55 protein-coding genes are annotated in these 55,642 nt (G+C 73.0%); 30 read left to right on the top strand and 25 right to left on the bottom strand.

Annotation, left to right across the window (positions count from 1 at the left end):
• Positions 1–51 precede the first annotated feature (51 nt).
• Positions 52–939 (bottom strand): acyl-CoA thioesterase, encoded by an 888-nt coding sequence (locus ACH34S_RS19140; RefSeq protein ID WP_395954035.1) that lies wholly within the window; start codon positions 937–939, stop codon positions 52–54.
• Positions 940–1,102: 163 nt separating this feature from the next.
• Between ACH34S_RS19140 and ACH34S_RS19135 the strand changes: the two genes are divergently transcribed.
• Together ACH34S_RS19135 and ACH34S_RS19130 are read left to right on the top strand one after the other, a co-directional pair.
• Positions 1,103–2,323, top strand: coding sequence for an amidohydrolase family protein (locus ACH34S_RS19135; protein ID WP_395954034.1), 1,221 nt, complete (start codon positions 1,103–1,105; stop codon positions 2,321–2,323).
• A 93-nt stretch (positions 2,324–2,416) separates the two neighbouring features.
• Positions 2,417–2,953: a DoxX family protein gene (locus tag ACH34S_RS19130; protein WP_395954033.1), complete on the top strand. Its 537-nt coding sequence runs from the start codon at positions 2,417–2,419 to the stop codon at positions 2,951–2,953.
• A gap of 29 nt (positions 2,954–2,982) precedes the next feature.
• Here the strand turns inward: ACH34S_RS19130 and ACH34S_RS19125 are convergent, their stop codons facing one another.
• Genes ACH34S_RS19125 through ACH34S_RS19115 form a run of 3 tightly spaced genes read right to left on the bottom strand, consistent with a single transcriptional unit; the run spans position 2,983 to position 5,959 of the window.
• Entirely contained in the window at positions 2,983–3,663 is a 681-nt protein-coding gene (locus tag ACH34S_RS19125; protein ID WP_395954032.1) for a TetR/AcrR family transcriptional regulator, read from the bottom strand.
• A gap of 26 nt (positions 3,664–3,689) precedes the next feature.
• Entirely contained in the window at positions 3,690–4,838 is a 1,149-nt protein-coding gene (locus tag ACH34S_RS19120; protein WP_395954031.1) for an acyl-CoA dehydrogenase family protein, read from the bottom strand.
• 2 nt (positions 4,839–4,840) lie between these two features.
• Positions 4,841–5,959: an acyl-CoA dehydrogenase family protein gene (locus tag ACH34S_RS19115; protein WP_395954030.1), complete on the bottom strand. Its 1,119-nt coding sequence runs from the start codon at positions 5,957–5,959 to the stop codon at positions 4,841–4,843.
• A 412-nt stretch (positions 5,960–6,371) separates the two neighbouring features.
• On the opposite strand from ACH34S_RS19115, the gene ACH34S_RS19110 reads away from it, so the two are divergent.
• The 14 genes from ACH34S_RS19110 to ACH34S_RS19045 all read left to right on the top strand — a co-directional run bounded on the left by ACH34S_RS19110 (position 6,372) and on the right by ACH34S_RS19045 (position 20,424).
• Positions 6,372–7,478 (top strand): ABC transporter substrate-binding protein, encoded by a 1,107-nt coding sequence (locus ACH34S_RS19110; RefSeq protein ID WP_395954029.1) that lies wholly within the window; start codon positions 6,372–6,374, stop codon positions 7,476–7,478.
• Between the two features lie 13 nt (positions 7,479–7,491).
• Positions 7,492–8,358, top strand: coding sequence for a branched-chain amino acid ABC transporter permease (locus ACH34S_RS19105; RefSeq protein ID WP_395954028.1), 867 nt, complete (start codon positions 7,492–7,494; stop codon positions 8,356–8,358).
• Positions 8,359–8,362: 4 nt separating this feature from the next.
• Complete coding sequence (locus ACH34S_RS19100; RefSeq protein ID WP_395954027.1) at positions 8,363–10,237, top strand: ATP-binding cassette domain-containing protein; 1,875 nt, start codon at positions 8,363–8,365, stop codon at positions 10,235–10,237.
• Positions 10,237–11,007 carry an ABC transporter ATP-binding protein gene (locus ACH34S_RS19095; RefSeq protein WP_395954026.1) on the top strand — a complete coding sequence of 257 codons (771 nt, stop codon included), beginning with the start codon at positions 10,237–10,239 and terminating at the stop codon, positions 11,005–11,007. Before ACH34S_RS19100 ends, ACH34S_RS19095 begins: the two co-directional genes overlap by 1 nt.
• 4 nt (positions 11,008–11,011) lie before the next feature.
• Entirely contained in the window at positions 11,012–13,150 is a 2,139-nt protein-coding gene (locus ACH34S_RS19090) for an acetate--CoA ligase family protein (protein ID WP_395954025.1), read from the top strand.
• A 5-nt stretch (positions 13,151–13,155) separates the two neighbouring features.
• Positions 13,156–13,614: a MaoC family dehydratase N-terminal domain-containing protein gene (locus ACH34S_RS19085; RefSeq protein WP_395954024.1), complete on the top strand. Its 459-nt coding sequence runs from the start codon at positions 13,156–13,158 to the stop codon at positions 13,612–13,614.
• Entirely contained in the window at positions 13,611–14,030 is a 420-nt protein-coding gene (locus ACH34S_RS19080; protein WP_395954023.1) for a MaoC/PaaZ C-terminal domain-containing protein, read from the top strand. Before ACH34S_RS19085 ends, ACH34S_RS19080 begins: the two co-directional genes overlap by 4 nt.
• A gap of 50 nt (positions 14,031–14,080) precedes the next feature.
• Positions 14,081–14,470, top strand: a complete 390-nt coding sequence (locus tag ACH34S_RS19075) for a Zn-ribbon domain-containing OB-fold protein (RefSeq protein WP_395954022.1) — start codon at positions 14,081–14,083, stop codon at positions 14,468–14,470.
• Positions 14,467–15,618 carry an acetyl-CoA acetyltransferase gene (locus ACH34S_RS19070; RefSeq protein WP_395954021.1) on the top strand — a complete coding sequence of 384 codons (1,152 nt, stop codon included), beginning with the start codon at positions 14,467–14,469 and terminating at the stop codon, positions 15,616–15,618. The genes ACH34S_RS19075 and ACH34S_RS19070 overlap by 4 nt, the downstream gene beginning before the upstream one ends.
• Positions 15,619–15,677: 59 nt before the next feature.
• Positions 15,678–16,436 carry an enoyl-CoA hydratase/isomerase family protein gene (locus ACH34S_RS19065; RefSeq protein ID WP_395954020.1) on the top strand — a complete coding sequence of 253 codons (759 nt, stop codon included), beginning with the start codon at positions 15,678–15,680 and terminating at the stop codon, positions 16,434–16,436.
• Positions 16,437–16,448: 12 nt separating this feature from the next.
• Positions 16,449–17,261, top strand: coding sequence for an enoyl-CoA hydratase/isomerase family protein (locus ACH34S_RS19060; RefSeq protein ID WP_395954019.1), 813 nt, complete (start codon positions 16,449–16,451; stop codon positions 17,259–17,261).
• Positions 17,262–17,352: 91 nt separating this feature from the next.
• On the top strand, positions 17,353–18,432 hold the full coding sequence (locus tag ACH34S_RS19055) for an MBL fold metallo-hydrolase (RefSeq protein WP_395954018.1): 1,080 nt from the start codon (positions 17,353–17,355) through the stop codon (positions 18,430–18,432).
• Between the two features lie 51 nt (positions 18,433–18,483).
• Positions 18,484–19,677, top strand: a complete 1,194-nt coding sequence (locus tag ACH34S_RS19050; protein WP_395954017.1) for an amidohydrolase family protein — start codon at positions 18,484–18,486, stop codon at positions 19,675–19,677.
• Positions 19,678–19,797: 120 nt separating this feature from the next.
• Positions 19,798–20,424 (top strand): TetR/AcrR family transcriptional regulator, encoded by a 627-nt coding sequence (locus ACH34S_RS19045; protein ID WP_395954016.1) that lies wholly within the window; start codon positions 19,798–19,800, stop codon positions 20,422–20,424.
• Between the two features lie 19 nt (positions 20,425–20,443).
• Here ACH34S_RS19045 and ACH34S_RS19040 read toward each other — a convergent pair whose 3' ends face one another.
• The 13 genes from ACH34S_RS19040 to ACH34S_RS18980 all read right to left on the bottom strand — a co-directional run bounded on the left by ACH34S_RS19040 (position 20,444) and on the right by ACH34S_RS18980 (position 34,566).
• Positions 20,444–21,079, bottom strand: a complete 636-nt coding sequence (locus ACH34S_RS19040; RefSeq protein ID WP_395954015.1) for a TetR/AcrR family transcriptional regulator — start codon at positions 21,077–21,079, stop codon at positions 20,444–20,446.
• Between the two features lie 125 nt (positions 21,080–21,204).
• Positions 21,205–22,275 (bottom strand): Zn-dependent alcohol dehydrogenase, encoded by a 1,071-nt coding sequence (locus ACH34S_RS19035; protein WP_395954014.1) that lies wholly within the window; start codon positions 22,273–22,275, stop codon positions 21,205–21,207.
• Positions 22,276–22,288: 13 nt separating this feature from the next.
• A complete protein-coding gene (locus tag ACH34S_RS19030; RefSeq protein ID WP_395954539.1) occupies positions 22,289–23,731 on the bottom strand; it encodes an aldehyde dehydrogenase family protein in 1,443 nt (480 codons plus the stop codon).
• Between the two features lie 5 nt (positions 23,732–23,736).
• Positions 23,737–24,507, bottom strand: coding sequence for a hypothetical protein (locus ACH34S_RS19025; RefSeq protein WP_395954013.1), 771 nt, complete (start codon positions 24,505–24,507; stop codon positions 23,737–23,739).
• Complete coding sequence (locus ACH34S_RS19020; protein ID WP_395954012.1) at positions 24,507–25,427, bottom strand: TIGR03619 family F420-dependent LLM class oxidoreductase; 921 nt, start codon at positions 25,425–25,427, stop codon at positions 24,507–24,509. The genes ACH34S_RS19025 and ACH34S_RS19020 overlap by 1 nt, the downstream gene beginning before the upstream one ends.
• Complete coding sequence (locus tag ACH34S_RS19015; RefSeq protein WP_395954011.1) at positions 25,424–26,965, bottom strand: class I adenylate-forming enzyme family protein; 1,542 nt, start codon at positions 26,963–26,965, stop codon at positions 25,424–25,426. The genes ACH34S_RS19020 and ACH34S_RS19015 overlap by 4 nt, the downstream gene beginning before the upstream one ends.
• A complete protein-coding gene (locus tag ACH34S_RS19010) occupies positions 26,962–27,696 on the bottom strand; it encodes an ABC transporter ATP-binding protein (protein WP_395954010.1) in 735 nt (244 codons plus the stop codon). The genes ACH34S_RS19015 and ACH34S_RS19010 overlap by 4 nt, the downstream gene beginning before the upstream one ends.
• Positions 27,693–28,472: an ABC transporter ATP-binding protein gene (locus tag ACH34S_RS19005; RefSeq protein ID WP_395954009.1), complete on the bottom strand. Its 780-nt coding sequence runs from the start codon at positions 28,470–28,472 to the stop codon at positions 27,693–27,695. The genes ACH34S_RS19010 and ACH34S_RS19005 overlap by 4 nt, the downstream gene beginning before the upstream one ends.
• Positions 28,469–29,476: a branched-chain amino acid ABC transporter permease gene (locus tag ACH34S_RS19000; protein WP_395954008.1), complete on the bottom strand. Its 1,008-nt coding sequence runs from the start codon at positions 29,474–29,476 to the stop codon at positions 28,469–28,471. Before ACH34S_RS19000 ends, ACH34S_RS19005 begins: the two co-directional genes overlap by 4 nt.
• The gene (locus ACH34S_RS18995; protein ID WP_395954007.1) at positions 29,463–30,338 is read right to left on the bottom strand and encodes a branched-chain amino acid ABC transporter permease; all 876 of its coding nucleotides are present in this window, start codon (positions 30,336–30,338) and stop codon (positions 29,463–29,465) included. Before ACH34S_RS18995 ends, ACH34S_RS19000 begins: the two co-directional genes overlap by 14 nt.
• Before the next feature lie 3 nt (positions 30,339–30,341).
• The gene (locus tag ACH34S_RS18990; protein ID WP_395954006.1) at positions 30,342–31,520 is read right to left on the bottom strand and encodes an ABC transporter substrate-binding protein; all 1,179 of its coding nucleotides are present in this window, start codon (positions 31,518–31,520) and stop codon (positions 30,342–30,344) included.
• A gap of 123 nt (positions 31,521–31,643) precedes the next feature.
• On the bottom strand, positions 31,644–32,840 hold the full coding sequence (locus ACH34S_RS18985) for an amidohydrolase family protein (RefSeq protein ID WP_395954005.1): 1,197 nt from the start codon (positions 32,838–32,840) through the stop codon (positions 31,644–31,646).
• A gap of 13 nt (positions 32,841–32,853) precedes the next feature.
• Entirely contained in the window at positions 32,854–34,566 is a 1,713-nt protein-coding gene (locus tag ACH34S_RS18980) for an amidohydrolase family protein (RefSeq protein WP_395954004.1), read from the bottom strand.
• A gap of 210 nt (positions 34,567–34,776) precedes the next feature.
• On the opposite strand from ACH34S_RS18980, the gene ACH34S_RS18975 reads away from it, so the two are divergent.
• From ACH34S_RS18975 to ACH34S_RS18945, 7 genes are all read left to right on the top strand, one after another.
• The gene (locus tag ACH34S_RS18975; RefSeq protein ID WP_395954003.1) at positions 34,777–35,196 is read left to right on the top strand and encodes a nuclear transport factor 2 family protein; all 420 of its coding nucleotides are present in this window, start codon (positions 34,777–34,779) and stop codon (positions 35,194–35,196) included.
• A 91-nt stretch (positions 35,197–35,287) separates the two neighbouring features.
• Positions 35,288–36,457 carry an acyl-CoA dehydrogenase family protein gene (locus ACH34S_RS18970; RefSeq protein WP_395954002.1) on the top strand — a complete coding sequence of 390 codons (1,170 nt, stop codon included), beginning with the start codon at positions 35,288–35,290 and terminating at the stop codon, positions 36,455–36,457.
• 26 nt (positions 36,458–36,483) lie between these two features.
• On the top strand, positions 36,484–37,590 hold the full coding sequence (locus ACH34S_RS18965) for an acyl-CoA dehydrogenase family protein (RefSeq protein WP_395954001.1): 1,107 nt from the start codon (positions 36,484–36,486) through the stop codon (positions 37,588–37,590).
• Complete coding sequence (locus ACH34S_RS18960) at positions 37,587–38,387, top strand: SDR family oxidoreductase (protein ID WP_395954000.1); 801 nt, start codon at positions 37,587–37,589, stop codon at positions 38,385–38,387. Before ACH34S_RS18965 ends, ACH34S_RS18960 begins: the two co-directional genes overlap by 4 nt.
• 12 nt (positions 38,388–38,399) lie before the next feature.
• The gene (locus ACH34S_RS18955; RefSeq protein WP_395953999.1) at positions 38,400–39,488 is read left to right on the top strand and encodes a zinc-binding dehydrogenase; all 1,089 of its coding nucleotides are present in this window, start codon (positions 38,400–38,402) and stop codon (positions 39,486–39,488) included.
• Positions 39,485–40,432 (top strand): SMP-30/gluconolactonase/LRE family protein, encoded by a 948-nt coding sequence (locus ACH34S_RS18950; RefSeq protein ID WP_395953998.1) that lies wholly within the window; start codon positions 39,485–39,487, stop codon positions 40,430–40,432. Before ACH34S_RS18955 ends, ACH34S_RS18950 begins: the two co-directional genes overlap by 4 nt.
• A gap of 8 nt (positions 40,433–40,440) precedes the next feature.
• On the top strand, positions 40,441–41,601 hold the full coding sequence (locus ACH34S_RS18945; RefSeq protein WP_395953997.1) for an epoxide hydrolase family protein: 1,161 nt from the start codon (positions 40,441–40,443) through the stop codon (positions 41,599–41,601).
• Between the two features lie 13 nt (positions 41,602–41,614).
• On the opposite strand, the gene ACH34S_RS18940 is transcribed toward ACH34S_RS18945, so the two are convergent.
• Genes ACH34S_RS18940 through ACH34S_RS18925 form a run of 4 tightly spaced genes read right to left on the bottom strand, consistent with a single transcriptional unit; the run spans position 41,615 to position 46,199 of the window.
• The gene (locus ACH34S_RS18940; RefSeq protein ID WP_395953996.1) at positions 41,615–42,682 is read right to left on the bottom strand and encodes an Ldh family oxidoreductase; all 1,068 of its coding nucleotides are present in this window, start codon (positions 42,680–42,682) and stop codon (positions 41,615–41,617) included.
• Entirely contained in the window at positions 42,679–43,539 is an 861-nt protein-coding gene (locus tag ACH34S_RS18935) for a fumarylacetoacetate hydrolase family protein (RefSeq protein WP_395953995.1), read from the bottom strand. The genes ACH34S_RS18940 and ACH34S_RS18935 overlap by 4 nt, the downstream gene beginning before the upstream one ends.
• A 60-nt stretch (positions 43,540–43,599) precedes the next feature.
• Complete coding sequence (locus tag ACH34S_RS18930) at positions 43,600–44,958, bottom strand: amidohydrolase family protein (RefSeq protein ID WP_395953994.1); 1,359 nt, start codon at positions 44,956–44,958, stop codon at positions 43,600–43,602.
• A complete protein-coding gene (locus ACH34S_RS18925) occupies positions 44,955–46,199 on the bottom strand; it encodes a CoA transferase (protein ID WP_395953993.1) in 1,245 nt (414 codons plus the stop codon). Before ACH34S_RS18925 ends, ACH34S_RS18930 begins: the two co-directional genes overlap by 4 nt.
• 14 nt (positions 46,200–46,213) lie before the next feature.
• On the opposite strand from ACH34S_RS18925, the gene ACH34S_RS18920 reads away from it, so the two are divergent.
• The 4 genes from ACH34S_RS18920 (at position 46,214) to ACH34S_RS18905 (ending at position 49,024) form a co-directional block, all read left to right on the top strand.
• Positions 46,214–47,266 (top strand): enoyl-CoA hydratase/isomerase family protein, encoded by a 1,053-nt coding sequence (locus ACH34S_RS18920; protein WP_395953992.1) that lies wholly within the window; start codon positions 46,214–46,216, stop codon positions 47,264–47,266.
• Positions 47,267–47,364: 98 nt separating this feature from the next.
• Complete coding sequence (locus tag ACH34S_RS18915) at positions 47,365–47,757, top strand: nuclear transport factor 2 family protein (protein ID WP_395953991.1); 393 nt, start codon at positions 47,365–47,367, stop codon at positions 47,755–47,757.
• Positions 47,758–47,906: 149 nt separating this feature from the next.
• A complete protein-coding gene (locus tag ACH34S_RS18910; protein WP_395954538.1) occupies positions 47,907–48,737 on the top strand; it encodes an undecaprenyl-diphosphate phosphatase in 831 nt (276 codons plus the stop codon).
• 32 nt (positions 48,738–48,769) lie between these two features.
• Positions 48,770–49,024: a dienelactone hydrolase family protein gene (locus tag ACH34S_RS18905; protein ID WP_395954537.1), complete on the top strand. Its 255-nt coding sequence runs from the start codon at positions 48,770–48,772 to the stop codon at positions 49,022–49,024.
• Between the two features lie 118 nt (positions 49,025–49,142).
• Here ACH34S_RS18905 and ACH34S_RS18900 read toward each other — a convergent pair whose 3' ends face one another.
• Together ACH34S_RS18900 and ligD are read right to left on the bottom strand one after the other, a co-directional pair.
• Positions 49,143–49,625: a VOC family protein gene (locus ACH34S_RS18900; RefSeq protein ID WP_395953990.1), complete on the bottom strand. Its 483-nt coding sequence runs from the start codon at positions 49,623–49,625 to the stop codon at positions 49,143–49,145.
• 109 nt (positions 49,626–49,734) lie between these two features.
• On the bottom strand, positions 49,735–50,688 hold the full coding sequence (gene ligD, locus ACH34S_RS18895) for a non-homologous end-joining DNA ligase (RefSeq protein WP_395953989.1): 954 nt from the start codon (positions 50,686–50,688) through the stop codon (positions 49,735–49,737).
• A 121-nt stretch (positions 50,689–50,809) separates the two neighbouring features.
• Here ligD and ACH34S_RS18890 point away from each other — a divergent pair, with 121 nt between their 5' ends.
• Positions 50,810–53,719 carry an AAA family ATPase gene (locus ACH34S_RS18890; RefSeq protein WP_395953988.1) on the top strand — a complete coding sequence of 970 codons (2,910 nt, stop codon included), beginning with the start codon at positions 50,810–50,812 and terminating at the stop codon, positions 53,717–53,719.
• Between the two features lie 21 nt (positions 53,720–53,740).
• Here the strand turns inward: ACH34S_RS18890 and ACH34S_RS18885 are convergent, their stop codons facing one another.
• Positions 53,741–54,016 carry a sulfurtransferase TusA family protein gene (locus ACH34S_RS18885; protein ID WP_395953987.1) on the bottom strand — a complete coding sequence of 92 codons (276 nt, stop codon included), beginning with the start codon at positions 54,014–54,016 and terminating at the stop codon, positions 53,741–53,743.
• An 80-nt stretch (positions 54,017–54,096) separates the two neighbouring features.
• Positions 54,097–54,780, bottom strand: a complete 684-nt coding sequence (locus tag ACH34S_RS18880; protein ID WP_395953986.1) for a carbon-nitrogen hydrolase family protein — start codon at positions 54,778–54,780, stop codon at positions 54,097–54,099.
• Between the two features lie 194 nt (positions 54,781–54,974).
• Here ACH34S_RS18880 and ACH34S_RS18875 point away from each other — a divergent pair, with 194 nt between their 5' ends.
• Positions 54,975–55,325, top strand: a complete 351-nt coding sequence (locus ACH34S_RS18875) for an STAS domain-containing protein (RefSeq protein ID WP_395953985.1) — start codon at positions 54,975–54,977, stop codon at positions 55,323–55,325.
• A 163-nt stretch (positions 55,326–55,488) separates the two neighbouring features.
• A partial coding sequence (locus ACH34S_RS18870; protein ID WP_395954536.1) for a maltotransferase domain-containing protein occupies positions 55,489–55,642 on the top strand: 154 nt, incomplete at its 3' end.

The raw sequence follows: 55,642 nt of genomic DNA, 5'->3' as shown, positions 1-55,642 counted from the left end.
TTCAGTGGTGTCGGGGTCGGGGTGAGGTATCGGCAGGGTCTGGGGGACGGTTCAGAGGACGCTCGCCTTGCCGCGGCCATCGGCCGCCATGCCCGGCGCGGTCGCGAAGCTGCGGATGATGGCGTCCTGCGCGAACGACGCGACCAGCCGCCCGTCGCGGGCGAAGGCGTGGCCGCGCCCGTAGGAGCGGCCCCGTCCCGCGTAGGGGCTCTCGTGCGCCAGCAGGATCCAGTCGCTCACGTCGGCCTCCTCGTGGAACGTGACACTATGCCCCAGGATGCCGGTTGAGAACTTGTCGTGCGCGTCGGCGATGGTGAGCTCGGGGTGCGGGCGCATCGCGGCGCCGATCAGGAATCCGGCGCTGGCGTGGGCGAGCATTCCCTGCGCGATCGCCGGTTCGGCGGAGGTGTCGCCGGGCATCCGCGTCCAGACCGAGAGCTCGGTCGGATCGGCGGACGGGTCGGCGGCGGCCGTGGAGCCGTTGAGGTCGGCGCCGCCGGCGACGCGCAGCTCGCGGCCGACATACGGGTCGGTCACCGATTCGAGCGCCTCGGGCGGCTCGACGGCGGGCATCGGCGCGGCGTGCCGGATGAGGTCGTCGTCGTCCGCGGTGAGCAGCGCCATCGCCCTGGCGCAGAGCCGCCCGCCCTGCGTGACCGTCACCGTGGCGCTGGCCATGGTGCGGCCGGCGTGCAGGAACTCGACCTCGAAGTCGATCGGGCTCGTCTTGGACGCCGTCCGCGCGAACAGCGCGTGCACGGTCTTGATGCGCTTGCCCGCGGCGGGCTCGCCGCGCGCGGCGGCGACGGCGCACTGCCCGATGAGCTGGCCGCCGAACACGACGTCGCGTTCCGGGCTGTCCACGCTGTCGCCGCGGAACCGGTTCGGCTCCAGCCGCTCCAGGTCGAGTGCGCTCGCGAGGTCGGCCACGATGCCCATTCCGGTACCTCCACCGCTTCCCGGGACGCTGCCCGCAACGTAGCCCGCATCCTAAGCGCGGCTGATCGGATTGTCTACCAGTCGGCCGGTAGATGATCCCGGCTCGTTGACTACCAGCCGACCGGTTGACAAACTGGTCCTTGACCCACGTGAGAGGACTGACATGACGACCATGCAGACTCCCGATCTCAACTGGCTGATCTCCGTCGACGACCATGTCATCGAGCCCGGCCATGTCTGGACCGACCGCGTCCCCGCCAAGTACAGGGACGTCGCGCCGCGGCTCGTCCAGGACGCCGAGCACGGCGAGGTCTGGGTGTACGAGGACCGCAAGGTCCCCTCGTCCGGGCTCGCCGCCTCCGCCGGACGCAAGAAGGAGGAGTTCACCCCGAACGCGATCCCCTACTCGGAGATGCGGGCGGGCTGCTACGACTCCGTCGCGCGGCTGGAGGACATGGACCGCGCGGGCATCCTCGCGTCCCTCTGCTTCCCGTCCGTGCCGCGCTTCTGCGGCCAGCTGTTCTGGGAGGCCGAGGACAAGGAGCTCGCGATGCTCTGCGTCCAGGCCTACAACGACTTCATGATCGACGAGTGGTGCGGGTCGGCGCCCGGCCGCTACATCCCGCTCGTGATCGTCCCGCTGTGGGATCCCAAGGCCGCCGCCAAGGAGATCGAGCGCACCGCCGCCAAGGGCGCGCGGGGCGTCGCCTTCTCCGAGAACCCGGCCCCGCTCGGTCTCCCGACCATCCACGACCCGAAGCGCTACTGGGACCCGCTGTTCGCGGCGGCCCAGGAGACCGAGCTGATCGTGTGCATGCACGTCGGCTCCTCGTCCACCATGCCGAAGATCAGCCCCAACTCGCCGTTCATGGCGAACATGACCTGGGGCGCCAACCGGACGTCGGGCGCGCTGCTCGAATGGCTGTTCAGCGGCATCTTCCAGCGGTTCACCAACCTGAAGATCGCGCTGTCGGAGGGCAACATCGGCTGGATCCCCTACTTCCTGGAGCGCGCCGAGCAGGTCCTCGACCACCAGCGCGCCTGGATCCAGCGCGGCGAGGCGTTCGGCGGGTCGCTGGAGGGCAAGCACGCGGTCGGGTCGCTGGACCTGGACAACTTCGACCTGCGGCAGACCTACCACGACCACGTGTTCGGCTGCTTCATCGACGACGTCCACGGCATCCGGAACCTGGACGTCATCGGCGAGGACAACGTCATGATCGAGACCGACTACCCGCACTCGGACTCGACCTGGCCGGACTGCATCAAGCTGGCCCAGGAGCGGCTCGCCGACATCGACCCGCAGGTCGCCTACAAGGTGCTGCGCGGCAACGCCGAGCGCGTGTTCCGCTTCACCCCCGCCGACCCGCCGGCGACGGCCTAGGGCCACGTCCATCGAACTGCGGCGCGCCGCCCTCACCGGCGGCCTCGGCCTGATGGGGGCGGCGCGCCGCGCGTTTCCGCGGAAGGGATAGGGATGGACGAGGTGGCGGCCGGGCTTCTGCTCGTCCGGGTGGTCGTGGGGCTGACGCTCGCGGCCCATGGCTACAACAAGTTCTTCGGCGGCGGCCGCATCCCGGGCACCGCGCGCTGGTTCGAGAGCATCGGCATGCGGCCGGGCCGGCTGCACGCCCTGTTCGCCGCGTCGACGGAGATCGGCGCCGGCGTGCTGTTCGCCGCCGGGCTGCTGACCCCGCTGGCGGCGGCCGGGTTCGTCGGGCTCATGCTCGTCGCCGCGTGGACGGTGCACCGGGAGAACGGCTTCTTCAGCGCCGGGAACGGATGGGAGTACAACCTGATCCTCGCCGTCGTCGCCGCCGGGGTCGCCACGACCGGGCCGGGCGCCTGGTCGCTGGACGACGCGATCGGCCTGGATCCCGGCGGCTGGGGCCTGCCGATCGCGGCGGGCGGCGGGCTCGCCGCGGGCGCGGGGCTGCTGGCGGTCTGCTACCGCCCGGCGCCGCGCCGCCGGGAGGCCCAGGAGACCGCCGCCGCTCAGGCGGAGACCGCCTGAGCGGCGCGGGGGTCCGGATCACCGGAGGCTCAACGTGGGTGCGGGCCGTCGCCGTCGGCGGCGGCCCGCTGAGCGTCCGCGAACCGGAGGCCCGATCCAGCGGTGTCCGGTTCGGTGTCCCGGACCGGCGGCACCCCGAGCAGCGAGCCGTAGATCTCGATGGCCTTGGCGATCAGCGCGTCCGCGTCCTCTAGCGTCTCGCAGTCGGCGACCTCCCGGGCGATCCCGCCGATGGAGCCGGTGACGATCGAGGACAGCGCCCGGTCGGCGAGCGGGTCGCTGACCTGGAGGAGCTTGGTGTTCTGCCGGGCCCACTCCTGGCTGAAGCGGCGGGCCACCCCGGCGAACCCGGCCGGGGCGTCGCCGTCGGAGACCATCCGGACCAGGCCGCTGTGGTGCCAGGCGCTGGTCAGGTAGGCGCGGGTGCCCGCGAGGAACAGCCGGCGCCCGTCGGTGACGCCTGCCGCACGCAGTAACGTCACCGCCTCGCGGGTCCGTCCGGACTGCGCGTCCATGTAGCGCGACCAAAGCGCGTGGTACACGCCGTTCTTGCTGCCGAAGTGGTAGTAGAGCGCGCCGACACTGGTGCCGGCGCGCTCGGTGATGTCGGTGACGCTCGTGCCGTAGAAGCCCCGTTCGGTGAACAGCTCTTCGGCCGCGTTCAGCAGGGCGTGGGCCTGGCCGTTCTCCCCGCCCTCGGACTTGCGCATGGACCCCATTCTCCCGCCGCCGCGGCTCAACGGGTCGGTTTACGCGGCATCGAGAGGATGTGCCATGCGAGCAGATTTCGCTGGATCTGGGACGAGCCGCCGTACACGCTGATGGGCCGCGACCGGAAGTACCCGGCGAGCACCTCGGGGGCCGCGCCCGTCACCGCGTCCGCGCCGGCGAGATCCAGCGCGAGGTGGTACAGCGACTGCTCGGCCCGCGACCACAGCAGCTTGCCGACCGACCCCTCCGGGCCGGGCTCCCGGCCGGACACGCGCAGCGAGAGCTGCTGCGCCACGTTCAGCCGCAGCGCCTCGCCGAGCACGTACGCGCGGGCCAGCTCCCGCCGGACCTCGGGACGTGCGGTGAGGCCCTTCGCGGCGGCCGTCTCCTCGATGGCGCGCAGCGTCTTGCGGTAGTTGGAGATCATGCCGACGTCGGCGGGGCCGCGCTCGTAGGTGACGGTCGTCATCGCGATATGCCAGCCCTGGCCGGGCGCGCCGAGCATCTGGTCCGCGGGGATCTCGACGTCGTCCCAGAAGACCTCGCTGGTCTCCGGCTCGCCGTCCGCGAGGACGATCGGCCGGGTGGTGATGCCGGGGGTCTTCATGTCGACGAGGAACGCGGAGATGCCCTTGTGCTTGGGGGCGTCCGGGTCGGTGCGGGCGAGCAGCAGGCACCAGTCGGAGTACTGGCCGCCGCTCGTCCACATCTTCTGGCCGTTCACGACGTAGCCGCCCGAGGCCTTCTGCTCGGCGCGGGTCTGGAGCGCGGCGAGGTCGGAGCCCGCGCCCGGCTCGGAGAAGCCCTGGCACCACTGGATCTCGCCGCTCAGCAGCGTCGGCAGGAAGCGGCGCTTCTGCTCCTCGCTCCCGTAGGTGTAGATGGCGCGGCCGAGGTAGTTGACCTGGCCCGGCACGGGCGGGCTGTCGGACGCGCCGACCTCCTCGTTGAGGATCGCGTCGTAGACGGGGCTGAGGTCCTGGCCGCCGTACTCGCGCGGCCAGGCCATGCCCATGTAGCCGGCGTCGTAGAGGCTGCGGTGCCAGCGGCGCCGGATCGCGGCCTTGGTGTCGTGGTCGGCGGCGGTGTCGTAGTCCGCCGGGGCGTTGCCGGCCAGCCAGTCGCGCAGCCGGGCGCGGAAACCGGCCTCCTCGGGGGTGTCCCGGAAGTCCATGATCAGCTCTCTTCCAGCCGAGGGCCGTCGAGCGAAGCTCGTCCATTGAATGGTGGTGGGTGGGGGCTGGAGGACGGTTCGCCCAGGCGTAGGTCGGCGACGCGGAGCAGGCTGTGCGCGGCGTCGCCGAGCACCTCGCGGTCGAGCAGGACGCGGCGGGCGTACAGGTGCGCCACGTGCTCCCACGTGTGCCCGATGCCGCCGTACACCTGCATCACCGTCTCGGCCACGTCGAGGGAGGCGGTGGCGGTGTAGGCCTTCGCGGTGTGCGCGGCGAGCAGCGCCTCGTCCGGTGCGGCCTCGTCGGCGGCCCAGGCGGCGTAGCTCACGCAGGCGGACGCGGCCTCGCAGTGGACGAGCGCGTCCGCGCACATGTGCTGGATCGCCTGGAACGAGCCGATCAGGGTGCCGTAGGCGACGCGTTCCTTGGAGTAGGCGACGACGCCGTCCAGGGCGGCGCGCATCGCGCCGACCGCGTCGGCGGAGATCACCGTGAGCGCGAGCGCCCGCCAGCGGTCGAGGTCGGCCGCCTCCAGCGGGCGGCCGATCTCCTCGGCGCCCGCGGGGGCGGTGGTGAACCGGGCGATCTCCCGGGTGAGGTCGGCGGCGGGCCCGCGGCCGGCGGTGTCGCCGAGCGGGACGCGGACGAGCCGCGGCGCCGGGCCGCCGTCCGACAGCGCGAGCGCGTGCGCGGCGCCCCAGCAGTCGAACGCGATCGCCTGCCCGAGGCCGGCGACGGTCGCGATGCCGGACAGGTCGGCGGTGAGCAGGACGGCGTGGCGCTCGGCGCCGTCGGCGGCCCGCTGGAGCAGGCCGGGCGGCGCGCCGGCCAGCGCGAGCAGCTCGGTGGCGAGGACGGCCGACCCGAGGTAGGGCAGCGGTGCGAGCGCACCGCCGAGCGCCTCCGCGACGATCATCGCGTCGACGCCCGAGCCGGTCGGCGCGCCGGAGCCGTCCCGGACGCGCAGCCCGAGCATCCCGGCGTCGGCGAGCGCGCCCCAGCCCTTTCCGCGGTCGATCTCCCCGATGTCCCGCGGATTTCCCGCGCTCACCGAGCCGGCCAGCGAACTCATCATTTCCCGCAGCATCTGCTGTTCATCGTTCAGCAGCGCAAGAACCATTGTTGGCTCCCTGTGAGCACGAAAAAGCGCGGCAATACGCCGGACGTCAAGGCGTGTCCCCCAGACCATCGAGGACTACCAGACGACCGGTAGGCAACTGAACCTGGTTCAGAGATACCCCGCGGGCCTCCGCGCTGTCAACCCTCTGGCCCTGAACTGCATACTTAGCGGCGATCTCATCCATGTGAACTCGTGCCCGCCAGACCGTTGACGCCCGGCAGACCGGATGTTAGACAATACTGAATCACGTTCACCCCCACAGAATCCCTTTTGAGCGGAGGACGTCATGCTCGCTCTATCACGGGGCATGAAAATTCTCACCGCAATGGCGATGGGAACAATTCTGGCCACCGTTACGGCATGTGGAAGCGGCTCCGCGGATTCTGCGGGCACGGGCCCCTTCGTCTTCTACGTGTCGATCGACACCTCGGGCCCGACCGCGATCCTCGGCGGCGGCCTGCTCGGCGGCGCCCGCGCCGCGATCGAGGACGTCAACGCCAAGGGCGGCATCAACGGCCGCAAGATCAAGCTCGAGATCACCAACGACCAGAACAACCCGACCAAGGCGGTCAGCGAGCTGCAGCGCCGGCTCGCCAAGGGCAAGCCCGACCTCGTCTACCCGGGCGGGTCCAGCGCGGTGTCGATGTCGATGCTGCCGATCCTCACCCGCGACAAGGTCCTGTCGGTCGGCGCCACCAGCAGCATCCAGCTCAACGACCCGAAGAAGTTCCCCTACCACTTCGGCGTCACCCCGCCGAGCGCGGCCTACGTGCCCACCTTCGTCCAGCTGGCGAAGCAGAAGGGCTACAAGAAGGTCGCGATGATCTACTCCGACGACGCGACCGGGCAGAGCTCGTTCAAGCAGTACGAGGCCCCGCTCAAGCAGGCCGGCATCGAGCTCGCCAGCGCCAGCTACGACGCCACCGCGCTCGACATGACGCCGCAGCTCCAGCAGCTGAAGGCGCAGAACCCGCAGGCGCTGATCGTCAACGGCTACGGCACGGCGGTGCTGTACGTCCTGCGCAGCCGGGCCCAGCTCGGCTGGACGCTGCCCTCCTACGGCGACCAGCTGGCGAGCCCGTCCCCCATCGCCGGCAAGGTCACCGCGGCGCAGATCCAGAACTACCAGGTCATCATGCAGACGTCCTCGCTGGCGGGGCACGAGCAGCATCCCGGCCTGGGCAAGGTGATCCAGGCGTTCAAGGCGTCCGACTCGGCCAAGTTCCTGACGCAGACGGGCCTCGCGGTGTTCACCACCACCTACGACCTGATCGAGTTCGTCGCCCACGTCGCCGCCCAGGAGAAGACGACCGACGGGGAGAAGCTCGCGAAGGCGTTCGAGAAGTTCAGGACGCCCGCGACCCCGCCCTGGGTCGGCAAGGGCGCCAAGGGCGAGGTGACCCAGTACGAGTACACCCCGACGAACCACTTCCCGAAGACCAGCGCGACATCGTTCAAGTACGTCCAGCCAGGGACCTACGACGCCGACGGGCTCTACGTGCCCGGCAAGGGCTACTGAGGGCGGGGTCTCGATGACGACCATCTGGTCCGGGCTGGCCACCGGCGCCCTCTACAGCCTGGTGGCCATCGGCTACAACGTCGTGCTGCTGGCGTCCGGCGTGGTGAACTTCGCCAACGCGTACCTCATCATGATCGGAACGTTCCTCGCCTACGTCGGCCTGGTCGACTGGGGCCTGCCGGTCGCGGTGACCGTGCTGCTGGCGGGCCTCGCCGTCGCGGTGATCGCGGTGGTGGAGGAGCGGATCGCGATCCGGCCGCTGCTGCGCCGGCACGGCACGCACGCCGCGCTGATCACCACGGTCGGCGTCGGCACGCTGCTCGGCGGGATCGCGTCCAAGATCTGGGGCACCGAGCCGCTGAAGGTGCCCTCCCCGTTCTCCAGCGACCCGCTGACATTGTTCGGCGGCACCATCCAGCGCAACGACCTGGTGCTGATCCTGCTCGTGCTGGCGCTCGGCGTCGGCCTGCACCTGTGGTCGCGCAAGACGCTGCTCGGGCTGGCCTCGCTCGCCACCGCGGAGAACCGGCAGGCGGCGCAGGCGCGCGGGCTGAACGTGCGGGCGCTCGGCATCGGCGCGTTCGCGCTGGCCGGGCTGATCGCCGGGCTGTTCGCGGTGTTCGTCGCGGGACGGACCTACGCGCACTTCCACCTCGGCGAGACCCTCGCCCTGTTCGGCTTCGTGGCCATCGCGATCGGCGGGTCCGGCAGCCAGCTCGGCGGGCTGATCGGCGGGTTCACGATCGGGCTGCTCTACGCGGTCACCGCAAGGTACGTCGGCGACTCCTACCCGCAGATCGTGGTGTTCGGGGTCTTCCTGCTCATCCTGCTGACCCGGCCGCGAGGCCTGTTCGGCGGCGCAGCGGAACGGCAGGTGTGACGACATGACCACCCTCTCCGCATCGACGAAGGGCCCGGCCCTCCCGGGCCTGCTGCGCAGCGGCATGCCGGTGGCCGGCGTGATCGCGGCGGCGCTCGTGCTGTTCGCGCCGATGCTCGGCCTCAACGACTACTGGGCCCGCACGGTACTGCTGATCGCGATCCTGTCGCTCCAGGTCAGCGGGCTCAACATCGTCCTCGGCTACGCGGGCGAGCTCGCCGTCGGGCAGGTGTTCCTGTACGCGGTCGGCGCCTACCTGACCGGCTACCTGGGCGTGACGCACGGCATCACCGACGCGGGCCTGATCATGGTGTGCGCGATCGGCTGCGCGATCGTGGTCGGGCTGATCACCGGCATCCCCGGGCTCCGGCTGGGCGGCTGGTCGCTGGCGATGCTGACCTTCTTCCTCGTCCTCATCATCCCGAACCTGGTGAAGGTGCTGGAGTCCTACACCGGCGGCACCAACGGGCTGGCGCCGCCGATCCCGACCCTGTTCGGGACCGAACTCGGCCGCGACGCCCTCTACATGCTGATCATCGCGGTGACGGCGGTGTGGTTCCTCGTCGCCCGCAACATGATCCTGTCGCGGCACGGCAACGCGTTCCTGGTGCTCAAGCAGAGCCCGGTGCTGGCGAGCGCGCTCGGGATCTCGGTGTTCCGGCTGAAGCTGCTCGTCTACGTGACCGGCGCGATCCCGGCGTGCCTGGCGGGCGTGATGTTCGCCTGGCTGGACGGCTTCATCGCGCCCGAGACGTTCACGTTCACGATGGCGCTGAGCATCCTGGCGGCGTCGATCGTCGGCGGGTCCACCTCGATCTACGGGGCGCTGGCCGGGGCGGCGATCGTCCAGATGGGGCAGCAGTCGTTCAGCTCGTTCCAGGAGTGGCAGCTCATCATCTACGGCGTCTTCCTGCTGGTCGCCGGGATCCTGCTGGCCGACGGCCTCACCGGCCTCGCCCGCAAGTGGCTGCGCTGGGGCGCCCGGCGGCTCGGCCTCACCCTGGCCGCGCCGGCCGCGCCCGCCGCGGCGGACGGCCCGGCGGCCGCGTCCGCGGAGGTGGGCGCCCTGCCCGGCGTCCGGCTCCGGACCGAGGGGCTCTCGAAGTCGTTCGGCGGCAACCGCGCGCTCCGCGAGGTCAGCATCGACGCCGAACCTGGCCAGGTCACGGCGCTGATCGGGCCGAACGCGTCCGGGAAGACGACGCTGCTCAACCTCGTCTGCGGCTTCTACCGGCCGACCGCCGGGGCGATCAGGCTCGGCGACCGGGATCTCGGCGGGCTGCGGCCCTACGGGATCTCCCGCGCCGGGATCGCGCGGACGTTCCAGACGCCGCTGATCCCGAGCGGCATGACCACCAAGGACTTCGTGGCGACGGGCCGCTACATCTCGCACCGGGTGCGCGTGCCGTCGGCGGTGCTGCGGCTGCCCGGGTTCCGGCGCGGCTGGGCCGCCGACGACGCGGAGGCCGTCCGGCTGCTCGGGCTGCTCGGCATCGCCGACGTCGCCGGGCAGGAGGTCGACTCGCTGCCGCTCGGCACCCGCCGGCTCGTCGAGGTGGCGCGGGCGCTCGCCGCCCGACCCGCGGTGTTCCTGTTCGACGAGGTCGGCTCCGGCCTGGACGAGGGCGACCTCGCCGGGCTGGAACGCGCCATCGGCCTGATCCGCGACGCGGGCGGCACGGTCGTGCTCGTCGAGCACAACTTCCCGCTGGTGCTGAAGCTCGCCGACCGGATCCACGTCCTCAGCCAGGGCGGGCTGCTGGTGTCGGGCACCCCGGCGGAGATCCAGGCCGACCCGCGCGTGCTGGAGGAGTACACCGGCTCGAAGGCGGCCGGGCAGGCCGGACCGGCGGGCCAGGCCACGGGGGGTGAGGGCTGATGCTGGAGGTCAAGGGGCTCAGCGGCGGCTACGGCGACATCCGGGTGCTGTGGGACGTCGACCTGCGGGTCCGTCCCGGACGGGTGACCGCCGTGCTCGGCCGCAACGGCGCCGGGAAGACGTCGCTGCTGAACGCGGTCGCCGGGTTCCCGCCCGCCGTGACCGGCGGCACCGTCACCTTCGACGGCCGGGACATCACCGGCCTCGCGCCGCACCGCCGCGTCCGCGAAGGGCTCGGCTACGTCCAGGAGGGCAAGCAGGTCTTCCGCGGCCGGACGGTGGAGGACAACCTCCTGCTCGGCGGCTTCACCCTCGCCACCGGCGGCCTGAGCCGCTGGACCGGCGGGCGCAAGCGCAGCGCCGCGCGCCGCGCGGCGCTGGAGCAGCAGTACGAGCGCTTCCCGATGCTGGCCGAGCGGCGGCACGCGGTGGCCGGGAGCCTGTCCGGCGGGCAGCAGCAGATGCTCGCCATCGCGCAGGCGCTGATGCCGGGGCCGCGGCTGCTGATGCTGGACGAGCCGTCCGCCGGGCTCGCCCCGGTGATCGCCGCCGAGGTCTTCGAGATGATCACGGCGCTGCGCGCGGACGGGCTGTCGCTGCTGCTGGTCGAGCAGGTCGTGGAGTACGCGATGCGGGTCGCCGACGACGTCGCGGTCGTGGACAACGGGCGGATCGCCGCCGCGGGCGACGCGAAGTCCTTCGACGACACCGCCATGATCAACGAGATCTATCTGGGCGTGGGAGCCGGTGACGGCGGACAGGGGAGTTGACGCAGTGGGCAAGCAGGTGACGGCGACGGGGATCGAGCGGCTGTTCGCGCCCCGCTCGATCGCGATGGTGGGCGCGTCCAACCAGGTGGAGCGGATCGGCGGGCAGGTGTACGGGAACCTGGCGCTGTCGTTCAAGGGCGCGCTGTATCCGGTGCATCCGCGCGACGAGACGGTCCAGGGCGACCGGGCGTACCGGTCGGTCGCCGAGCTGCCCGAGCCGGTCGACCTCGCGGTGATCGCGGTGCCCGCGCAGCACGTGACCGGGGTGGTCGAGCAGTGCGGCGAGCGCGGCGTCGGCGGGGCGGTGGTGCTGACCGCCGGGTTCGCCGAGGCGGGCCCGGCGGGCGAGGCGCTCCAGCGCGAGCTGGCCGAGGTCGCCGCGCGCACCGGCGTGCGGGTGACCGGGCCGAACTGCATCGGCTACCTCAGCTCGGCGGGCGGGGTCGCGGCCAGCTTCGCGATGCCGCCGGGCACGCCGCTGCCGCCGCCCGGGCCGGTCGCGCTGGTGTCGCAGAGCGGCGGCTTCGGGTCCTACATCGCGGAGAAGGCGCAGCTCGCCGGGCTGCGGCTGGGCTGGTTCGTCAGCACCGGCAACGAGGTGGACGTCAACATCGCGCAGGTGCTGCGCTACCTGGTCGAGCGGGACGAGACGCGGGTGCTGCTGGCGTTCAGCGAGACGCTCCGCGACCCGGACGTGCTGGTGGAGACCGCGCAGCGCGCCGCCGAGCTGGACAAGCCGCTGGTCATGCTGAAGGCCGGGCGGTCGCGGGAGGCGGCGCGGGCGGCGCTGAGCCACACCGCGTCCGTGGTCGGCTCCGCCGAGGTGTTCGACGCGGTGTGCCGCCAGTACGGCGTGGTGGTCGCCGACACGATGGAGGAGATGCTCGACCTCGGGATGATCTTCCAGGACGGGCGGCGGCCGCGCGGCGACCGCATCGGGATCATGACGACGTCCGGCGGCGCCGGGGTGCTGCTCGCCGACGGCGCCGGGATGTCGGGGCTGACCGTGCCGGAGTTCCCGAAGGAGGAGCGGGACGCGATCGCCGCGAAGATGCCGCAGCCGTTCTACGGGTCGGCGGCCAACCCGGTCGACACGACCGCGCAGATCACCGCCGCGCCCGACCTGTTCCAGACGGTGCTCGGCGAGGTCGTCGGCGGGTCGGTCGTCGACATGGCGACCACGGTGACGTGGGCGCGGCCCGGCCCCGCCAACGACGCCATCATCGAGACGTACCGGTCGACGGACAAGCCGTTCGCGGTGCTGTGCACGGCCTGGCTGGAGGAGTTCCAGAAGGCCGGGGTGCCGACGTACACCGATCCGCGGCGGGCCGTCCACGCGCTGGCGACGCTGGCCAGGCACACGCTGCGGCGCCCGCCGCCCGCGGCGTCGTTCACGCCCGACGCCGACCGCGCCGGACGGGTGCGCGGCATGCTCGGCGAGGCGCGGACGCTGGGCGAGGGCGTGCTCCTGGAGTCGACGGCCAAGCGGGTGATGGCCGAGTACGGGATCCCGGTGACGCGGGAGACGTTCGTCCGCGGCGTCCGCGACTCGGGGCCGGACGAGGTCGCGGCGGCGGCGGAGGCGCTCGGCGGGCCGGTCGCGCTGAAGGTGATGTCGTACCAGCTTCCCCACAAGTCGGACGTGGGCGGGCTGCGGCTCGGGCTCTCCGGCGCCGACGCCGTCCGGGACGCCTACCGCGACATGATCGCGGAGGTGGGGCGGCGCGCCCCGGAGGCGATGATCTCCGGGGTGCTGGTGCAGGAGATGGCCCCGGCCCGGCTGGAGATCGGCTGCGGGATGCGCCGGGACCCGGTGTTCGGCCCGATGGTCGCGCTCGGCCCCGGCGGGATCATGATCGAGATGCTGGCGGAGACCGCGCTGCTCCGCCCGCCCTTCGACGCCGGCGCCGCCCGCGAGGCGATCGGCGGGCTGCTCGGCGGGCGCCTCGTCGGCGGCTCCCGCGGCCTCTCCCCCGCCGAGCTCGACCTGCTCGCCGCGACGATGACGGGCCTCGGCCAGCTGGCCCTGGAGGTGCCCGAGATCGGGGAGATCGACGTCAACCCCGTCCGGGTGGCGGACGGGTCGGCGGTCGCGGCGGACGCCCTCATCGTGCTCGCCGCCGACGACGGAGAGGAGGGCTGACCGGGATGGCCGACTTCGGCAAGATCGGCTTCGAGTGGCCGCCCTACACCATCGAGGTGGAGCGCGGGAAGATCGCCGAGTTCGCGGCGGCGATCAAGACGTCCGACCCGGTCTACACCGACCGCGAGGCAGCCCGCGTGGAAGGGTACGCGGACGTGCCCGTCCCGCCGACGTTCAGCGCCGTCGGGCAGCACTGGGCACCGAAGGCGTCGGTGGAGGACGACCTCGGCGTCGACCTCAAGCGGGTGCTCGCGGGCGGCACCGACTGGGAGTACCTCGGCGACATCGTCGCCGGCGACGTGCTGACCGTGCGCGGACGCGTCGTCGACATGGTCGAGAAGCAGGGCAGCCGCGGCCCGATGACGCTGATCATCCGGGAGAACACGTTCGTCAACCAGCGCGGCGAGACCGTGCTCCGGCTGCGCGGCACCATGATCGAACTGGGTGCCGGGGGCTCGTCGTGATCGCGCCGGGCACCCGCGCCGGCGAGGTCAGGGTCGGCCCGCTGACCAGGACCGACTTCGTCCGGTACGCGGGCGCGGGCGGCGACTTCAACCCCATCCACCACGACGACGGCTTCGCCGCGTCGGCCGGGTACCCGTCGGTGTTCGGCCACGGGCTGCTCACCGCCGGGATCCTGTCCGGCTTCGCCTGCGACTGGCTCGGCCGCCGGAACCTGCGCACCTACGGCGTCCGCTACGTCGCGCAGGTCTGGCCGGGCGACACGCTCATCCTGTCCGGCGAGATCACCGGCGTCACCGGGGAGACGGCGGAGGCCGAGCTGCGGGTGGAGCGCGAGTCCCCGGACGGCGAGCGCGCGGTCGTCCTGCGCGGCACCGCCAGCGCCGTCTACCCCGAGCCCGAGGAGGACACGAAATGAGCGAAGCGAACCGGGGGGTGTGGGGGGTCGGCCCCCCACAAGGTGCACCAGTGAGCGAACCGGTTGAGCCCGCCCCGCACCCCGCCTACCTGGAACGGCTCGACAAGGGCGTGCTGGCCTACCAGCGCTGCGACGACTGCGCGAAGGCCGTCTTCCATCCCCGGGTGACGTGTCCCGGCTGCGGGAGCGGGCGGCTGGCGTGGCGGGAGAGCGCCGGGCTCGGCACCGTCTACTCCACGAGCGCGCTGGCCCGCCGCGACGCGGAGCCGTACTCGGTGGCGCTGATCGATCTGGACGAGGGCTTCCGGATGATGAGCACGGTCGTCGGCGTCCCGGCCGGGGACGTCCGCATCGGCATGCGGGTGCGGGCGCGCATCGAGCCGCGCGACGGCGACCGCGCCCCGCGCCCGGTGTTCACCCCCGAGGAGGCCGGGCGGTGAGGGGCGCGGCGGCGATCGCGGGCGTGGCCGAGTCCGACCTCGGCGAGGTGGGGACCGGCCGGTACGCCATCGACCTGGCCGCGCAGGCGGCGGCACGCGCGCTCGACGACGCCGGGCTGACCAAGAACGACGTCGACGGCCTGTTCACCGCCATCGCCGGACGCGGCATGGCGCCGCTCGACGTGGGCGAGTACCTCGGGATCAGGCCCCGCTACAGCGACGGCACGATGGTCGGAGGCAGCGCTTTCGTGTCGTTCCTGCACCACGCGGCCCTGGCGGTCCAGGCGGGCGCCTGCGAGGTGGCGCTCCTCGTCTACGGCAGCACCCCGCGCGCCGACTCCGGCCGGGCCCGGCTCGGGATGGGCCCGCCCGAACTGCCGAACTACGAGGCCCCGTACAAGCCGCGTCAGCCGATCACCGGGTACGCGCTGGCGGCGGCGCGGCACATGCACCAGTACGGCACCACCCGCGAGCAGCTCGCGGAGGTCGCGGTGGCGGCCCGGCGCTGGGCGCAGCTCAACCCGGTGGCGTTCGAGCGCGGCCCGCTGACCGTGGACGACGTGCTGTCCAGCCGGGTGATCTCCAGCCCGCTGGCCAAGCTCGACTGCTGCCTGGTCACCGACGGCGGCGGCGCGGTCGTCGTCACCACCCCGGAGCGGGCGCGGGCGGCGCGCAAGCCCCCCGTCTACCTGCTCGGCGCGGGCGAGGCGCACTGGCACCGGTCGATCTCGCAGATGCCCGACCTCACCGTGACCGCCGCGACCGAGTCGTCGGCGCGGGCCTACGCGATGGCGGGCGTCGGCCCGTCCGACGTGGACGTCGTGCAGGTGTACGACGCCTTCACCATCAACACGATCCTGTTCATGGAGGATCTCGGCTTCTGCGCCAAGGGCGAGGGCGGCGCGTTCGTCGCCGGCGGGCGGATCGCGCCGGGCGGCGAGCTGGCCGTCAACACCAGCGGCGGGGGCCTGTCGTACTGCCATCCCGGCATGTTCGGCATCTTCACGATCATCGAGGCGGTGCGGCAGCTGCGCGGGGAGTGCGGCGACCGGCAGCGGGACGGCGCCGAGGTCGCGGTCGCGCACGGCAACGGCGGCCAGCTTTCCAGCCAAGTCACCGCCGTATTGGGTTCGGAGGCGACGTTGTGACAGTCGAATCGATCACACCCAGGCTCGGCGGCCCGCGGAACCGAAGGAGAGCGCATCCGATGACGGCCGTGCTGACCGAACGCTACGGCAGCGTGCTGCTGGTGACGCTGAACCGTCCCGACGTGCTGAACGCCGTCGACGCGACGGTGACCGAGGGCATGGCGGTGGCCTGGCGGGAGGCCGCCGACCCGGCGGTCCGCGCGGTCGTGGTGACCGGCGCCGGGCGGGGCTTCTGCGCGGGCGCCGACCTGAAGGCGGCGCGGCGCCCCGACTCCGGCCCGGCGGGCGGCGGCCTGCGCGCCACGTTCAACGCGAACATGCTGGCGCTCGCCGCGCTGGACAAGCCGGTGATCGCGGCGGTGAACGGTCCCGCGGCCGGGTTCGGGCTGTCGCTGGCCTGCGCGGCCGACCTGCGGATCGCCTCGCACGCGGCGCGGTTCGTCCCGGCGTTCGCCGACATCGGCCTCGTCCCGGACGGCGGCGGCTCCTACTACCTGACGCGGCTGCTCGGCTACTCCCGCGCCTTCGAGCTGCTCACCACGGGACGCCGCCTGACCGCGGCGGAGGCGCTGGAGTGGGGCCTGGTCAGCGAGGTCGTCGAGCCGGTGGCGCTGGTCCCGCGGACGCTGGACCTCGCCGCGCGCCTCGCCGACCGGCCCGGCCTGGCGGTGCCGCTCACCAAGCGGCTGCTGTCGGGGGCCGCGCGGGCGCACCTGGCCGAGCAGCTGGAGGAGGAGGCGCGGGCGCAGGAGGCGGCGATCACCGCCCCGGGCCGCGCCGCGGCGCGCGCCGCCAAAGTCGACGAGATGAAACGCTGAGAGGGAGGGCACGTGCCCGATTACGGCAGGTTCACCAAGGTCCTGGTGACGCAGGACGACCGGCTGCTGACGGTCTCGCTCAACAACCCGGACCGGCTGAACGCCATGGGCGGCGGGCTGGAGCGGGAGCTGTCGGAGGTGCTGCGGCTCGTCGCCGAGGACACCTCCGTCGGCGCGGTGCTGCTGCGCGGCGAGGGCCGCGCGTTCTGCGCGGGCGGCGACGTCAAGAGCTTCAACGAGTGGACGAGCGCGGAGGACCAGCCGCCGCCGTCGACCCGCGTCCTGAACACGTTGAAGGCCACCGAGATCCTGGACACCCTGCTGGCGGTGCCGCAGCCGATCGTCGCGGCCGTGCACGGCTACGCGATGGGCCTCGGCGCGACGATCGCGCTGTTCTGCGACGTCGTCGTCGCGGCCGAGGACGCCAAGATCGCCGACAGCCATGTCGCGGTCGGCCTCGTCGCCGGGGACGGCGGCGCGGTGATCTGGCCGCTGCTGATGCCGCTCGGCGCCGCCCGCTACCACCTGATGACGGGCGAGCCGCTCAGCGGCGCCGACGCCGCCCGCTACGGGATGGTGCTGCGCGCCGTGCCCGCCGCGGAGCTGCCCGGGGAGTCCGAGCGCATCGCGCGCAAGCTCGCCGACGGGGCGCCGCTGGCCGTCCAGGGCACCAAGGCGACGCTGAACAAGATCGTCCGGGATCGGATGGCGCTCAACCTGGAGAGCGGCCTGCTGCTGGAGGGCGCCACCTTCGTCAGCGAGGACCACAAGGAGGCCGCCGCCGCCTTCGTCGAGAAGCGCAAACCCAAGTTCCAGGGCCGCTGACGCTCGCCGGACCCGGCCGATCGTCTACCAGACGGCTGGTTCATACTGAGGCTCGGGGGGAGCGACGGGCGTCGATCAAGGGGGTCCATCCATGAGCGAGGACGTGCCGGGTCCGCTGGACCGGGTTCAGTGGGAGGCGTGGAGCCGGAAGCTGCTGCCGCCCGTGCAGGATCTCGGCGGCGGGCTGTGGTCGATCCCCGTCCCGCTGCCGCTGGAGGCGCTGCGCTACGTGCTGGTGTACGCGCTGGAGCTGGACGACGGCGTCGCGCTCATCGACGCGGGCTGGAACACCGAGGAGGCGTGGCGGGCCCTCACCGAAGGGCTCGCCGCCGCCGGGTTCGGGATCGGCGACGTCCGCGCCGTCCTGGTCACGCACATCCATCCCGACCACTACGGCCTGGCGCACCGCATCCGGGAGGAGTCGGGCGCGTGGGTCGGGCTGCATCCGGCCGACGCGGCGCTGCTCGCGGTGCGCTACGACGACGTCGACAGCCTGATCGAGGACAACCGGGTGCTGCTGGAGCGCATCGGCACGCCGCAGGAGCAGGCCCGCGAGCTGGCGAGCGCGTCGATGGCGATGCGCCGGTTCGTGTCGGTCGCCAAGCCCGACCGGCTCATCGAGGACGGCCAGCGGCTCGGCCTCCCCGGCTGGAACCTGCGCGCGATCTGGACCCCGGGCCACTCCCCCGGCCACCTGTGCTTCGCCGACGAGGACCGCCGGGTGCTGTTCTCCGGCGACCACGTCCTGCCCCGGATCACGCCGAACATCTCGATGCATCCGCAGCAGCGCGCCAACCCGCTCCAGGACTTCTTCGACGCGCTGCGCAAGGTGGCCGCGCTGGACGTCCACGACGTGCTCCCGGCCCACGAGTACCGGTTCGCCGGGCTGTCCGGCCGGGTCGCGCACCTGCTGGCGCACCACGAGGAGCGGCTGGACGAGATCGAGAAGGCGCTGGGCGAGCGTCCGGGCGCGGGGTGCTGGGAGATCAGCAGCCGGCTCACCTGGTCGCGGCCCTGGTCGTCGTTCGACACCCATTCCAAGCGCGCCGCCACGGGCGAGACGCTCGCGCACATGGTGCTGCTCGAACAGCGCGGGCGGCTGGTGCGCTCGGGCGGGCGGCCCGAGCGCTGGTGGCCTCCGGCCCTGCTGGAGACGGCCGAAGGGGCCTGACTTACCTACCAGTCGTCTGATAGATTACGGGTACCGAAGAGGAGGTCCTTCATGCCATCTCGCCAACTCGGCTTCCCGGTGTTCGACGCCGACAACCATCTGTACGAGAAACGCGAAGCGCTGACGAGGTACCTGCCCGACGAGTACAAGGGGGCCATCGACTACGTCGATGTGCACGGCCGCACCAAGATCGTCGTTCGCGGGCACATCAGCGACTACATCCCGAACCCGACGTTCGACCGCGTCGGCAAGCCCGGCGCCCAGGAGGAGTACTTCAAGCACGGCAACCCGGAGGGCAAGACCCTCCGCCAGATCATCGGCCGGGGCATCGACTGCCCGCCCGCCTTCCGCGAGGCCGGGCCGCGCCTGGAGCTGATGGACGAGCTCGGCCTCGGCTACTCGCTGATGATGCCGACCCTCGCCAGCCTCGTCGAGGAGCGGATGCGCGACGACCCCGACCTGTGCGCCGCGGTCATCCACGCCCTCAACCGGTGGATGTCGGAGGACTGGCCGTTCGCCCACGAGGGCCGGATCTTCTCCACCCCGATCATCACCCCGGGCCTGGTCGACAAGGCGATCGCCGAGCTCGAATGGGTCCTCGACAAGGGCGCGAAGGTCATCCTGATGCGTCCCGCGCCCGCGTGGGGGTACCAGGGGCCGCGCTCGTTCGCGCTGCCGGAGTACGACCCGTACTGGAAGCTGGTCGAGGAGTCCGGCGTCCTCGTCGTGCTCCACGCGTCCGACAGCGGCTACAACCGCTACTGGAACGAGTGGGAGGGCAAGCAGCTCGAGATGCAGGCGTTCGCGCAGCCCATGCCGTTCACGGCGGCGATGCGCAACGCCCACCGCGAGATCCAGGACGCGGTCACCTCGTTGATCTTCCACGGCGCGCTGTGGCGGCACCCCGGGGTGCGGATCGCGCTGATCGAGAACGGCGCCGGCTGGGTGCCGCACCTGCTGTCGCACCTCGACGAGACCTACGGCACGATGCCGCAGGTGTTCCCGGAGCCGCCGTCGGAGACGTTCAAGCGGAACTTCTGGATGCACCCGTTCCACGAGGAGGACCCGCGCGACCTGATCAAGCTGCTCGGCGCCGACCACATCATCTTCGGCTCCGACTACCCGCACGTCGAGGGGCTCGCCGACCCGCTGTCCTACGTCGACGAGCTGGCCGGCATCCCGGACGAGGACATCCGCAAGATCATGGGCGGCAACATGATGGGCCTGCTGGGCGTCGCCGCCTGACCCGCGCGCAGCGGGCCTCTGTCCGTCCCCCTTCGCGACAGGGGTCCGCTGCGATCATCGTCCCGTCCCGCATCCGCCGGGAAGCGCACGCCCCGGCGCTCATCATCTAGGGTTCGACACGTGAGCGACGACACGCCCGCCGAGGAGCGGCAGTCCCGGCCGCGGGGCCGCCGCACGGCCGCGCTGCTGCTCGACGCCGCCGTGGAGGAGTTCACCGCGCACGGCTACCACGACGCCCGCATCGCCCGGATCGCCGAGCGCGCGGGAACGTCCTACGGCACCTTCTACCTCCACTTCACCGACAAGACCGACGTGCTCTGGGAGTCGCTGGAGCCGATGCGGACCGACCTGGCCGAGGTGCTGGAGTCGCTGGAGCCGCTGACGGCCGGCCCGGACGGCCGCCGGGCCCTGGAGGCGTGGGTGCGGCGGATCTGCGACCACTTCCAGCGGCACATGCCGATGTTCCGGGCGCTGGTCGAGGCGCAGGCCGCGTCGGAGGAGATCGCCCGCAGCGGCGTCGAGATGCTGGGCGGCTACCGCCGGATCATCGCGTCCCGGATCAGGGAGAGCGACGCGATCGGCATCGACCCCAACCTCGCCGCGCTGATCATCTACGCGACGCTGGAGCGGACGAACTTCACCTACTACTACGGGTCGCTCGTCGCGAGCCACCGCGAGATCGTGACCGTGCTGACCGAGTTCATCCACCAGTCGCTGTTCGGCGCGCCCGCCCCCGCCGCCGCCTGACCCCTCGGGCGGGGCCGGGTCACCGGCCGCCGATGCGGAGCCGGGAACCGCCCGGCACGGCCTGGCCGAAGAACGCGCGCTGGATCATCACCGACAGCGTGTCGTGCAGCCGGTCGATGTTCACCTCGGAGTACTCCGAGTGCGCGTAGAAATGGATGCGCTCCACGACCACGTACAGCAGCGCGGCGCGCAGCTCGGTCGGCACGTCGGACGTCATCCGCGCCGCGTCGATCGGCCCGGAGAACGCGTTCACGAGCTTCACGAACGCCGTCCCGGCCTCCTCTGCGAGCTCCGGGTCGTGCGGCGCGACGTTGTCGGTCCAGGCGCGGATGACGCCGCTGAACCGGACGTGCACCGCGTCGTAGTCGGACAGGAACAGCTTCAGCCGGGCCCGCGCGTCCTCCTCGGGACGCAGCGCGCCGAGCCGGTCGGCGAGCGCCCGCAGCGCGCGGAAGCAGTCGCCGCTCAGCTCGTGGAACAGCGCCCGCTTGTTCTCGAAGTACCGGTAGAACGTGGCCCGGGAGGTGCCGGCCAGCCGGATCACGTCGTCGACCGTGGTCTTCTCGTACCCGTAGCGGGCGAACGCCTGCAGGCCGGCCTCGGTCAGCCTCGACCGGAGTCCGCTCTCCTGGCCGGCCGGAACCGGTTCGGCCAACGGGCTCGACCCCCTCGACTCGTGCCGCCCGATGACATGGGTGTTTCCGGACATCCAGCGTGAAGCCGGTAAAGCCCATTGTCCAAGGCTCGCGTGGTGTTTACAGTCATGTCACTTTAGCCGTCTCAGGCGAGTGCCAGGACCCCTCGGTTCAGCCGCCCGCCGGCCAGGTCCCCGATCGCCGTGCCGATGTCGGCGAGGTCGTAGACACGGCTCACCATCGCGTCCAGCTCGAAGCGCCCGGCCCGGTACAGGCCGACCAGCAGCGGGATGTCGTGCTGCGGGCGGGCCGTCCCGTACCGGCAGCCCATGATCGTCTTGTTCTGGTAGAGGGAGGCGACCTGGAAGGCGGCCTCGGCGTCGCGCGGCGGGACGCCGAGCAGCACGCAGGTGCCGCCCCAGGCCAGCAGGTCCACCGCCTGCCGGATCAGGGCGGGGTGGCCGACGCACTCGAAGGCGTGGTCGACGCCGCCGGTGAGGCCGAGGCCGCGCACCGCCGCCGGGACGTCGCCGGTCCTGGACGCGTCGATGAAGTCGGTCGCGCCGAACCGGCGGGCCGTCTCCTCCTTGGCGGGGTTGGCGTCCACGACGACGATCCGTCCCGCCGCCGCGAGCCGGGCGGCCTGGACGACCGACTGCCCGATGCCGCCCGCGCCGATGACCAGCACGGTGTCGCCGGGCCGGACGCGGGCGCGGTTGAGCACGGCGCCCGCGCCGGTCAGGACGGCGCAGCCGATCAGGCACGCCGCGTCCAGCGACACGTCCTTGCCGATGACGACGGCCTGCGACTCGTGGACGACCGTCCGCTCGGCGAACACCCCGGCGTTCGCGAACTGGTAGGCCCGCTCCCCGCCGAGGGTGAACCGGTCGTCGCGGACGCCGAGCGAGGCGCGGCACAGCGTCGGCTCGCCGCGGTCGCAGGCCGCGCACCGGCCGCAGTTCCCGAGCGTCGTCAGCACGACGTGGTCGCCCGGCGCGACGTGCGAGACGGCCGGTCCGACCTCCTCCACGACCCCGGCGCCCTCGTGGCCCATGACGACCGGGGTGGGGAACGGGATCGTCCCGTTCACGACCGACACGTCGCTGTGGCACAGGCCCGCCCGGTGGACCCGGACGGCCACCTCCCGAGGCCCCGGCCCCCGGACCTCGACGTCGTCGCGGACCTCCAGGTCGCCCGTCCATACGATGCCGCGCATCACGGTCCTCCCGTCAGCCCGGCCATACCAGGCTCTGCAACTCGGTGTAGGCGTCCAGGGCGAAGTCCCCGCCGTCGCGCCCGACGCCGCTGCGCTTGAAGCCGCCGAACGGGGTCTCGGGATTGCGGGCCAGGGTGTTGATCCCGACGTTCCCGGCGCGGAGGCGGCGGGCGACGCGCATCGCCCGGACGGTGTCGCGCGACCAGACGTAGTCGTAGAGGCCGAAGTCGGTCGCGGCGGCGAGCGCGATCCCCTCCTCCTCGTCGTCGAACGGCAGCGCGACCACGACCGGGCCGAAGATCTCCTCGCGGACCGCCCGCATCCCGGGCTTACACCCGGCGATGAGCGTCGGCGCGACGTAGAAGCCCCGGTCGAGCGGCGGACGTTCGCCGCCCGCCACCACGGTGCCGCCTTCCTCCGCCCCGGAGCGGACGTAGGACTCGATCCGCTCCCGGTGCGCGCCGCTGATCACCGGCCCTACGGCGGTGTCCGGCGCGGCCGGGTCGCCGACGGCGAGCGCGCCCGCGATGGCCGACAGCCGGTCGACCATCTCCTCGTAGACGCCGCGCTGCGCGATCAGGCGGGTGGGCGCGGTGCAGATCTGCCCGGAATGGAAGGTGTAGGTGCTGGCGGTGCCGAGCGCGGCGGCCTCCAGGTCGGCGTCGTCGAAGACGAGGCTGGCGCCCTTGCCGCCGAGTTCGAGGAGGAGCCGCTTGCAGTCGCGTCCCGCCACCTCGGCGATGGCCGTGCCGACCGCCGTGCTGCCGGTGAAGCTCACCATGTCGACGTGCGGCGACCCGACCAGCGCCTCGGACGGCTCCGGGCCCGGCCCGACGACGAGGTTGACGACGCCGGGCGGCATCCCCGCCTCGTGCAGCGCGCCGACCAGCATGATCACGCCGAGCGGGTCCTGCGGGGCGGGTTTGACGACGACCGTCGCGCCGACCGCGAGCGCCGGGCCGATCTTGCCGACCACGTTGGTCAGCGGCACGTTGTAGGAGGTGATGCACGCGACGACGCCGACCGGCTGCCGGACGGCCATCGCGTTCACCAGCCCGCCGCGTCCCACCGGATCCGGCGCGGGCGGCAGCGGGATGTCGCGGACCGCGCCGCGGGCGTAGCGGCGCAGCCGGGCGACCGCCGCCGGGACCTGCGCGGTCCGCGTCATGGCGGTGGTCGCGCCGGTCTCGGCCTGGACGAGCGCGAACAGCTCCGCGTAGCGGGCCTCCAGGAGGCCGGCGGCGCGGTCGAGCAGCCGGGCGCGTTCGGCGGGCGGGGTCTGCGACCAGGCCGGGAACGCTGCCGCCGCGGCTTCGGCGGCGCGGGCGGCGTCGGCGGCGGACGCGCTCGGGGCCAGGCCGACGATCTCCTCCGTCGCCGGGTTGACGATGGGGTAGGTGCCGTTCTCGCCGTCCACCGGCTCGCCGCCGATCCAGAGGCGGGCCGCGCGCTCCATCAGCGTCACCACAGCTCGTCGGCGTAGGTGTCGGTGCCGACGACGGTCGGCAGGAACGGCGCCGCGAACGTCACCCTTCCCGCGCCCGCGTCTTCCATGGCCTTGGCGTAGTCGCGGACGGCGTCCCAGCGCTCGCGCGGATCGGTCTCCATGAACACGAGCTGGACGACGCGGTCCGCGCTGCCGCCCGCCGTGCCCAGCGCCATCGGCGAGCCGCCTTCGGCGGTGCCGCCCTTGGGCGTCCAGGACGCGATCGTGTCGATGTCGTCGGTCGCGAGCAGCGCGGCCTCGGGTCCTTCGGCGGAGCCGCCGTCGCCGGGTTCGGTGACGACGACCGCGAGCCCCTTGTAGCCGTGGTCGAGCGCCAGCTCGATCGGGACGCCGTCCTCGTCGGCGTACCTGGCCGACTCGAAGGTGTAGATGCCGGTGTGCGCGTGCGTCCGCTCGGCGAAGCCGCGGTCGTTCTCGTACAGCCACCAGACGCGCTCACCCGCCCACTCGGTGTGCGCGTCCACCTTGCCTTTCAGGTACCAGTAGATCGACACGTAGGAGCCCGCGTCGAGGGGCTCGGCGAACGGGCTCTCCGCCGGGAACCGCAGATCCTTGAGGGCGCGGGGCGCGACCCAGCGGCTGCCGGCGAGGGCGTGCGGGCCGTCCATGACGCCCGCGTAGTAGTGGTCGCGCTCGTACCAGCGGTTGTAGGCGACCTCGTGCCCGCGGTGCGGGTCCACCATCGTGAACAGCATCGCGCCGACCTTGACGGGATAGTCGTCCATCAGGCCCCTCCTCCTTCGCCGCCGACCAGCGGCATGACCTCGTGCGCGAACGCGGCGATCTGGTCGACGAGCTCCTCGTGCCCGCGAACCGGGAAGGACAGCTGCAGGTGGGTGACGCCCAGGTCCGCCTCCGCCCGCAGCGCCGCGGCGATCTTCTCCGCCTCGCCGGTGACGGTCCGCTCGGGGACCGCCTCGGCCGGGACACCGACGTAGACGCTCGCGCCGCCGCCGACCACGAACGGCGCGTCCGCCCGCCCGGCCGCCTCCAGCATCACGCGCAGCCGGGTGACGGCGGCGGCGGTGCCCTCGGGCGGCGGGCCCTGCGGCAGCCAGCCGTCACCGAGCCGCGCCGCCCGGTCGACGGCGCGCGCCGACGAGCCGCCGATCCAGATCGGCGGACCGCCCGGCTGGACGGGACGCGGGCTCTGCCCGCCGTCGCCGCCGCCCCACTCGTCGGCGAACTTGCCGCGGATGGCGCGGATCGCCTCGTCGGTCCGGCGGCCGCGGTCGCGGAACGGGACGCCGAGCAGGTGGAACTCGCCCTCCAGGTGCCCGGCGCCGACCCCGAGCACGACCCGGCCCCCGGAGAGCGCGTCGAGCGTGGCGAACGCCTTGGCGGTCAGCAGCGGATGCCGGTACGCGACGACGTAGACGTGCGACAGCAGCCGCACCCGCTGGGTGATCCCGGCCAGCCAGCCGAGCGTGGCGACCGCGTCGTACCAGGTCGTGGTCATCCGGGGCGCGTGCTCGCGCGGGATCGCGACATGGTCGCAGACGGCGACGTAGTCGAAGCCGTGCGCGTCGCACGCCTGCGCCACCGCCGCGATCTCGGCCGGTCCCGCCGCGTGCTCCCAGGGCTGGGCGAACAGCTTCGACTGGGCCTGGACGGGCAGTTGCAGCCCGAAGGTGACCGGGCTCATGACCGCTCCTCCGCGGTGAGCCGCTCCCGCAGCCGGAACTTCTCGATCTTGCCGGTGGCGGTGCGGGGCATCCGCTCGATGAAGACGATCTCCTCGGGAATCTTGAAGTGCGCCAGCCGCTCGCCCGCGTGCGTCTGGACCTCGCCGGCGGCGGGCGGGCGGGCCGGGTCGGCGGCGACCGCGAACGCCATCACCCGCTCCCCCAGCACCGGGTCCGGCATCGCCAGCACCGCCGCCTCCGCCACGCCCGGGTGCTCCCGCAGCACCGACTCGACCTCCATCGACGAGATGTTCTCGCCGCCGCGCCGCACGATGTCCTTCTTGCGGTCGACGAAGAAGAAGAACCCGTCCGCGTCGAAATAGCCGAGGTCGCCGGTGTGGAACCAGCGATCGTCCAGCGCGGACGCGGTCGCCTCCGCGTCCTTGAGGTAGCCGGCGAAGCCGATCCGCTCCCGGTCGAAGACGACCTCGCCGGTCTCGCCGGCGGCGGCCCGCGTCCCGTCCGATCGGATGATCGCCATCCCCGAGCCGGGGAACGGGCGGCCCGCCGAACCGGGGCGGCGCGGCTCGTCCAGCCGCGTGTAGGTGCCCATGCCCGCCTCGGTCATCCCGTACCAGTCGATGACCGGCGCGCCGAACCGCTCCTCGATCGCGGGGGCGCCGCCCGCGCAGCCGAGCACGATCAGCACCCGGAACGCGTGCGTCCTCTCGTGCAGGGCCGGGGGCCGTCCCATGAGGATGTTGACGATCGGCGCGAGCGTGAACAGGTACGTCGGCCGGTAGAGGTCGACCAGCCGCCAGAACCGGCCCGCCGAGAACCGCCTCGGGAACACGGCGGCGGCCCCGTAGGCCAGCGCGGACATGAGCCCGCCGAACCCGTTGCCGTGGAAGAACGGCGTGACGATCAGCGCCCGGTCCGACGCCGTGAGGCCGAACATCTCGTTGTAGTCGATCCCGGTCGCGGCCTTCGATTCCGACACCACCGCCTTGGGCCGTCCGGTCGTCGTCCCGGACGTGTACATCAGCAGCGCCGCCGACGCCGCCTCGTCGCCCTTCGGCAGCCGGTCCCGGGGATCCGCCGGGGCCATCGCGATCAGCTCTTCGTAGGAGATCGCGGACGACGGCGGCTCGGTCTCCCCGTCGTCGATGGCGATCACGTGCGTGAGACCGGGGATCTCGGCGGCCAGCGCGGCGGCGCGGGCGGCGAGGTCGGCGTCGCAGACCACGGCGACCGAGTCGGAATGGGCGCAGACGTACTTCGCCTCGGCGTCCGTCCATTCGGGGTTGGCGGCGACGGTGGCGAGGCCCGCGGCGCCTGCGGCCAGGTACGTCTCCACCCACTCGGGACGGTTCCGCGCCCACACGCAGATCCGCTCGCCGGGCTGAATCCCGAGCTTGACGTGCAGCGCGGCGCCGAGCGCGGTCGCGTTGCCGATCAGCTCGCCGTAGGTGCGGACGCCGTCCTGCTCGGTCAGCAGCGCGAGACGGCCGGGGCCGGTCGCGGCGTGACCGGCGATGATGTCGAAGAGGGTGGTCATCCAGCCTGCCTCTCGGGGTTACTTTCGCGGGCCAGGTAGGAGGCGAGGAGGCTCTCGCGGTCGGCGAGGTCGGCGGCCGCGCCGCTCATGGCGATCTCCCCGGCGGCCAGCACGTAGGCGCGTTCGCACAGGTCGAGGGCCAGACCGGCATTCTGCTCCACGACCAGCACCGAGATCCTGCTGCGGACCTCGCGCAGCGCCGTGTAGACGGTGTCGACGACGGCGGGCGCGAGGCCGAGGGACGGCTCGTCCAGCAGGAGCAGGCGGGGCGCGGCGAGCAGGCCGCGGCCGATCGCCATCATCTGCTGCTCGCCGCCCGACAGCGTCCACGCGCTGCGCCGCCGGAGCTTCGTGAGCGGCGGGAACAGGTCGTAGACGTCGGAGAGGTCGAACTCTGGGGTGCGCCCGCTGCGGGCGACGGCGCCGACCAGGAGGTTGTCCTCCGTGGACAGGCTGCGGAACGGCATCCGGCCCTCGGGGACGTGCACGAGCCCCGCCCTGGCGATGGCGTCGGGCGAGGTCTTGCGCAGGTCGGAGCCCGCGAAGCGGATCTCGCCGCGCGCCTTGGCCAGCCCGGACAGCGCCCGCAGCGTGGAGCTCTTGCCCGCGCCGTTGGCGCCGAGCAGCGCGACGGACTCGCCCTCGCCGACGTCCAGGTCGATGCCGCGCACGGCGTCCACCTGCCCGTACGACACCACCAGGCCCCGAACTTCCAGAAGCGGGCCGCTCATTTCGCCTCCCCGAGGTAGGCGCTGATCACTTCGGGATGGGACCAGACTTCCGCGGGCGTGCCCGCGGCGATGCGGCGGCCCGTCTGCAACACGACGATCCGGCGGCAGAGCCGCTCCAGGAAGGCGATCTTGTGCTCGACGAGCAGCAGGCTCGCGCCGAGCTCGGCGACCTGTTCCAGCAGCTCGACCAGGCGCTCGGTCTCGACGGAGCTGAGCCCGGCGGCGGGCTCGTCCATCAGCAGCAGCCGCGGTTTGGCGACCAGCGCCCGCGCGATCTCCAGGTGCCTGCGCTCCCCGTAGGCCAGCCCGGCGGCGGGCTGGTGGGCCCGGTCGAGCAGGCCGACGCGGCCGAGCGCCTCGGCGCCCTCGCTCCAGCGCGCCCGGTCGCGGGCCCACATCGAGGGACGGCGCAGCCAGGCGCTCGCGGTGGACCGCCCGCCCCGGTCCCGGGACGCGACCAGGACGTTCTCCAGGCACGTCAGCCCGGGATCGACCTGCGGCGTCTGGTAGGTGCGGAACACGCCGTGCCGGGTGATCCGGCCGGGCTTGCCGATCGGGACGTCCGCGCCGTCCACCCGGACCGCGCCGGAGGCGCCCACCAGCCCGGACACCACGTTCAGCAGCGTCGACTTCCCTGACCCGTTCGGCCCGACCAGCCCGACGACCTCGCCGGGCCGCACGTCCAGCGACACCCCGTCGACCGCGGTCACGCCGCCGAACCGGACCGTGATCGCGTCGCATTCCAGCAGCGGGGTTCCTGTCGTCTCTGTGCTCATTTGCGACGTTCCTTGAGCCGGGCCCGGACGGTGGCGGGCAGCGAGGCCAGCCCGCCGGGCAGCATCACGATCACCAGCAGGATGATCAGCGCGTAGACGAGTTCCTTGTAGTCCGCGAGGTCGCGCAGCCATTCGGGGATGAGGGTGAGGATCACGGCCCCGACGGGCGGCCCCCACAACGAGCCGCTGCCGCCGAGGAGCAGCATGAGCAGCACGTCCAGCGAGATCTCGACGTGGAACGAGGTGGGGTCGATGAAGGCCGAGGTGTGCGCCAGCAGCGAACCCGCCCCGCCCATGTACGCGGCGCCGATGCCGAAGGCCGCCGCCTGCAGGCGCAGGGTCGACAGCCCGGTCGTGCGGGCCACGTCCCCCATGCCGCGGGCGAAGATCAGGTCCCGCTGCACCGGGGACCGCTCCACCAGGACGGCGAGGCCGAGCCCGACGACGAGCACGCCGAACGCCAGGTAGAAGTACTCGCGGGGCGTGTCGAGCATCAGCCCGAAGATGTTCGTCTCGATGCCGAAGCGGCCGGTGCCGCCGCCGGTGAAGCCCGTCCAGTTCCGCATCACGATCATGGTCAGCTCGCCGAACGCGAGCGTGGCGATGGCGAACTGGATCAGCGGGCTGCGCGACAGCGCGAGCTTCAGCAGCATCCCGATCAGCCCGGTGACCAGCACCGCCGTCACGAACCCGACGAGGAACCCGCCGTGCTGCGAGGCCCACACCGAGGTGTAGGCGCCGATCGCGTAGAACCCGACGGTGGCGAGGCTGAACTGCCCGGCGAGCGTGAGCTGGAAGTAGAAACCGAGCGCCAGCAGCCCGTAGATCGCCGACGTGATCATGATGCCGGTGCCGTACAGGCCCTGGATGCCGAGCGGCAGCAGCGCGCCGAGGATCGCGACCACGATCAGCAGCTCCCGCTGCCGCCGGTCGAACACCGCCGGCTTCAGCGCGGGCGGCCCGGCCTTCTCCGTGCGGCGGGCGACGCCGTCAATAGCGGACACGGACGACCTCCCCGAACAGGCCGCTGGGCCGCAGCACCAGCGCGATGAGCAGGATCAGGTACGGGTAGGCCTCGACGTAGTCCGCCGAGACGTACCCGGCGGCCATCTGCTGGACGATCGCGATCCCGAACGCCGCGAGGACGGTCGCGCCCATCCGGTCGAAGCCGCCGAGCACCGTCGCGGCGAACGACGACAGCAGCAGCGTGAATCCGAGCTGCGGCGACACCGTCAGCGTCGGCGCGACGAGCACGCCGCCGAGCCCGGCGAGCGCCGCCGACAGCCCGAACATCAGCACCGACAGCCGGGTCACCCGGATGCCCTGGAGCAGCGCGGTCTCCCGGTCGGCGGCGAGCGCGCGGACCTGCCGTCCGATCGACGACCTGTGCAGCATCAGCATCAGCGCGGCGAGCACCACGGCGGTGACTCCGACGATCAGGACGCTCTGGTACGGCACGGCCGCGCCCGCGACGTGCCAGACCGACCCGCCGAACGGCGACGGCAGCGTCTTCTGGTCGTTGCCCTGCCACAGGATGATCAGCGAGCGGAGGCCGAGCGCCAGCGCGAACGTGGAGATGACGACCGCGAGGATCGGCTGCCTGCGCAGCGGCGCGTACCCGATGCGCTCCATCGCGACGCCCACGGCGAAGACCAGCGCGACGACGATGACGTAGGCGAGGACCGTGGCGACGCCGTGCGCCACGATCAGCCACACGCCGAAGTAGGCGCCGAGGGTGAGCAGGTCGCCCTGCGCGAAGTTGACGACGCCGGTCGTCTGGTGCAGCAGCACGATGCCGAGCGCGATCAGCGCGGCGATCGCCCCCTGCGCGACCCCGGACGCCAGCAGGCCGACGAAGTGGCCCATCGGTCAGCCCGCCCGGCTCGTCAGGTTGTCGTACTTCTGCAGCAGCTTGCGGCCGGTCAGCCCGCCGGACGCGTCGATGATCACGTCGGAGTGGTAGAGGTCGTTCTCCTCGTCGGCCTTGTAGGCGCCGCAGACGCCCTGGTACTGGACGGACTCCAGCGCCTTCGCGACGGCCTTCGGCTCGCTCGACCCGGCCTTCTGGATCGCGGCGGCGAGGACCCGGAAGCCGTCGTAGCCCTGCGCGAGCTGCGGGTTCGTCGGCCCGGGGCCGTACTTCGCCTGGTAGGCCTGGACGTAGGCCTTCGCCTCCGGGGTGCCGGACATGTCGGGGTCGCAGGCGATCACGTAGTGGTAGCCCTTGAGCTCGGCGGGCGGGTTGAGGTTGCCGCCGAGGATGGAGCCGCCGCTGTTGTCGCCGAAGTGCGGCGCGGTGAGGCCGTTCTGGCCGCGCTGCCGCAGGAACAGCGAGTTGATGGTGGGGAAGCTCCAGGAGACGGTGGCGTCCACGCCGCGGAAGGCGAGGACGGCCTCGGTGAGGTCGGTCGCCGTCTGCGGGACGCGCCGCTCCACGATGTTCGTCACGCCGCCCGCGGTGAGGCCCGCGCGCAGCAGCCGGGCGGCCTCGTCCGAGCCGGGGTCGGTGCTGGCCAGCAGCCCGACCTTCGCCGGCTTGGTGTTCTTGACCATGTAGTCGGTGAGCGCGTGCGTCTGCATCGCCTCGGTCGGCCCGTACCGGAAGATGTTGTCGACCTTCAGCGTCGACTTGCCGAGCGTGTGCGACTGCGCGAAGTGCATCGTCGGGATCCCGGCCGACTTCAGCAGCGGCGCGGCGGCCTTCACCTGCGCGGTGGTGGCGAGCCCGACGATCGCGGTGGGCTTGTCGGCGAGGGCCTTCTTCACCGCGGTGACGCCCTGCTGCGGGGTGAGGCCGCCGTCGTAGGGCTTGTACTCGACCTTCCGGCCGTCGATGCCGCCCTTGGCGTTGATGTGCTCGACCGCCAGGTCGATGGCGTAGTGCCGGTCCTTGGTCGCGTACTCCCCCGACTCCGCGCCCATCCATGCGATCTTGATCGGTTCGTCCGAGCCGGCTCCGGAACCGCCGTCGCCGCAGCCGGCCGCCGTGACGGCCAGGGCGGCGGCCGCGACGGCTGCGGCCGGCTTGATCGATCTCCTGTGCGACATGCCCGTGGTCTCCTCTGTGCGTGTGGGCAGGGGTGAGGGAGCCGGATCAGGCGGCGAAGCCCTTTTTCAGGCGGCGATGCGGGTCCGGGTCAGGCGGCGGTGCCGGTCAGGCGGTGATACCGGTCAGGCGGTGATGCCGTACCGGTCCAGGCCGAAGGCCCGGATGGCGTTGCCGCGCAGCAGCTTGTAGATCTCCGCGTCGTCCAGGCCCGCCTTGTCGCAGATGCGGGCCGCCACCTCGGCGGAGTCGGGGTAGGTGCTGTCCGCGTGCGGGTAGTCGGTCTCGAAGCAGATCTGGTCCATGCCGATCACGTCGCGGTTGGCGAGACCGGTCTCGTCGTCGAAGATGCAGCCGTACACGCGGCCGCGGATGTAGCTGGTCGGCGGTTCGGGCAGGTCGGTGCCGAAGGAGTTGTCGGAGCGCTCGTGCCAGAGCTTGTCGGCGCGCTCCATCACGTACGGCATCCAGCCGACCTGGCCTTCGGAGTAGGCGAGCGTCAGGTCGGGGAAGCGCGCGAGCGTGCCGGAGAAGATGAAGTCGAGCATCGAGCCCATCGCGTTCTGGAACGTGAGGGTCGAGCTGATGATGAACGGCGCGTCGGGGGACGTCCCCGGCATGCTGGACGACGACCCGATGTGCAGGCACACCACGGTCCCGGTCTCCTGGCAGGCCGCGAAGAACGGGTCCCAGGCGCGGGAGTGGATGGACGGCAGGCCCAGCGGGTGCGGGTTCTCCGAGAACGTCACCGCGTGGCTGCCCTTGGCGGCGCAGCGGCGGACCTCCTCGGCGGCGAGATCGGCGTCCCACAGCGGGACCATGGTCAGCGGGATGAGCCGCCCGCGGGCCGGGCCCGCGCACCACTCGTCGATCATCCAGTCGTTGTAGGCGCGCACGCACAGCAGCGCGAGCTCCTTGTCCTCGCGCTCCATGAACGCCTGCCCGCAGAACCGCGGCAGCGTGTTCGGGAAGCAGAGCGACGCCTCCATGTGGTTGGCGTCCATGTCGGCGAGCCGCTCGGCCTGCTTCCAGCAGCCGGGCCGGATGTCGTCGAAGGTCACGGCGCCGAACCCGACGTCGTCGAACCCGACCGCCGCCGACAGCTTCATCAGCGGGGTGACGAGGTCGTCGTAGAGCCACACGTCGGCCCAGTCGCCGCCGGTGTCCTCCCGCCAGCCGCCGGGGATCGCCAGCCGGCCCTTCTGCCGGACGATCCGCGGCCCGCGGTCGAGGAAGCGGCGCGGCAGCCGGGAGGTCCAGAGGTCGGGCGGCTCGACGACGTGGTCGTCCACGGAGATGATGCGCGGGATCGTGGTGGTCATTGCGTCCTCCCAGTCAGCCGGTCGCGACGGTGGCGGTCTCCTTGCCGGATCGCAGCACCGTGCCGGGCAGCGCGCCCGTCGGCACCCCGTCGCGGATCGTCTCGGTGCCGTTGACGAAGACGTGCCGCACGCCGATCGACTCGGCGATCAGCCGCGGGCTCTCGCCGGGCAGGTCGGGGACGAGCGTCGCCGGTCCCGCGTCGACCGTCGCCGGGTCGAACACCACGATGTCGGCGTGGTTGCCGGGGGCGAGGCGGCCCCGTCCGCGCAGCCCGAACAGCCGGGCCGGGACGTCGGTGAGCAGCTGCACGGCCCGTTCCAGCGAGACGAGCTTCCGGCCGCGCAGCGAGTCGGCCAGGAACCGGGTGAAGTACGGCGACCCGCACATCCGGTCGAGGTGCGCGCCCGCGTCGGAGCCGCCGAGCATCACGTCCGGGTGCTCCCACACCAGGCTCCGCAGCGCCCAGTCGTTGTCGGTGTCGCTGGTCGGCTGCGGCCACAGGACGGTGCGGAGACCGTCCTTGCAGACGATGTCCGCCAGCGTCGTGAACGGGTCCTCGCCGCGCTCGGCGGCCATCTCGTCGACGCGGCGGCCGACCGTCTCGGCGAGGTCGGGGTGGAAGGCGTCGCCGATGACGTAGTTGCCGAACTCGGCGAGGCGGGCGAAGGAGCTGGTCCGCGCCTTGGCGAGCATGTCCTCGCGGACCTGCGGGTCGCTGAGCCGCGCGACGCGCTCATCGACGCTGCCGCGCAGCACCTCGTCCCAGCCGGGGATCAGCCAGAGCGCGCAGAACGTCCCGAAGCTCATGTTCATCGGGACGAGGATCGGCATCGTCAGCGCGACGACCCGGCCGCCCAGCTCGCGGGCCCGCGCGGCGGCCCGGAGCTGGTGCGAGATCTTGGTGGCGTCGGTCGAGTCGACGGTGAGAACGTTCCAGTTCAGCGGGCGGCCGGCGGTCGCGCTCATCGTCGCGAACAGCTCGATCTCCTCGTCGCTGAACCGGTCGAGGCAGCCCTGCACCATCCCCTCCAGGGTGGTGCCGGGGTACTCGCCGACGATCCGGCAGAGGCTGATCAGCTCCTCGGGCGTGGCCCAGCGGCTCGCGACCGGCTCGCCGTCGCCGTCCTTGTGGGTGGACGAGCGCGTCGTGGACAGCCCGAGCCCGCCCGCCTCCAGCGACCGGCGCAGCACCTTCTCCATCTCGGCGACCTCACGTCCGGTCGCCTCGCGCCCGATCGCGTCGGGGCCCATCACGTAGCGGCGCAGCGCGCAGTGCCCGACCAGGAAGCCCGCGTTGACGCCGAGGTTGCCGTCCAGGCCGGTGAGGAACTCCTCGAAGCTCTCCCACGTCCAGTCGACGCCCTCCTCCAGCGCGGCGAGCGGCATGCCCTCGACCTGGGCCATCATCCGGCGCAGGTAGTCGCCGTCGCCCTTGTTCAGCGGGGCGAGCGTGAAGCCGCAGTTCCCGCCGATGACGCTGGTGACGCCGTGCCAGCTGGACGGCGTCGCGAACGGGTCCCACCAGAGCTGCGCGTCGTAGTGGGTGTGCGGGTCGACGAAGCCCGGGCAGACGACGAGGCCGTCGGCGTCCAGGGTCTCGCGGGCCGGCTCGTCGAGGGTTCCGACCGCGGTGACGCGCCCGTCGCGGACGCCCACATCCGCGGTCACCGGGCGTCCGCCGCCGCCGTCGACCACCGTCGCTCCGGTGATGGCAAGGTCGAGCATCGCTCCTCCTTGGTCGCCTCGGGCCGTTGAGTGACGAGTATGTATCGGTCCAAAGCCGTTGACAAGACATGAATGTCATTTGTCTTCTGGATAGCACGTCAGCGCCGTATATCAAGGTGATTCCGATGTCCAGACTGGTTTTGGAACGGCTGCGGACCTACCCTCCTCCGGCTGAAGACAAGACGCGAATGTCATGTTGGGGAGGAACCGATGGACAGCATCGAGGCGACCGTCCGGCGGCTCGCCGCGGAGTCCGCCGCCGGGCAGGTGATCCTGCGGTACGCCCGCGGCCTCGACCGCCGCGACTTCGACATGGTCTGGGACTGCTTCACCCCCGACGCGCACGTCGAGGGCACGTCATTCGGCGGGCCGCTGCGCTCCTACCTGCCACGGCTCCTGGACGGCGTCCGGAGCTACCCGCGCACCATGCACTTCATCGGCAACCAGCTCCGCGAGTGGGACGGCGACGCCATCCGGACCGAGTCGTACTGCGTCGCGCACCACTTCGCCGACGCCGAAGGCCGCCGGGAGGCGCTCATCATGGGCGTCCGCTACCTGGACGAACTCCGCCTCGACGGCGACCGCTGGCGGATCGCCGCCCGCCGGGTGCACGCCGACTGGAGCCGGTGACCATTTCTACCAACCGTCTGGTAGACATCCGGCGATCGGCCGGGCTACCATCCCGGCATCGACGGCGGCTGCCCGACCGAGGAGGCCTGCAGTGGAGTTCGCGTTCAGCGCGGAGGAAGAGCGATGGCGGCGGGAGGTCCGGGCCTTCCTCGACGCGGAGCTCCCCGCCGACAAGGAGTTCAACCACGAGTTCACCGAGGACGAGGAGCTCTGGGAGTTCGCCCGCGAGTTCACCAGGAAGGTCGGCAAGAAGGGCTGGATCGGGCTCACCTGGCCGCGCGCGTACGGCGGGCTCGGCCGCCCGCTGCCCGAACGGCTGATCATGGCGGAGGAGTTCGCCCGCCGCGACGCCCCGTTCGTCAACATGATCGGGTACGGGCTGGCCGCCGGGACGCTGCTGATCGGCGGCACCGAGGAGCAGAAGCACCGCTTCCTGCCGGACATCGCCCGCTTCGACACCTTCTGGGCCGAGGGGCTGACCGAGCCGGGCGCCGGCTCCGACCTCGCCTCGCTCACCACCCGCGCCGTCCGCGACGGCGGCGACTGGATCATCAACGGGCAGAAGACCTACACGACGTGGGGCCACCGCGCCGACGTCATGTACCTCGCCGCCCGCACCGACCCGGACGCGCCGCGCCACCGCGGCATCAGCATCTTCTGCCTGGACCTGACGCTGCCCGGCGTCTCGTTCTCCCGGCTCGACAACCTCGGCGGCGGCCGGCAGAACCACACCTACCTCGACGACGTCCGGATCCCCGGCGACATGCTGATCGGCGAGGTCGGCAAGGGCTGGTCGTACATCATGAGCGCCTTCTACGCGGCCGGGGGAATCTCGGCCCGGCACAGCGAGATCCAGCGGATGCTCGACGCGGTCGTCGCGTACTGCGAGACGACCGTCCGGCGCGGCCGGCCGCTGATCGAGGACCCGACCGTCCGGTCCAAGCTCGCGGAGCTGGCCATGATCGTCGAGACGGAGCGGCTGCTGGCCTACGAGTCGCTCGGCGACGCGTGCAACGGCCGCACCCCGGCGTTCGCGGGGGCGCTGGGCCAGGTCGTCCACAAGGAGAACCAGCCGCGGTTCGCGCAGCTCGTCGGCCAGATCGTCGGGCCGCTCGGCCAGCTGCGCACCGGCAGCCGCTGGGCGCCGATGGGCGGCGACGCCGAGGCCTGGTACCGCGCCTCCTACGCCAACCACGCGGGCGGCACGTCGCAGGTCAAGCGGATGGTCCTCGCCACCCGCGGCCTCGGCCTCCCCCGCTGACCCCTCTCCCCACAGGAGGTTCTCGCATGGACGTCGCCCCGGAGGAACGCCAGGTCGAGCTGGCCGAGGTCGCCCGCCGGCTGTTCGCCGCACGCTGCCCGATGCAGACCGTCCGGGACCTGGAGGAGAGCGAAGAGGGCCACTCCCCCGAGCTGTGGCGCGAGATGGCCCGGCTCGGCTGGCTCGGCCTCAGCCATCCCGCCAGCGGCTCCGGCATCGCCGACCTCGTCGCCCTCTACACCGAGATGGGCCGGGCGCTGGTGCCGAGCCCGCATCTCCCCTCCGCCGTGATCGCCGCGCATGCGCTGCTGGCGGCGGGCGGACGCGGCGCGCTGGTCACCGCCATGACCGAGGGCGAGACGATCGTCGTCCCGGCGCTGGTGGAGGAGTCGGGCGAGTACGCCCCGGACGCGCTCACCGTCCGCGCCGACCCGGCCGGGACGGGCCACCGGCTGAGCGGCACCAAGCTGCTGGTCCCGTTCGCGCACGTCGCGTCGTGGCTGCTGGTCGCGGCGCGGGCACCAGAGGGCGCGACGCTGTTCCTGGTCGACCCGTCAGGATGCGCCGTGGAGCGGCTCCCGAACATCGCAGGCCATCCGCTGTTCGCCGTCACCTTCGACGGCGTCGAGGTGCCCGCCGAAGCGCTGGTCGGCGAGCCGGGCCGGGGACACGACCTGCTCGCCCCCGCCCTGGACCGGGCCGCCGTGCTGCGCTCCGCCGAGATCGCCGGGGCGGGCGAGGCGCTGCTGGAGATCACGGTCCGGTACGCGCGGGAGCGCGAGCAGTTCGGCGAGGCCATCGGACGGTTCCAGGCCGTCCAGTACCTGTGCTCCGACATCGCCATCGACGGCCACCTCACCGCGCTGCTGGCCCGCCAGGCCGCGTGGGCGCTCGACCAGGGCCGTCCGGCGCGCCGCGAGGTCGCCGCCGCCAAGGCGTACGGGAGCCGCGCCGCGCAGCGGATCGTGCACTGTTCGCACGAGGTCCACGCCGGGATGGCGTTCATGCTGGAGTCCGACGTGCAGCTGTTCACCCGCCGCGCCAAGCACTGGGAGTTCGCTTTCGGGAGCGCGGACGACCACGACGACGAACTGGTGACCGCCCTCCAAGACGCGCAGGTCACCGCCTCATGACCTCCTATGACGGCACCGGGCTGCTCGCGGGCCGGACGGTGGTGGTCTCGGGCATCGGCCCCGGGCTCGGGCGGCAGACGGCGCTCGCCGCCGCGGCGGCCGGGGCCTCGGTCGTGCTGGGCGGACGGTCGGAAGAGGTCCTCGGGAAGGTCGCCGCGGAGGTGCGTGCTACGGGGGCGCGGGCGGCGGAGGCGATCTGCGACGTCACGTCCGACGCCGACTGCGCCGCGCTGGTCGAGACCGCCCGGCGCACGTTCGGCGGCGTCGACTGCGTCGTCAACAACGCGTTCGCGTCGGCGCCCCACGGGACGACGCTGGAGAACTCCGGCCTGGAGCCGTGGCTGGAGACGATGGACGTCACCCACTTCGGGTCGCTGCGGATGACGAAGGCCGCCCTGCCCGAGCTGCGGCGCAGCAAGGGCGCGGTGGTTTTCGTCGGGTCGCAGAGCATGCGGCGGATCAAGGCCGGGCGCGGCCCGTACGCGACGGCCAAGGCGGCGCTGGTGACGGCGGCGCAGGTGCTGGCCAGGGAGGTCGGGCCGTACGGCGTCCGGGTCAACACGATCGTCCCGGGCCGGATGTGGGGGCCGACGCTGCGCGGCTACATCGACGGGCTCGCCGCCCAGCGCGGCACGAGCGCGGAGGTGGAGACGCGGAGCATGGTCGCCGACAACGCGCTGCCCAGGCTGACCAGCGACGAGGAGTGCGCCCGCGTGATCGTCTTCCTGGCGTCCGACCTGGCGTACGGGATGACGGGCCAGACGGTCGACGTGAACGCGGGCGAGACGTTCCACTGAGGAGGTGACCTGATGGACGCGGCGAGGTTCATCGTGCAGACCGGGCCGGAGAAGTACGAGCTGCGCGAGCGGGCGCTGCCGGAGGTCGGCGACGACGACGCGCTGCTCGCGGTCGAGGCGTGCGGGATCTGCGGCACCGACGTCGAGGTGTTCGAGGGACGGTCCGCTGCGCGGCTTCCGCTGGTGCCGGGCCACGAGCCGGTCGGCCGGGTGGTGGCGATCGGCGAGGTCGCGCGGGCCCGGTGGCAGCTGGACGAGGGCGACCGGGTGGCGGTGCACTCCACGCTGACCTGCGGCCGCTGCCGGACGTGCCGGGCCGGGCTGCGCGGCTGCACGGCACCGGAGTTCACGGACGGCACCATCTACGGGTTCCGCGGCCCCGACATTGGGCCCGGCCTGTGGGGCGGGTTCGCAACTCACCTGTACCTGGCGCCGGAGGCGATCCTGGTCCCGGTGTCCGGGGAGGTGAGCGTGGCGGCGGCGTCGCTGTTCAACGTCCTGGCGAACGGCGTCGACTGGGCGCTCGACCTGGGCGGCGCCCGGTACGGGACGTCGGTGGCGATCCTCGGTCCCGGGCCGCGCGGGCTGGCGTCGGTGATCGCGGCGAGCGCGGCGGGCGCCGGGCCGATCGCGGTGACCGGGCTGGCCGCCGACCGCGAACGCCTCGACCTGGCGCTGGAGCTGGGCGCCGACCACGCGCTGGACGTGACGGGCGCGTCCGCCGCCGACGCCGTCCAGGAGGCCCTCGGGCAGGCACCCGACCTCGTCATCGACACGACACCCGGGTCGCTCGCGTCGGTCACCGACGCCGTGCGCATGGCGGGACGGAAGGGCACGGTCGTGCTGGCCGGGCTGAAGGGCCCCGGCGGGCTCGCACCCTTCCCGGTCGATCTCGCCTGCGCGAAGAGCCTGACCGTGAAGGGCGCGGTGTCACGGTCGCTGCGCTCGATGGAGCAGGCGATCGCGCTGATCGAGTCGGGCCGGTGGCCGCTGGAGCGCTTCGCCAGCCACGCCTTCTCGCTGGAGAACGCCGAGGGCGCGCTGCACGCACTGATGTCCGACGACAAACCCGTCCACGCGCGAATCGAGCCCGCGATATGAGCATTCATCCGGTAGTAGAGACGCGGACGCACGAGGTGACGGTGCGGCGGCTGACGGGCGTCACGGTCCTCGCCGAGGGCCTGGAGTTCCCGGAGGGCCCGGTGGCGCTCGGCGACGGCAGCGTCCTCGTCACCGAGATCGCGGGCGGGCGGCTCACCCGCGTCCGCCCCAACGGCACCAAGGAGGTCGTCGCGGTCACGGGCGGTGGGCCCAACGGCGCGGCCCTCGGACCGGACGGCCTCGTCTACGTCTGCAACAACGGCGGCAAGTGGCCGGAGGTCTGGCAGGGCGGCCGGATGGAACGCGTCGACATGGCCAAGGGCACCACCGAGATCCTGTTCACCCAGTGCGACGGGCGCCCGCTGTCCGGCCCCAACGACATCGTGTTCGACGCCGAGGGCGGCTACTGGTTCACCGACACCGGCAAGATCCAGGGACGGCGGCGCGACCTCGGCGCGGTGTTCTACGTGTCACCGGACGGCGAGCTCAGCGAGGCTATCCATCCGGCGGAGACGCCGAACGGGATCGGCCTGTCGCCCGGCGACCGGCGGCTCTACTACGCCGAAACCACGACGGCCCGGCTCATCGGGCGCGACGTCCAGGCGCCGGGCAAGCTGGACGGCGCGCCGCCCCGCGACCCGTCCACCCTCACCGGCCAGCTCCCCGAGCTCGCCTACTTCGACTCCCTCGCGGTGGACGCGGCGGGCAACGTCTGCGTCGGAACGCTCATCCAGGGCGGCGTCACCGTCATCTCCCCGGACGGCGCGCACGTGACGAAGTACCTCCTGCCCGGCGAGCTGGCCGACCGGATGGTCACCAACATCTGCTTCGGCGGCCCGGACATGACGACGGCCTACCTCACCCTCGCCGAGCACGGCCGGCTGGTGAGCTGCCCGTGGCCGGAGCCCGGCCTGCCGCTCCACTTCCAGCAGGGCGTGCGATGAGAGCGCGGGTGCGGCCGTTCACCATCGACGTCCGCCAGGACGTGCTCGACGACCTGCGGTGGCGGCTGGAGCGCGCCCGTCCGGCGGGCGAGGTCGCGGACGCGGGCTGGGAGTACGGGACGAGCGGCCGCCACCTGCGCGAGCTGGTCACCTACTGGCGCGACGGCTTCGACTGGCGCGCCGCCGAGGCGAAGCTGAACGCGCTGCCCAACGTGCGGGCCGACCTGGGCGGTCTCGGTGTCCATGTCGTCGCCCGGCACGGCACCGGTCCCGACCCGCTGCCGATCGTGCTGATCCACGGCTGGCCCAGCGGCTACCTGGAGATGACCAGGCTGATCCCGCTGCTCGCCGACCCGGGCGCGCACGGCGCCGCCCCGTCCGACGCGTTCCATGTCATCGTCCCTTCGCTGCCGGGCTTCGGGTTCTCGGACGCGCCCCGGGAGCGGGGTTTCGGCTACGCGCGCATGGCGGAGACGCTGTCGCGGCTGGTCACCGAGGGGTTCGGGCATCGGCGGTACGGCCTGCACGTCACGGGGCTCGGCGCGTACATCGGCGGGCGGATGGCGTTCGCCGACCCCGACGCCGTCGCGGGCCTGCACACGCACGATCCGGTGCTGCTGCCGTCGCCGTCGTTCGATCCGCCGTTCGGGCCCGCGACGCCCGCCGAGGTGAAGTTCCTGGCCCGGTCGCGGGCGTGGAGCGCCGAGGAGGGCGCGTACGGCGCGGTGCACCGGACGAAGCCGTCCAGCCTGGCGCACGCGCTCAACGACTCACCGGCGGGACTGCTCTCCTGGCTGCTGGACAAGCACCGCACGTGGAGCGACTGCGACGGCGACATCGAGCGCCGCTACTCCAGGGACGACCTGCTCACCAGCGCCACCCTCTACTGGGCGACCGGCAGCATCGGCTCGTCCATCCGGGTCTACTACGAGCGGGTGCGCGCCGACCCGCCGATCCCGCCCGGCACCCGCCTTCCGGTGCCGACGGGCGTGGCGATGCCGCCCGAGCTTCCGGGCACGCCGCCGCGCCAGGCGCCCCGGGAGATGGTCGAGCGCACCCACGACGTCCGGCACTGGGCCGACCTTCCGGCGGGCGGGCATTTCGCGTCGTGGGAGGAGCCCGAGGCGGTCGCGGACAGCATCCGCGCCTTCTTCCGCCCCCTTCGCTGACGCTTTCGCGGGGTCAGCGCAGCTCGGCGTCGAGCTCGACGCCGAGCCGGGCGGCGAGCGCGGCCAGGTCGGCGCGGACCGCCTCCGCGAGCGGCACCCCGGCCGCGCGGCGCTCCCGTTCGCGTTCGGCCTCCTTCTCGCCGGGCAGCCACACGCGGTCGACGCCCGGCCGGCGCGGCGCGGTCCTGATCTCGGCGCCGATGCGGTCGGCGCGCCGCGCGAACTCGGCGGGTTCCGTGAACGCGGCGACGTCGATCGCGCCGAGGACGGCGGTGTTGCCGCCCGGCTCGCCGGGACGGTGGCCGGTGAGCTGCGCGTCCGACAGCCACCCGCCGAGCACGCCGGTCAGCAGCGAGACGCAGAGCGCCAGGCCGTATCCCTTGTATCCGGCGACGGGCAGCAGCGTCCCGCCGTCCAGCACCGCCGCGGGGTCGGTCGTCGGGCGGCCGTCGCCGTCGAGGAAGGCGCCCTCGGGCAGCGGCTCGCCGCGCTGCGCCGCGACGAGGACGCGGCCCCACGTCGACACGCTCATCGCCGAGTCGTACACGATCGGCGGGTCGCCGGGGAACGCGAACGACAGCGGGTTGTTGCCGACCATCGGCACCGACGCGCCGGTCGGCGCGATCAGCGCGAGCACGTTCGTCGCGGCGAAGCCGATCATGCCGTGCTCGGCGGCCGTCATGCTGTAGTCGGCGGCGGCCCCGAAATGGTTGATGTTGCGGACGACCACCAGCCCGACGCCGGACGCCGCCGCCTTGTCCATCGCGAGGTCCATGGCGGCGGACGCGCCCACGGCGCCGAGCCCGTTGCCGCCGTCCAGCAGCGCCGTCGCCGGGTGGTCCCGGACGATCTCGATCGCGGGGTCGGCCGCGACCCCGCCCGCCTCGATCCGCTGCACGTAGCCGCTCAGCCGGATGAGGCCGTGCGTCTCGACGCCGCGCAGGTCGGCGGTGACCAGGTTCCGCGCCGTCCGGGCCGCGCCCGCCTCGGGCACCCCGACGCGCCGCAGGATGCGGGTCGCGGCGTCGATCAGCGTTCCGGCGGGGACGGTTCGCGGCGCGGTCTGCGGTGCGGCGGTCACGGCTCCGTCCTTTCCCGGCAGGTGTTGCGCAGCGTGCCGATCCCGTCGATCTCGACCTCCATGACGTCGCCGTCGCGCAGCAGCCGGGGCGGGGTGCTCGCGGCGCCGACGCCGGGCGGCGTGCCGGTGGCGATGACGTCGCCGGGCCGCAGCGTGAACGCCCGGCTGAGCCGCGCGATCAGCTCCCGCACCGGGAAGATCATGTCGGCGGTGCTCGCCTCCTGCCGCACCTCGCCGGAGACCCGGCACCGGACGGTGAGGTCCTGCGGGTCGGGGATCTCGTCGGCGGTGACGAGCCAGGGCCCCATGGGGCAGAACGTGTCGAGCGACTTGGCCCGGACCCATTGGCCGTCGTCGCGTTGCAGGTCCCGCGCGGACACGTCGTTCAGGCACGTGTAGCCGAGGACGTGGTCGAGCGCGTCCCGTTCCGTGACGCGGCGCGCCTCCGTGCCGATGACGACGGCGAGTTCGGCCTCGTAGTCGACCTGCGAGGTGACCGCCGGGTCCCATTCGACGGCGTCGCCGTGGGCGGCGAGCGAGCTGGGGAACTTGGCGAACACGACGGGCTCCTTGGGGACGTCCATGCCGCCCTCCGCCGCGTGCTCGGCGTAGTTGAGCCCGATCGCCACGATCTTCCCCGGCGCCCGCACCGGCGGCAGGAACCGCAGCTCCGCGGGGTCGGCCTCCGGAAGGACGGGCCACGCCGCGGCCACGCGGGCCACGTCACCGGGCGAGGTGATGGCGGTCGGGAGGCCGGAGTCCGGCGGGACGACCCGGACGCGGCCCTTCTCCGGCCCCTCTGGCCCGGCGATGGCGAGCGTGTCGGCACCGTTCCGGCGGATGGCGGCGAGCCTCATCGTCACTCCATGATGCGGGCGGTCAGAGCCCTTCAACCATCGCAGCCGCGAGCCTGTCAGTCAACCAGCCGACTGGTAGATTACGTCGCCGATCATGGTGAGCTGGACGGCATCGGCGGCCAGGTCCGCGCCCCACGGGACGTGCAAGAGGACCAGGTCGGCCGGGGCGCCCGGGCGCAGGCGCCGCGGGGCGCCGCCCGGGTCCTCGGGAGGGGCGAGGTAGGCGTCCAGGGCGCGGCGCGGCGGCACCCGTTCGGCCGGGCCGAGCGTGCGCCCGGACGCGGCGGCGATGACCGCCCACGGGTCGAGCGGCCCGTACGGGGCGTCGGACGACAGGGCCACCGGCACGCCCGCTTCAATCAGCGACCGGCAGCGGTAGAGGTCGGGATGCTCGTCCGCCGGGACGTCGCGCGCGTAGTCGTCGCCGCGGTCGGCGAGGAAGCCCGGCTGGGTGACGACGGCCAGGCCGAGGTCCGCGATCTCGCCGATCAGCTCGTGCGGGACGAGCGCGGCGTGCTCGATCCGGTCGCCTGGCACGGACCCGGTCTCGCGCAGCGCCACCAGGAGCAGCACGAGCGCCTCGCGGGTGACGGCGTGGACGGCGACCGGACGTCCCGCCGCATGCGCGCGCCGGATCCGCCCGGTGAGCTCGTCCAGCGCGGGCAGCCCGGAGTCGGCGAGGACGATCTTCCAGGGAACGCCCGGCGACCGAGGGGCGCCGAGCAGGTGGACGCGCTGCGGCAGCGCCCCCGTCCGCGCTTCGGCCGTGATCGCCGCGACCGCCTCCGGGCTCAGGCCGGGCGTGGCGTCGGTGACCGCCGTGATGCCGAGCCGGGCGAGGTCGCGGCCGACGTCCGCCAGTCCCGGCGGTGCGCCGGGCGGGAGCCGTGAGCGCAGCCAGCCGTCGGCCCGCCAGATCCGCCCGGTCGGCGTCCCGGCGGCCTCGCGCTCGATCCCTGGATGGTCGGCCTCGTCCAGCCGGACGGCCCGCGCCGCGTGCGAGTTGAGCATCCACATCGCGCCGCTGCGGTGCTGGACGCGGATCGGATGCCGTCCGCACAGCCGGTCGAGGACGGCGCCGGTGAGGTCGCCCGCGACCGACTCGTGGTAGCCGACGCCGCGGATCCAGCCGTCCGGGCCGGGGGACGCGGCGGCAAGCACGGCGGCCAGGCCCGCCGGGCCGGTCACCTCCGGCGGGCCACAGCGGACGGAGTGCCGCGCCGCCGCCAGCGCATGCAGGTGCAGATGGTGATCGACCAGGCCGGGCAGCAGCGCCCCGCCCCCGCACTCGACGACCTCCTCCCCCGCCTCGCGCGGCACGGACGCGGCGATCTCGGCGATCCGGCCGTCCCGGACGCGGACGTCGGCGCGGCGGCCGTCCAGGAGTTCCGCGTCGCGCAGCAGAAGCCGCCCGGTCATGGGACCGGGATCCGCAGTTCCCGCAGGACTTCGGCGGTGTGCTCGCCGCTGCGGGCGGCACGTCCGGCCGGTGTCCGGTGCCGGGGCGCCGCGACGGCGATCGGTCCGCCGCTCGCGTCCACGACCCAGCCCTCCCCCTGGCGGCGCGCCGCGACGGACGGCGACGGCGGGCCCGGGTCGAGCGTGGCGGCGGCGACGGCGGTCATGGAGATGTCGTGCGGCACGCCGGGGGGCGGGGCAAGGGCGCGGGCCGCCGCGGTGAGCCCGGTGAGCGGGTCGGCGATGGCGTCGCCGCAGAACAGCGGGACGCCGCTTGGCTCGCGGGCGACGAGCCCGGCGCCCGCGGCGACGTCGTCCCCGAACCCGACCCGGTCGGCGGCACGGCCCGCGGCGGTGATCGAGATCCATGTTGTCCCGGCGGCGGCGGAGGCGTGCGCGTCCAGGCCGAAGCCCGCCAGGGCCCGGGGCCTGGACGCCTCGATCACGATGTCGGCCTTCTCGACCAGAGCCCGCAACGCATGGCGCCCGGACCGCTCACCCGGATCGAGCACGACCGACCTGTGCCCGGCGTGCAGGAGCCGGTAGAAGCCGGGGTGCCCGCGGCGCGCGCCGTCCGGACGCGACGGGGTCTCCACCTTCACCACCCGTGCGCCCGCGAGTCCCAGCAGATGCGCGCACAGCGGCCCGGCCCACAAAGCACTGAAGTCAACGACCAGGAGCCCCTCGACAGACCGTCCCTCACCGGGCAGCGGCATCTGGACCGGCGCGACCGGCCCGCCCGACGCGACCGGGCCTGCGGCCAGGCCCAGGAGCGTGGCGCGTTCGGCCAGCTCGGCGCCCGTGTGCGCGCGCAGCCACGCCTCGACCGGGGGCCACAGGCCGTCGTCGTCCGGAACCTCGGTGCCGATGAGCGCGCCCAGCAGCATCGGATCGTCCGGGCGGACGCACGACACCGCGGCCCATCCGTCGGCGGTCCTCAGCAGCCGGCACCCGACCCCGGCCGACACCGGCCCCTGCCGCGTGGCCCCGGTGAACGCGGCCCGCTCGGCGAGCAGCGCCGCCCCGTCCACCCGGACCGCGCCGCCGGTCAGCTCGGCGATCCGCGCCGCCAGGGCCCGCGCGCGGGTCGCGGCGCGGCCGGGCGGGACAAGCGGCGGGCCGTCCGGCCGCCCGGTCAGCGCGACGGCCCCGCTCGCCGCCCAGTCGGCGACCGCGTCGGCGGCCGGGTCGGATTCGGTCATGGTCTACTGAGCCTATGGTCGCGGTACCGATCACCGACCCGGCGGGGCTGGCTGCGGGCGCCGCGAGCCTCCCGCTCCTCGACGCGTCCGGCGGCCTGGACGCGCCGCTGCTGGCGGTCGATCTGCGGCACGGCGCCGTCCCCGGCCACGTCCTCGACGGCGCGATCGAGCGCGCCCGCGACACCGACCGGCTGCTGATCGGAATCACCGGCCACGCGGCCCTGCCCCCGACCACCCGCGCCCTCGCCGAAGCGCTCGACCTCACCCTCGCCGAAGGCGACGCGCAGGACGCGCCGCTCGTCCCGGTGCCGGACGCGGAGGCCGCGCTCGCGGACGTCGCCGCCGCCGTGTCCGCGCATCCCCAGGCCGCGCTCGTGCTGGCGCGCCTGCTCCGGATCACCCCGGCCCTCCCGGTCCGGGCCGCGCTGGACGCCGAGTCGTTCGCCTACTCCACGCTGCTCGGCGGCACGGAGTTCGCCCGGTGGCTGGAGGCGCGCGACCCGCGTGCCGAGGCGCCGCCAATCCCCGACCCGGTCCTGCTCGACCGCGACGGCGACCGGCTCACGGTGACCCTGAACCTCCCGGCGCGCCGCAACGCGCTCGGACGGCGGCTCCGCGCCGCGCTGATCGAGGCGCTCGGCGTGGCGCTCCTGGACGACACCGTGAAGCACGTCGTGCTCGAAGGCGCCGGGCCGGTGTTCTCCTCCGGCGGCGACCTCGCCGAGTTCGGCACCGCGCCCGACCCGTCCACCGCGCACCTCGTCCGGACGTCCGCGAGCCCCGGCCTGCTCGTCCACCGGCTCGGGGAGCGCGCCGAGGTCCGGATGCAGGGAGCGTGCGCGGGCGCCGGCGTGGAGATCCCCGCGTTCGCGGCGACGGTCCTGGCCGCGCCCGGCACCACCTTCCGGCTGCCGGAGATCGGGATGGGGCTCGTTCCCGGCGCGGGCGGGACGGTGAGCATCCCCCGCCGCATCGGCCGCTGGCGGACCCTCCACCTCGCCCTGACCGGAGCCCCGCTCGACGCGCCGACCGCCCTCGCCTGGGGCCTCATCGACGCGATCTCCTGAACCGCCAGCAGCCGAACCGGCTATGGCGGACGGCGATCGGCTCTGACAATATTCTTCTCGTTCACTAGTCAATAATCTGACTGTCGGGGGTCGGGTCCATGCATCCTTTCCGAGCGGCCGCCGAGGCCGACGATCACGAGGCGATCGAGGCCCTGCTCGCCGACGACGTCGTGTTCACCAGCCCGGTGGCGTACCGGCCCTATCCCGGCAAGGCGATCACGGCGGCGATCCTGCGCGCCGTGCTGCGGGTGTTCTCCGAGATCCGCTACGTCCGCGAGATCGGCGGCGCGGACGGCCGCGACCACGCGCTGCTCTTCGAGGCGAAGGTCGGCGACCTGGAGCTCACCGGGTGCGACTTCCTGCGGCACAACGACGACGGCCTGATCGAGGACCTGACGGTCATGGTCCGGCCGCTGTCGGCGGCCAAGGCCCTCGCGGCGGCCATGGCCGTGGAGTTCGACCGCGTCGAGCGCGAGGCCGCGGCCGGCTGACCCGCCCGGTGCGCGGGCTCAGATGAACGGCCGGTGACGATGTTGCGCGCATCGGACGTGGTGATCGGTTTCCCTTAGTAGGCTCGCGCGGGCAGTCGCAGGTCAGTCGCGGGCCGTCGCGGGTCGGGAGAGGAACCGGATCATTGAGCGTGATCAACATCGGGCAGGCCATCGTGCTCGGGATCGTGGAGGGCCTGACCGAGTTCCTCCCGGTGTCCTCGACCGGCCATCTGAAGATCGCCGAAGGGCTGATGGGCATCCCCGTCGAGGACGACGCGGTGGTCGGGTTCACCGCCGTCATCCAGGCCGGGGCGATCGCGGCGGTCCTGGTGTACTTCTTCACCGACATCCTCCGCATTGCCAAGGCGTGGGGGCGCGGCCTCGTCAAGCCGTCCGAGCGGTACCACCACGACTACAAGTTCGGCTGGTGGATCATCTTCGCGACGCTGCCCGTCGTGGCGGTCGGCGTCGCCGCGGACGACCTCATCCACGGCCCGCTCGCCTCGCTGTGGGTGGTCGCCGGGTCGCTGCTGGGCGGCAGCGTCGTGATGTGGCTCGCCGACCGGTACGGGCGGCACAAGCGCGGCGAGGACGACATCTCGCTCACCGACGCGATGCTGATCGGCTCCTCGCAGATCCTCGCGATGCTGTTCCCGGGCTTCTCCCGGTCCGGCGCGACCATGTCCACCGGGCTGCTGCTCGGCCTGGACCGGGTCGCCGCGACACGGCTGTCGTTCTTCCTGGGCATCCCCGCGCTGACCGGCGCCGGGATCTACGAGCTGCCCGGCGCGATGGGGACGGGCGCGGGCACGGTGCCCCTGATCGTCGGCACCGCCGTGTCGTTCATCGTGGCGTACGCGTCCATCGCCTGGCTGCTGCGGTTCGTGCAGCGGCACAGCTTCACCTCGTTCGTGATCTACCGGATCGCGATCGGCCTGCTCCTGTTCGCCCTCCTCGGCGCGGGAACGTTGAACGCCTGAGCCCCGCACGGTAGAGCGGGGCTGCCAGGTCGATCATCGCCAAGGCGCCGGACCTGTCGTGCCCGCTGCTCGGCCTGTTCGGCGAGGACGACAGGTTCCCGGCCCCCGACGAGGTCGCCGCGCTGGACGCCGAGCTGACGCGGCTCGGCAAGGAGCACGAGTTCCACACCTACGCCGGGGCCGGGCACGCGTTCTTCGCCGTCGAGCGTCCCGCGTTCCGGCCCGCCGCCGCCAAGGACGGCTGGGAGAAGATCTTCGCCTTCTACGGCCGCCACCTGAGCGCCTGACGACCACGTCCCGAGAGGAGACCGCGATGTGCACCCACCAGACGATCACGATGGACCCGGCCTGGCGTCCGCCGGGCCCTCGGCGAACCGGAGTGCGGGCGCGGGCTGACCCCGCGGGTCAGCCGCCGGCGTGGGCCTTCTTCAGCGCGGCGATGTCGAGCTTGCCGTGGGTCGCCAGCATCGCCTCGGTGGCGCGCTTCGCCTTCTCGGGATCGGAGTCGCCCACCAGCTCGTAGAGCACCTTCGGGACGACCTGCCAGGACACGCCGAACTTGTCCTTCAGCCACCCGCAGGGGGCCTCCTGCCCGCCCTCGACGAGCCGGTCCCAGTAGTAGTCGACCTCGTCCTGGTCGTCGCAGTGGACCATGAAGGAGATCGCCTCGTTGAACGTGAACTGGGGGCCGCCGTTCAGGCCGAGAAACTTCTGCCCGTTGACCTCGAACTCCACGGTCAGCACCGCGCCCAGCTCACCCTGGCTGGCCTCCTGGACCCGCGTGACCCCGCCCAGCGCGCCGTTCTTGAAGATGGAGAGGTAGAAGTTCGCCGCCTCCTCGGCCTGCCCGTCGAACCACAAGCACGTGGTCAGCTTCTCGTCGGCCATCGGAACCTCCCTGTGTCGGATCGTTGTCGGCAATGCAGACCCGGCGCGTCCCGCGAACTCATCGCTGCCGCCACAAGAATTTCCGGACGATGATCCGGCCCGGCGGGTGTCAGGAGTTCCGGCGGGCGCGGGCGCGGCGCTTGCCCTCGTGCATGGCCTGGACGCGGGCGATCGGGATCGTGTGGCCCTCGGCGACCAGATCGTCGGGGAGCCGCTGCGGGGACGGCATCAGCTCGCCCCACACGTCGCGCTCGCCCAGCAGGCCGGCCGCGTTCCGGATGGTGAAGTCCCGCGGCGCGACGCCGTCGAGCTCGTCCCACGGGACGGGGAACGAGACGGTCGCGCCGGGGCGGATGCGGGGGCTGTAGGCGGCGACGACGGTCGCGCCGCCCGCGCGGGTCGAGTCGAGGAAGACCTTGCCGGCGCGGTCCTCCCGGATGAAGGCCGTCGTGGCGAGCGCGGGATCGAGGCGCTCGGCGCGGGCGGCCAGGGCCCGGGTCGCGGCGGCGACGTCGTCTGCGGCCTGGGCGGCCTCCAGCGGCACGAACACGTGCACGCCCTTGGCACCGCTGGTCTTGACCGCGCCCTCAAGGCCGCAGTCGTCCAGCGCGCGGCGCACGAGGTGGGCGGCCTGGACGACGGCGCCGAACCCGCCGCCCTCGGGCGGGTCGAGGTCGATGACGAGATCGGTGGGACGGTCCCACGCGTCGGCGCGGACGAGCGGCGGGTGGTACTCGACGGCGCGCTGGTTCGCGAACCACAGCAGCGTGCGGCGGTCGTCGCACAGCGCGTAGGAGACCTCGCGCTGGGACGTCTCCGCCCACACCGACACCGTCCGGACCCACGACGGCGTGTATTTCGGAGTGTTCTTCTGCATGAACGGCTCCTGGCCCGGCCGGACGCGCTTGACCGACAGCGGCCGCCCGGCGAGCTGCGGGACGATGCGCCCGGCGACGGCGTCCAGGTAGTCAACCAGGTCGCGTTTGGTGGCGTCCGCCCCGTCGAACAGCGGCTGGTCGAGGTTCGTCAGCCGGACCCCGTCCCGTTCCTCTTCGTCGCTCACCCGCCCAGCTTCGCACGCCGGTAGGTCAAAACCACCAACCCGGTGCGCTGCGCAGGAGGGACGCAGAGCGGTGAAGGTCACTTTTGCCGCAATCCCCGCCGGAGTGGGGCAGGCTTGAACGGTGAACGCTCATGTGACGAGTCCCCGGTTCGTCGGGCGCGTGCGGGAATCGGCCGCGCTCGACGACGCGTACCGCGCCGCGCGGGACGGGTCGCCGTCCGCCGTGCTGCTGGGCGGCGAGGCGGGCGTGGGGAAGACGCGGCTGGCCGGCGAGTTCGGGGCGCGGGCCCGCGCGGACGGGGCGCGGGTCCTGGTCGGCGGCTGCCTGGAGCTCGGCACCGAGGGGCTGCCGTTCGCGCCGTTCACGGCGGCGCTGCGCGGGCTCGTCCGGGAGATCGGCGTGGACGGGGTGCGCGACCTGCTCCCCCAGGGCGCGGGCGCGGAGCTCGGCCGGCTGCTGCCCGACTTCGGCGAGGCCGACGCCGACACCTTCACCGGCGAGGCCAGGGCCCGGCTGTTCGAGCTGGTGCTGACGCTGCTGGAGCGGCTCGCCGCGGCGTCGCCGGTCGTGCTCGTCATCGAGGACGCGCACTGGGCCGACACGTCCACCCGTGACCTGCTGACCTTCCTCGTCCGCAACCTGAGCGCGGGCGCCGCGCTGCTGGTCCTCACCACCTACCGGACCGACGAGCTGCACCGCTCGCATCCGCTGCGGCCGCTGCTCAGCGAGCTGGAGCGGGTGGAGCGGGTACGGCGCGTGGAGGTGGCGCGGCTCGGCCGTGACGAGGTCGCCGAGCTGGTCCGGGCCGTCCTCGGCGAGGCGTGGACCGCCGCCGTCGCGGAGGAGATCTTCGCGCGCAGCGACGGCAACCCGCTGTTCGCGGAGGCGCTGCTCGGCTCGCGCGACGATCCCGAGCTGCCGGAGTCGCTGCGCGACCTCCTGCTCGGCGCCGTCCACCGGCTGCCGGAGGAGACGCAGGAGATCCTGCGGGTCGCGGCGGGCGGCGGCGAGCGGATCGAGCACGAACTGCTCGCCGCGGTCGCGGGCGCCGACGAGCGGGCGCTGAACGGCGGCCTGCGCCCGGCGGTCGCGTCCAACACCCTGGTCGTGGACGGCGACGGGTACGCGTTCCGGCACGCGCTGATCCGCGAGGCCGTCCACGACGACCTGCTGCCCGGCGAGCGGACGCGGCTGCACGTCCGGTACGCGGAGGTGCTGGAGGCGCAGCCCGGGCTGATGCCGTCCCGGCAGCGGCTGATCACGCTCGCGCACCACTGGCACGCGGCGCACGACGCCGGCAAGGCCCTCGCCGCCGCTTGGCGGGCGGCCGGCGAGACGCGCAAGGCGCTCGCCTACGCCGAGTCGCTGCGGATGGCCTCGCGCGTGCTGGAGCTGTGGGACCGGGTGCCGGACGCGGCGGAGCGCATCGGCGTCCCGCAGGCCAAGGTCATCGAGAAGGCCGTCACGCTCGCCCATCAAGCCGGGGAGCACGACATCGGGATCAGGCTCGCCACGGCCGTGCTCGCGGAGACGCGCGACAACCAGGTGGACATCGACCCCATGCGCAGGGCCCGCCTGTACGAGCAGCGCGGCCTGATGGCCATGAAGCTCGGCCGGGACGAGGCGATCGACGACCTGCGCGAGGCGGCCCGGCTCGTGCCCGCCGACCCGCCGAGCGAGACCCGCGCCCGCGTCCTCGCGACGCTCGCCTACCAGACCCACGCGCTGCCCGGCATGCGGGACGAGGCGCACGCCGCCGCCGAGGAGGCCCTGTCGGTCGCGCGGGCGGTGGGCGACGTCCAGGCGGAGATCCACCTGGACCTCTGGTTCGCGTGGGACGAGCTGTTCCGCGACGGCGACCTGGAGGCGTTCCTCGCGCGCACCGTGCGGGCGGCCGACCGGGCGGAGGAGATCCGCGCGTTCGAGCCGCTGCTGCGCGCGCTCACCAACCGGTCCGACATCCTGGAGATGTGCGGCCGGTCGGCGGAGGCGGCCGACGTCGCCGCGCTCGGCGCGGCGAAGGCCGACGAGTACGGGCTCGGCCGGACGACCGGGACGTTCCTGGCGTTCAACACCGCCGAGCCGCTGTTCTCGCTCGGCCGCTGGGACGAGGCGCTCGCCGTCATCGACCGCGCCCTCGCGCAGGACCCGCCCGCGCTCATCCGGGGCAGCCTGAGGTTCCTCGCCGGCGGCATCGCGGCCGACCGCGGCGACCTGGACGGCGCGGAGCGCGCGGCCCGGGAGGCCAGGCGGCGGATCCCGCACGGCGCCGCCCGCCGCGCCCAGGACCTGTTCCCGGTCTGCCGCCTCGACGCGCTGATCGCCCTCGGCCGGAATCGCCCGGCGGACGCACTGGAGGCGATCAAGCCCGTCCTGGCCGATCGCGGCCTGCCGGACGAGTCCCGCTACGCCCTTCCCGGGCTGGTCGTCGCGGCCACCGCCTGCGCCGACCTCGGCGACCCCGGCCCGCTCGCCGCGCTGCGGGCCCGTGCCGCCGGGATCCGCGTGTACGGGCCCGTCCAGGAGGCGCACCGGCTGACGTTCCTCGCGGAGGCGGCCCGCGCCGAGGGCGTCCTCGACCCGGACGCGTGGGACGCGGCGGTGAAGGCGTGGGACGCGCTCGACCGCCCCTATCCGCTCGCGTTCGCGCTGACCCGCGCGGCCGAGGCGCACGCTGGGCAGGCCGGGCACGACCGGGACGGCATCGCCGCCCGGCTCCGCCGCGCCGCCGCCATCGCCGACGATCTGGGCGCCGTCCCCCTCCGCGAGCGCGTCGATCTGCTGGCCCGCCGCGCCCGGGTCGACCTGGGCGGCGCGCCCGCGTCCCGTCCCGGGCTGGGCCTGACCCCGCGCGAGGCCGAGGTGCTGCGGCTGGTCGCCGAGGGGCGCAGCAACCGGGACATCGCGGGGGCCCTGTTCATCTCCGCCAAGACCGCGAGCGTGCACGTGTCCAACATCCTGGCCAAGCTGGGCGTCTCCACCCGCACGGAGGCGGCGGCCACGGCCCATCGCCTGCGCCTCTTCGACTGAGCTCCCGGCGCCACCGCTTGGTCAGCTGGGACGCCAGGGGGAATCCGCGGAGGTCGGACGGGAGTCGGCGGCCACCCGGAGTGCGTAGGTGGGACGCTCGGCGCCGTCGAGCGGGCCGAGATAGGCGTGACCCGTCAGATGGCACCAGGCGGGCAGGTCGATGGGGGCCACCGGGTCGGTGGCGATCAGGTGGATGACGGTGCCGGGCGCCAGTCCGGCGATGTGGCCGCGCAGCTCCAGCAGGAGGCGCACGCAGGAGCGGTCGCCGCCGTCGATCACCACTGGGTCCGAGCTCATGCCCTCTCTCCCGGGTCCGGCCTCATCGCGAACCTAGCAGCGCCCTGGGAGATATTTGCAACTAAGGCACGATATGGCGGTCAGAGCATGGTGGCGCGGGCGAGGGCGCCGGGTTCGGGTCCCGCTTGGGCGACGACGAGGCCGTCCGGAGTGCGGATGCTGGAGTGCCCGGCGGCCGGGTCGTAACCACCGCCGGCCCGGCCCGCGAAGCTCGCGAAGCCGACCCAGAGGCGGTGGCCGGTCGCGGCGCGGTGGGCGCGCTCGCTCACGACGTCCGGATCGTTGTCGCACACGCCCGCGAGGTAGGCGTCGATGCCCAGGGCGGCGGTGTCGGCGACGTGCCGCGGGACGCCCGTGTCCCTGCAGACCGCCAGGCCGAAGCGCCAGCCGTCGACGCCGATCACGGCGGGCCCACTGCCGGGCCGGAACCGCACGGCCTCGGCGTCGCCCAGGTTGATCTTCCGGTAGGCGACCGTGACCCCGGCGCCGTCGACGCGGAGCATGGCGATGTACGAATCCACTGGCGCGCCCACGAGGGCGACGGTGCCGGTCTCCGCACAGGCGTCGACGAGGGGCGCCAGGCGCGGGTCGGCGGGCTCGATGTTCTCAGCGTCCAGTTCGTATCCGCTCAGGGAAAGCTCAGGAAACAGGACCATCCTGGACCGCGCGGCGCGGATCGTCCGGGCGTGCGCGGCGACGTTGGCATCGACGTCGCCGGGCGTGCAGGGCGGCTGGGCCACAGCCAGGGTCAGCGGCGTGGGCATGCGAACCACCAAACATGACAAATCGGGATCAATCAATGATGGACGGGATCGTCGCCGATATGGCGGATCGACATCCCAGACTTGACCGTTCCTTTCAGGTTCCGCCCAGGTTCGGGGCTTACAGTCGCAGAGAGGTACCCCCCGCTGTCATCCAGGTGAGGAACTCGACTTTGGGGCGGACGATGGATCTCGGAGTGGCACGAGTGGAGATCACGGAGACCTGCGGCACGCTGTCGTTCCCGGACGAGGTCGACGTCAGCAACGGCGAGGCGATCCTCGAACAGGCCATGCGACTCCTCGACACCGGGACACCCGCCCTGATCCTCGACCTGACCGGCTGCAAGTTCTGCGACTCCAACGGCCTGAACGTGATCACGCGCTCGCAGGTGCGGGCCACCGCGCTCGGCGTCCCGATGTGGGTGGTGCTGCCGTCGCGCGGCATCGTCCGCCGGGTCTCGGACGTCGCGGGCCTGCAGCGCCGCGTCGCCATCGCACCGGACGTGACGACCGCCCGCGAGGCGCTCGCGGCGTCCGCCCAATCCTGACTGGCACGCTCCACAACGGCGCCGCCGCTTTCCCGAAACCCCGCCGCGCCCCGCGGGAGATCTCTTTACATGATCTTGTGATGGCGCTGATGGCGGAGACTTGCGGACGGGGCATGGATGCCTAGGACCGACGGCCCCGGAGAGCTGGAGCAGGAGCGCGCACATGCAGGTGAAGCTGGAGGCGGAACTCGGCCGCATTCCGATCCTTGAGGTGGCGCCGGTGGTGGGGTGCGGGCGGTGGCCGGCCAAGGCGGTGGTGGGTGAGACGGTCGAGGTGTCGGCGACGGTGTTCCGTGAGGGGCATGAGCGGCTGGGTG

The sequence above is a fragment of the Actinomadura sp. 3N508 genome, from assembly GCF_044326375.1.
Classification (GTDB): Bacteria; Actinomycetota; Actinomycetes; order Streptosporangiales; family Streptosporangiaceae; genus Spirillospora.
Note: the sequence above shows the minus strand (reverse complement) of the source record. Positions and strands in the feature narration are given on the sequence as shown.

What these genes read in the sequence shown, in the direction of transcription:
- ACH34S_RS19140 (WP_395954035.1), bottom strand. Translation starts at nt 939, where the DNA reads ATGGGCATCGTGGCCGACCTCGCGAGCGCACTCGACCTGGAGCGGCTG.
- ACH34S_RS19135 (WP_395954034.1), top strand. Translation starts at nt 1,103, where the DNA reads ATGACGACCATGCAGACTCCCGATCTCAACTGGCTGATCTCCGTCGAC.
- ACH34S_RS19130 (WP_395954033.1), top strand. Translation starts at nt 2,417, where the DNA reads ATGGACGAGGTGGCGGCCGGGCTTCTGCTCGTCCGGGTGGTCGTGGGG.
- ACH34S_RS19125 (WP_395954032.1), bottom strand. Translation starts at nt 3,663, where the DNA reads ATGCGCAAGTCCGAGGGCGGGGAGAACGGCCAGGCCCACGCCCTGCTG.
- ACH34S_RS19120 (WP_395954031.1), bottom strand. Translation starts at nt 4,838, where the DNA reads ATGGACTTCCGGGACACCCCCGAGGAGGCCGGTTTCCGCGCCCGGCTG.
- ACH34S_RS19115 (WP_395954030.1), bottom strand. Translation starts at nt 5,959, where the DNA reads ATGGTTCTTGCGCTGCTGAACGATGAACAGCAGATGCTGCGGGAAATG.
- ACH34S_RS19105 (WP_395954028.1), top strand. Translation starts at nt 7,492, where the DNA reads ATGACGACCATCTGGTCCGGGCTGGCCACCGGCGCCCTCTACAGCCTG.
- ACH34S_RS19100 (WP_395954027.1), top strand. Translation starts at nt 8,363, where the DNA reads ATGACCACCCTCTCCGCATCGACGAAGGGCCCGGCCCTCCCGGGCCTG.
- ACH34S_RS19095 (WP_395954026.1), top strand. Translation starts at nt 10,237, where the DNA reads ATGCTGGAGGTCAAGGGGCTCAGCGGCGGCTACGGCGACATCCGGGTG.
- ACH34S_RS19085 (WP_395954024.1), top strand. Translation starts at nt 13,156, where the DNA reads ATGGCCGACTTCGGCAAGATCGGCTTCGAGTGGCCGCCCTACACCATC.
- ACH34S_RS19065 (WP_395954020.1), top strand. Translation starts at nt 15,678, where the DNA reads ATGACGGCCGTGCTGACCGAACGCTACGGCAGCGTGCTGCTGGTGACG.
- ACH34S_RS19055 (WP_395954018.1), top strand. Translation starts at nt 17,353, where the DNA reads ATGAGCGAGGACGTGCCGGGTCCGCTGGACCGGGTTCAGTGGGAGGCG.
- ACH34S_RS19050 (WP_395954017.1), top strand. Translation starts at nt 18,484, where the DNA reads ATGCCATCTCGCCAACTCGGCTTCCCGGTGTTCGACGCCGACAACCAT.
- ACH34S_RS19035 (WP_395954014.1), bottom strand. Translation starts at nt 22,275, where the DNA reads ATGCGCGGCATCGTATGGACGGGCGACCTGGAGGTCCGCGACGACGTC.
- ACH34S_RS19030 (WP_395954539.1), bottom strand. Translation starts at nt 23,731, where the DNA reads ATGGAGCGCGCGGCCCGCCTCTGGATCGGCGGCGAGCCGGTGGACGGC.
- ACH34S_RS19025 (WP_395954013.1), bottom strand. Translation starts at nt 24,507, where the DNA reads ATGGACGACTATCCCGTCAAGGTCGGCGCGATGCTGTTCACGATGGTG.
- ACH34S_RS19020 (WP_395954012.1), bottom strand. Translation starts at nt 25,427, where the DNA reads ATGAGCCCGGTCACCTTCGGGCTGCAACTGCCCGTCCAGGCCCAGTCG.
- ACH34S_RS19015 (WP_395954011.1), bottom strand. Translation starts at nt 26,965, where the DNA reads ATGACCACCCTCTTCGACATCATCGCCGGTCACGCCGCGACCGGCCCC.
- ACH34S_RS19010 (WP_395954010.1), bottom strand. Translation starts at nt 27,696, where the DNA reads ATGAGCGGCCCGCTTCTGGAAGTTCGGGGCCTGGTGGTGTCGTACGGG.
- ACH34S_RS19005 (WP_395954009.1), bottom strand. Translation starts at nt 28,472, where the DNA reads ATGAGCACAGAGACGACAGGAACCCCGCTGCTGGAATGCGACGCGATC.
- ACH34S_RS18995 (WP_395954007.1), bottom strand. Translation starts at nt 30,338, where the DNA reads ATGGGCCACTTCGTCGGCCTGCTGGCGTCCGGGGTCGCGCAGGGGGCG.
- ACH34S_RS18990 (WP_395954006.1), bottom strand. Translation starts at nt 31,520, where the DNA reads ATGTCGCACAGGAGATCGATCAAGCCGGCCGCAGCCGTCGCGGCCGCC.
- ACH34S_RS18985 (WP_395954005.1), bottom strand. Translation starts at nt 32,840, where the DNA reads ATGACCACCACGATCCCGCGCATCATCTCCGTGGACGACCACGTCGTC.
- ACH34S_RS18980 (WP_395954004.1), bottom strand. Translation starts at nt 34,566, where the DNA reads ATGCTCGACCTTGCCATCACCGGAGCGACGGTGGTCGACGGCGGCGGC.
- ACH34S_RS18975 (WP_395954003.1), top strand. Translation starts at nt 34,777, where the DNA reads ATGGACAGCATCGAGGCGACCGTCCGGCGGCTCGCCGCGGAGTCCGCC.
- ACH34S_RS18965 (WP_395954001.1), top strand. Translation starts at nt 36,484, where the DNA reads ATGGACGTCGCCCCGGAGGAACGCCAGGTCGAGCTGGCCGAGGTCGCC.
- ACH34S_RS18960 (WP_395954000.1), top strand. Translation starts at nt 37,587, where the DNA reads ATGACCTCCTATGACGGCACCGGGCTGCTCGCGGGCCGGACGGTGGTG.
- ACH34S_RS18955 (WP_395953999.1), top strand. Translation starts at nt 38,400, where the DNA reads ATGGACGCGGCGAGGTTCATCGTGCAGACCGGGCCGGAGAAGTACGAG.
- ACH34S_RS18950 (WP_395953998.1), top strand. Translation starts at nt 39,485, where the DNA reads ATGAGCATTCATCCGGTAGTAGAGACGCGGACGCACGAGGTGACGGTG.
- ACH34S_RS18935 (WP_395953995.1), bottom strand. Translation starts at nt 43,539, where the DNA reads ATGAGGCTCGCCGCCATCCGCCGGAACGGTGCCGACACGCTCGCCATC.
- ACH34S_RS18930 (WP_395953994.1), bottom strand. Translation starts at nt 44,958, where the DNA reads ATGACCGGGCGGCTTCTGCTGCGCGACGCGGAACTCCTGGACGGCCGC.
- ACH34S_RS18925 (WP_395953993.1), bottom strand. Translation starts at nt 46,199, where the DNA reads ATGACCGAATCCGACCCGGCCGCCGACGCGGTCGCCGACTGGGCGGCG.
- ACH34S_RS18920 (WP_395953992.1), top strand. Translation starts at nt 46,214, where the DNA reads ATGGTCGCGGTACCGATCACCGACCCGGCGGGGCTGGCTGCGGGCGCC.
- ACH34S_RS18915 (WP_395953991.1), top strand. Translation starts at nt 47,365, where the DNA reads ATGCATCCTTTCCGAGCGGCCGCCGAGGCCGACGATCACGAGGCGATC.
- ACH34S_RS18900 (WP_395953990.1), bottom strand. Translation starts at nt 49,625, where the DNA reads ATGGCCGACGAGAAGCTGACCACGTGCTTGTGGTTCGACGGGCAGGCC.
- ACH34S_RS18885 (WP_395953987.1), bottom strand. Translation starts at nt 54,016, where the DNA reads ATGAGCTCGGACCCAGTGGTGATCGACGGCGGCGACCGCTCCTGCGTG.
- ACH34S_RS18880 (WP_395953986.1), bottom strand. Translation starts at nt 54,780, where the DNA reads ATGCCCACGCCGCTGACCCTGGCTGTGGCCCAGCCGCCCTGCACGCCC.